The following is a 57,671-nucleotide window of genomic DNA, read 5'->3' on the forward strand; positions in this document are numbered from 1 at the left end:
ATAGAAAAACATTACTACAGCGTGCCTTATCTGTGGGTTAAAAAACAATTACGCGCACACATATCCAATCAACTCGTGCAGCTTTATTATGACGGCACTTTAATAGCACAGCATCCTCGCTCAAACCGTTTAGGCGGACATACGACACAGACACATCATATGCCAAAGGCGCATCAAAAACAGCATGAGCAGTCACCGATAAATTTACGCTCATGGGCATTGAGTATCGGTGATTATACTCATCAAGTCGTTGAATTATTGCTTAATAGCAAACGTCATCCAGAGCAAGCTTATCGCACCTGTTTAGGGGTGTTAAGTTTAGCTAAAACGTATTCAAAGGAAGGCCTCGAGCGAGCATGTTACCGAGCAATTTGCATGAATACGACCACACACAGATCTATTAAGCAAATGCTGTAAAAAGGGCTAGACCAACAACCATTACCCACACTCCAAACAGAGCCAGAAAAGCCAATTACACACAGCAACATACGTGGCACAGATTACTACCATTAAGGAATGCAAACATGATAGAAACAATTAATCAGCAACTTCAATTGCTCAAGTTATCGGGTATAAAGCAAGCACTCAAGCAGCAGCTTGAACAGCCAAACCTATATCAAGAACAAAGCTTTATAGAGCGCGTCAGTTTATTGCTAACGCATGAAATTGATACGCGTGACCAAAGAAAAATAGAGCGACTGGTGCGACAAGCAAAATTCCGCGTACCGGGTCAGTTAAATCAACTCATTTACTCGCCGAAGCGCAATCTAGATAAAGCACAAATACGCAGCCTCAGCCAAAGCACCTGGCTGAGTTTACATCAGAATATATTAATTACAGGCGCCACAGGCTGTGGCAAAACCTACCTCGCGTGTGCCTTGGGTCACGAGCACTGTTTACAAGGAAAAAGTGTCTTCTATATTCGATTAAAAGAATTACTTGAAAGTCTATTTCTAGCACAGGCCGATGGCAGTTATCGAAAATTATTGGGTAAACTCATTAAATACGACTTACTTATTTTAGACGATTGGGGGCTAGAGCCACTCAGTGCTCAGCAACGAAGCGACTTACTTGAATTAATCGATGCTAGATATGGTTATAAATCACACATCATCATTAGTCAGTTACCACAAGAGAATTGGCACCAAATGATCGGCGAATCAACGCACGCTGATGCTATTTTAGATAGGCTGATTCATGGTGCAATTAAGTTGAATTTAAAAGGAGAATCGATACGAAAACAGTTAAATGAATTGACTGATGATGATCAGTTAAGTTAATTTAAAAATGGCTCTACAAAATGATAAATCAAGCGATCAAAGCTGATGAGAATCGGTGATCAAAGTCATGAGAATACGCAATCTAAGCTGGTGTTTTCAGCGGCAACTTCAATATTAAAGCCTTCATAGCTAGTTTGGTATGCTAAGCGGTAATGGTTGTAAGATTTTTTTTCATTGCTATCCCACGCGTATTTTTTACCGTCTAATGAGTTTGAAATATCAAAACTTGCACGTAGTGCATGGTTAGGCGCAAGTTCATAAGTATGGGCGATCATTGAAATAACATGACTTGCACCGCTGCCAAAGTAGTCCCAGCTATACCAAAAGTTAAGCTCTGTTTGGCCATAATCACTCGCATAGCCAAATTTTGTATAGGCTTCGCCATAATTACCATCACTGTTATTGCCTTGGTAAGTGTAATAAGCAATACCGTAATCAGCACTAAAGTGTTCATCAAGCTGAATGTATCTACCTACATAAGCATCAAGTTCAAAATCAGTATCATCACCAAAATCTACATTAGAGGCCCAAATACCTGCATACACACCGTTATCAAATGCGTAATCTAGGCTTGCTTGAATTGCAGGGTCGTTATCTGTTTGCGTTACACCATTGAAAGTATAGTCAGAAGCTGCAGTAATGGTTGTTGACCAATTAGCCGCTGCAGTTGTAGATAAAAGTGTAAAAGGTAAAGCGATAAAAAGTTGTTTTAGTTTATTATGCATAGTGTTTTTCCTAGCTCATATTTTCAATTTTGGTGTAATCAATTTTGTTTGCTTTTGGTGAGCCTATAATGTCGTTCACCGTTTTTAATTTGTTGTAGCCAATATAAGCAATACAAATAAAGAACAAGGCAATAACTAATGCGCCAACCCATTGAATTTGTAAAAACTCTAACTTAAATAGTAATGTTAACAACGACAAAGCAACAATATTCATGGTTAAATATTTAAATTTACCTAAGCGTTTAACCGTCAAGTTTAAGTTATCTGTGTATAACCGGATAAGCGAATCAAGAGAGTTAATTACAAAAATAATACCAACAAATACCATGGCAAAGTTTTTAATACCTTCGGTAGGAATACCAGCTTCGTGGTAGTGATAAAGCACACTAAACCAGATAGCAATTGGAATTGATGGGAAAATCAACATCGCAGCCAATACCTGATAAGTTCTTAATCCACCCACAAAGCGTGCAGTAAATTGACCTATCATAATGCTCCATGCAAACCACCAAAATAAATAAAACTCATGGTAGTCATTTAGCGGTAAAACAAACTCATTAATATTGGCAAAATAAGTACCAATAGCGCCTAAGTTATTCGAAAAGGCAGACAATTCACTGTCACCAAATACAAATGCACCCGCCCACATAAAGGCAATGAGCGCTAAAAACATCCAAGTAGTAGAAATACTTAAAATACGTACATACTTAATGTCGGTACTCGAGTAGGCAGCAAACGATATTGCAGCCAACACAATTAAATAAAACACCGGAATAACACTTGAGCCATCACCGAAGTCGGGTAAGTACCAAGGTAAGTTAGTCAGTAGTAAGTAAGCAGTAAATGCACAGGTGCCAATGATGACAACGTTATTAATAAACTTAACCCAAGGAATTTCGAAAAATTTAACTTTAGGTTCTATTACACAGAAATAAAAGCACGTAAGAAAGTAAAATCCCCAGATTAAAAACCCCCAATAGCCAAACTCAATAGCTAGCGGATTTGCAAATGCGTACTCTGGGCTTGCTTTTATGTCTGCATAACCGGCAAATTCGGTTAACGGAAACATAATAAGGCCAACATCTAGGCCTGAGGTAAATAATATGGCTATAAAGGTAAATGTCCTAACTGGCGTTACGCCTACAACACGTACATTGCCCCATTTAAATAAAATAGCGATTACAGCTAATAAGGTGAAAATAATCCCAGCACTAAGCCAAATAGTCATTATCGCCCTCCCAAAATAAATAAAAGTAATTCATAAATACTCCGTTTATTGTTTTTCTCGCGTTAACACAACATAACCAATTTATATCGTGAGCCACGGCGAGCCTCACAAAGGGTTAACTGCCTAAGTAGCTAAACCTTTGCCAGTGGCTTAATTTATATCTTGCTATTACGTTGTGTTGTTTGCCAGTTAGCGCTCATTGCTACAGATGCATTGAGTTTTGCTAGTGGCTTATTACCTAAAATAATATCAGCGGCTTTTTCGGCCACCATAATGGTAGGGCCGTTTAAGTTACCGTTTGGTATGGTTGGAAATATAGACGAGTCAACTACACGTAAACCTGCAATCCCATGTACTTGGGTGTTTGAATTAACGACTGCCAGTTCATCTTCACCCATTTTGCAAGAGCAAGAAGGGTGATAAGCGCTTTCAACCGTTTGACGTACAAAGGCATCTATTTCTGCATCGGTTTGAATATGCTTACCTGGCTGAATTTCTTCATCGCGATAATCATCAAAGGCACTTTGCTCAATAATTTCACGAGTTAGGCGTACACAGGCTCTAAAGCCTTCAATGTCATCTTGATGTTGTAGGTAATTAAACACAATTTTAGGTGGTTGCTCAGGATCAGCCGATGCAATAGTAACGCTGCCGCGGCTTTTTGGCTTGTTATGACCTACATGTACTTGAAAGCCATGGCCGTCAAAGGCACTACGTCCGTCGTAGCGCATTGCGGCAGGTAAAAAATGGTATTGCAAATCTGGCCATTCAACTCCAGGCTTAGAACGAATAAAAGCACATGATTCAAAGTGATTTGTAGCGCCCAGTCCCTTGCGGGTTAATAACCAACGTGCACCAATTAAACCTTTTGAAATTAACCCTAATTTACCGTTTAAGGTAATAGGTTGTTTGCACTTATATTGAAAGTAAAACTCAAGATGATCTTGTAAGTTTTGCCCTACACCGGGTAAATGGTGTTTTACCTCAATGCCTGCTTTTTTAAGCACTTCGCTATCGCCAATACCCGATAGCTGTAAAATATGTGGCGAGCCAATAGAGCCGGCGCTTAATATCACTTCTTTTGCAGCAACAGCGGTTTTAACTTCGCCATTTACTTTGTATTCAATACCAGTGGCTTTTTTGCCCTCTAAAACAACGCGCTGGGCAAGTGCACCGGTAACAATAGTTAAATTATTACGCGATTTGACTGGGTCTAAATATTCACGCGCGGCTGAGCTACGTACACCGTCTTTTACCGTCATGTGCATTGGCCCAAAGCCTTCTTGCTGCGAGGCATTGTAGTCGTTAGTGTGTGCGTAACCCGCTTCAATGCCCGCTTTAATAAAGGTGCTGTACAAAGGGTTTTTCATTTCGTTACCGTTATTAACGCCCAGCGGGCCTTTACCGCCACGGTACTTATTTTCACCTAAGTAAAAGTTTTCTGCTTTTTGAAAATACGGTAAACACGACTGATAATCCCAGCCGTTTGCGCCATTGTGTTGCCATTCGTCAAAGTCTTTTGCATGGCCGCGTACATACACCATGCCATTTATAGATGACGAACCACCGAGTACTTTACCGCGCGGACAATGCATTTCGCGGTTGTCTAAATGCGGCTCAGGTTGGGTATGAAACTGCCACGCGTACTTATCGCTATTCATTGGAATAGAAAGCGCGGTAGGCATTTTTATAAAAATGCTTTTATCACTGCCACCCGTTTCTAGTAGTAATACACGGGTGTTTTTATCGGCCGATAAGCGATTTGCTAACACGCAACCTGCAGAGCCTGCGCCCACAATAATATAGTCATACGAATTACTCATAATCAGTATCCTTTAAAATGGGCTTTCTATGTCGGCCATACCAACATAAACAGATTTAGTTTGCGTGTAAGTATCGAGGGTTTCTATGCCGTTTTCGCGGCCAATGCCCGATTGCTTGTAACCACCCACTGGCATTTCTGCAGGCGAGTTACCATACGCGTTAATCCAACAAATACCCGCTTGTAGTTGATGAATAACACGGTGTGCACGCTTAATGTCGCTAGTAAATACACCTGCAGCTAGACCAAGGTGAGTGCCGTTTGCACGTTTAATCACATCGTCTTCGTCATCAAATACCAGCACGCTCATTACTGGGCCAAATATCTCTTCTTTGACTATGGTCATGTCATCGTTGCAATCAATAAACACAGTAGGGGCAACAAAGTAGCCGTTAGGTGCAGATGCAGGTGAAAGTGTTGTACCACCTGTTAGTAGCGTTGCGCCCTCTGCAATACCTTTATTAACGTAGCTCATTACTAAGTCTTGATGCTTTTTAGAAATTAGCGCGCCAAAGTTAGTATTTAAATCTTGAGGATCGCCGGCAATAATATTTTGTTCAGTACGGGTTTTAAGCTCATCAATAAATTGTTGATATACATTTTTATGAACATAAATACGGGTACAATTAGTACACACTTCGCCTTGAGTATAGAAGTTGCCTAACATTGCAGCACTTACTGCTTGTTCAATATTGGCATCATCAAATACAATTAATGGCGACTTACCACCAAGCTCCATGGTGACATCTTTTAAAGATCCCGCAGCGCTCGCAACTACCTTTTTACCTGTACCCACTTCGCCAGTAAACGACACTTTATCTATATCAGTATGCTGTGTTAGCCATTGGCCTACATCGCCTGCGCCTTGTACTACATTAAATACACCTGCGGGTACGCCAGCTTCTACAAAAATTTCAGCTAGCTTAATTGCGCCAAGTGGTGTTTCTTCCGATGGTTTAAAAATAAACGCATTACCAGCGGCAAGAGCAGGGCCCGATTTCCAACAGGCAATTTGTATCGGGTAGTTCCACGCACCAATACCAGCGCAAATACCTAAAGGCTCTTTACGGGTATAGTAAAAGTCGCTGCCAACCATTTGTTGTTGGCCAACTTGTGCCGGTGCTAAACCAGCAAAGAATTCAATAACATCAGCGCCTGTTTCAATATCTACACAGTTTGCTTCTTGCATTGGTTTGCCGGTATCAAGTACCTCTACCAGCGCTAGCTCATCATTGCGCTCGCGTAAAATTGCTACGGCCTTGAGTAAAATGCGACTTCGCTCAATAGGCGACATGGCCGACCACTGCGCAAAACCTTGCTTTGCACTTGCAATGGCAGCGTTTTGAATAAACTCGTCAGCAATTTCTACTGCATAAATAACTTCACCCGTAGCAGGGTTAGTTACATCAAATGTTTTGCCGCTTTTATTTGCAAGGAAATGGCCGTTAATAAAATTTTGATAGACAGGTGTTGTCACGCTAGGCTCCATATTGCTTGATGAGTGAATGCACATAACTTTTTGCTAGCTTTTCACTGTGATTAAACTGATGTTCGTTTGATTTACTAAGTACTGCGCGTAACCATAGGCCGTCGATCATGGCGGCGCTAAGTTCGGCAGCTTGTTTTGCTTGCTCAGTGGGCATTAATTGCTTAAATGAAAATGCTAAATTACTTTGCAAGCGTTTGCTGTTTACATTTTGTAGCCGGTGTAATTCGGCATCGTGCATTGATTGTGCCCAAAAGCTCAACCAAGTTCGTGTAGTGTCTGAGCGCTGTTGCACAAGTGCAAAGTTAGCTTCAATAATAAACATTAAGCGCTGCGTCGCGTTGGTATTTGCTTCAAGCTTGCAAACAAGCTCCTGTTTTAAACTCGTAAGTAAATACCTGACCGTTGCTTCAATTAATCCCTGCTTACCACCAAAGTAATGACTAATAATGCCAGAGGATAATCCCGCATTTTTACTAATACTGTTAATAGTGGTTGCTTGTAAACCGCGCTGTGCAACCGACTCAATTGTTGCGTCAATTAGCTGCTGACGTCTTATAGGTTCCATTCCAACTTTAGGCATATTTATTATTAATTGACCGTTCAATAAACATAAGCTTAAGGTAATAGCTCTAACAATTCAAGGCGCAGGTAAATGATCGGATGCCTAAATATAGATGAAATATTAACAAAAAAGGTAATCTAGCATACGTAAATAACAAACAATTAATTTAATTTATATTATTTAAAAAACAATAGTTTATGCGTTATTTTATAGTGAGGTAAGTGAGGGTTATTTTTACTAAGAAATAAAATGTAAATAATTTCAAATAATATGCTTAGTACGGTAATCATTAGAGCACTAACGGTATGTGTTGCTGTTTATATAGCCAAAATTGCAATGGATATAATTATAACAACAGGCTAGTTTTATAAAGTTAATGTAAATATAGCAAAGCAAGAAGGGTTAATATATATACAAAGCAGAGGTATTGTTACAGCTTTATTTAAGGCGTTAATATACCTTTGAACAAAAGAGGATAACGCCTAAGACGATTTCCAATGTAGTCATCGGCCATAATTTGTGCGCAAATTTCATCCACGTTATTACATGCTGCAAACACCCAGTCAAATCGCTCAATAGCGAGAAGAAAGCCTTTTTTTAAATGAGTTTGGGTGCGGTAGTAAGCTAGGTTGTGGCGAATAATTTCGAGCTTGTGCGGATTAGCTTCAAGCTCAATAATTACTTGCGTAATAAAGGAAGTATTGAGCTTGCTAGTGGCGCGTTTTTTAAGCCTGGGTGGCAGCATTGGTTTCATTGGCAATATTGTGTAATTTTTTTAAAAAGTCATCTTTTTGTTTTTCATGTTCGTAATCAAGATGATACGTATTATGAAAACCAAAGCGCAGTTCTACCCCGCTGCCTTGTAAATAAATGGTATAACCGTCTGCGTCTGAATACGCGGTAACGCCTTGATAATGCTTAGCATCATCCTGCATTTCGCCGCGTTGTATTATGCGTTCATACACAGCTAAAATTTGCTTGTTGTCGATTTCATTTTTCATTAATTAATCCTTAACTTTGCAAGTATATACGTTTTAGATATGTGGCCCGATCATCTTAAAAACAATGGTTAAAAAATGATGATATTACTTTGTAATTTGGTTATTTTAAATTATGCTCACAATTCATTATTTGTTGAGCTTACACCATGATAGACAAGGCGTTACTACTTAAAACTCGTGAATTATCAGATCAATTAGTTGCCCTGCAAACACCAATAAGAATACTGGATGCGATTAATTGGGATAAACAAATTAAAGAAGAATTTTTTAGACAGAAATGTCAAAAAAATCCACTTATTGATCGTGCTTATTATCAGCAGCGCGATTTAGGATTTGTGCCCAGCGAACTACGCCAAGCATTTTCTACTTTGCAGCGTAACATTATTAACCAGTTAGGGCAGCTAAACCCAATAGCTCAATATATGGGAAAAATGTGCAGCGAGTATAAAACCGTATTAAGCATGCTGGAATATCGAGGAACGCCGGAGTTTCATGACTTATCAGTAGAGCTATTTGGGCATCCTAAAGATTTGTTTCATGCTGGTGAGCCTTCACTTACTGAGCTGGCAAACATGTTAGAGCGGCCGCTTAAAAACTTATTAATTGCCGATATACTGCCAGACGACCCTAAAAACATAGCAGCCAGCGATGCCGTGCGTATTTTATCGGAGCAAGTTAATGCCAGTATGGTGGGGATCAACGTAGAGGTAATGCTAAGCGATGGCATAGTGAGTGATGCAGCCGCTGGGGCTAATAATATTAAGCTTAATAAAGATGTGAAGTTTTCGCAGCGTGAACTCGATATTTTAGAAGTACACGAAGGCTGGATACACGTAGGCACGACGCAAAATGGCCTAGCGCAACCTTACTTAACCTGTTTAAGTAAAGGCACGCCAAGCTCAACAGTGACCCAAGAGGGCCTTGCGGTATTAACCGAAATTATTACCTTAAAATCAACACCACGGCGCCTATCTAAATTAGTTAACCGTATTCAAGCGGTAACCAAGGTAATTGATGGTGCTGAATTTGTTGATATTTACCGCGACTATGTAGCGCAAGGATTATCGCAAGATGAAAGCTATACCCTAGCTCAGCGTGTATTTAGGGGCAGCACACCCACAGGTTTACCGTTTACTAAAGACATTGCCTATATTAAAGGCTTTGTTTTGGTGTACAACTTGATTCGGGTTGCCATACAACTGGGCCGAATTGATCAACTGCCTTTATTATTGGTGGGAAAAATATCGATTGATGACTTTAGGCTGATTACGCAACTGCATAGTTTAGGAGTAATCGAATCGCCTAAGTTTGTACCGCCACACTTTAAAGACTTACGCGGTTTAGCAACTTGGCTCAGTTTTGGGCGCTTTATTGGTGACTTGTCGTTTGAACAATTAGAAAACGATTATAAGCCGCTGTTTTTATAATAACCACAGAGAGCTTGTCTCCCTTAAAGCAAAAAAAACGCAGTTGGAATGAGCAACTGCGTTTAAGTATATAGTTACAAGCCAACGTAACTATAGTTGAGGAAAGTTTGCTAGTAATTAGCCAGGTAAAACTTGGCTGTATAGTTGCTGATTTGCCTTGCTACAAACTAGGTTTGTAATCTACTCAGATTGATTATAATCAAGAAGCAGCGAAATAATAAAACGTGTTTTTAATTGGTGCAATAGTTAATTTTAAATAACGTGGAATTAATTTAAGTTAATATAAAACAGTAGTTTGGGTTGTTAATTTAAATCATCTTATCGATAAGTAAAATTAATCGAAGCGCCATTACGTTAGTAAACCTCTTTACCAGAGCTCCGGTTAAATAGGCATAAAAAAAGCCCTTTACGGGCTTTTTAAAAGTAACTAAATACAGGCTAGTTAGCGCGCATTGGTACTTTCAAAAATTTTATCTGCAGAGGCTGCTACAAACCCGGTGTAAAGCTCGCCATCGGCTTTAGGATAGCGAATAGCAAACTCATAAAAACAGCTAGGAATGCTCATTTCACCATCGCTAAAGCTCACTGAGTACTCATCAGCAAGGGTTGACGATTGCTCAAGTAATACCTCTGGCGAGCCTTTTACTTCGCCGCCTGAGCTGTTAAGTGTAAAGCCTGCATCTTTTAGTGCTTGGTTAACATCTTCAATATTATCAAACTTATCAAGGGTATTAATATTTACCGTAAAGTGATTAGCTCGATAACCCCATGCCGACATCCACGCTGCATATTCGCTCTCGGCAAGAAGTTGTTTATAAGTGTCTGTGCTTACTTGCCAGTGCGTGCCTGAGTATAAAAAGTTATCGGCAGTCACTGCGCTTTCGTCAATTTGGCTTACCATAACATTTACAATTGCTTGTAACTCAGGAGAGCATTTATCGACCAACAACTCAGAAATAAATACTTTTGGCTGTGTTAAATCGCTATGCTCGTAGTGCTTTGCGTATAGTTTTTTAGCTTCAAAGTGATACTCACCGCATTCTTTATAACCTAAAGCTAAAAAGTGTGCTGCCAGCTTTTCTAAGCCCACTTTTTCAATGTTAAAGGTACGCAGAGCAATATGATCGTTAATAATGTCATCTTTTTGCGTTGAACCTAATAGATCATGAATTTTGTCTGCCGATGGCGTTACGTTTAAGTAGTTTTGCCATAGGTTATCAAATAATGTATTTACATCAGTATGCATTTTAAATCCTTAAATTTTGTTATATACCTAACGTTAGTTAAGTTGTATTTATTCAATTATTAAGCCCGGCGCGAGGGTTTGCGGTAAGGTTACTTTGTCTGATTCAACAGAAGCTACCGGGTAGGCGCAATAATCGGCAGCGTAATAGGCGCTTGCTCTGTGATTACCACTTGCGCCAATGCCACCAAATGGTGCAGCGCTAGACGCACCGGTAATGGGGCGATTCCAGTTAACAATGCCAGCACGAATACGCTTTAAAAAATGGCTATAATCGTGTTCGCTATCGGCTAGTAAGCCGGCAGATAAACCAAAGCTGGTGTTATTTGCCTCATTAATGGCGCTGTCAAAATCGCTGTAACGGTATACTTTTATTAATGGCCCAAAATGCTCTTCATCTGGCATATCGCTAACATTAGTTACATCAATAATACCTGGACTGACAAAACCAGTGCCTGGTTTTAATTGCTTAAGTTCAACTAAAACCTCAGCGCCTTTTGCGACAAGTTCATTTTGCGCAGCCACCATACCTAATGCTGCTTTTTCGCTGATCATAGCACCCATAAATGGCTGTTCTGTTGCAAAGCTGTCATCAACTACAATATTGTTAGTGGCGCTAATAAGCTTAGCTAAAATGGCATCGCCATTACTCGACTTTTCAATAAATACACGGCGTGCACACGTACAGCGTTGGCCTGAGGTAATAAAGCCTGATTGAATAATGTCGTGTACTGCGGCGCTAATATCGTTTACGTCTTTAATTATAAGCGGGTTATTGCCGCCCATTTCAAGCGCTAAAATTTTACCCGGATGGCCAGCAAACTGTTTATGTAATAAATGACCCGTATTAGAACTACCGGTAAAAAATAAGCCATCTATGTCTTGGTGAGCCGCCAATGCCTTACCTGTTTCAATTTCGCCTTGTACTAGGTTAATTACACCAGCAGGTAAACCTGCTTTTAACCACAGCGATAAAGTAAATTGTGCTACATGAGGAGTAAGCTCAGAGGGTTTAAATACCACAGTGTTACCCGCTAAAATAGCTGGCACAATATGCCCGTTAGGCAAGTGCCCCGGGAAGTTATAAGGGCCAAAAATAGCCACTACACCGTGCGGTTTATGCCTAATAAATGCTTTAGCACCAGGCATTGGGTTTTCTGTGGTGCCGGTGCGCTCATTATATGCTTTTACCGAAATAGCGACTTTACCTGTCATCGCACCTACTTCAGTACGGGTTTCCCATAAAGGTTTCCCGGTTTCTTGGGCAATAATAACGGCAAACTCTTCGCTGTGTTCTTTTAGTTGTGCAGCAAAGTTTTCTAGTATAGTAATGCGCTGCTCAAGCGGGGTATCGGCCCATTGTAACTGCGCTGCTCTTGCTGCTTTTATTGCGCTATTTACTTGCTCAGCACTGGCGCCATTACCTTGCCAAATTGTTTCGCCATTGCTTGGATTAATTGAGGCAAACGCGGGGCCTTGGCCTGCTTGCCATTGGTTATTTATAAGTTGTGTATTCATATATATTTACAGACGAAAGAATCGTGCTGCATCTCCTTGGCTTAACTTAAGTGCATCAGCCACTGCTTGGCTAATGATTAACGTATGCTTTGCATGATTATAATGCGCGTGTTTAGTAAATGTAGCTCTAAAGTCACTCACACCATGATTACAAATAGCGAGCGTGTCGGAACTGTTTTGTGTTATGTGCTCAAGTTCACCTATGGTAATAGGGCACACTTGAGACTCGCGAATACTGCGAATATTACCTAGCTTAGCTTCTACAGTGGGGCCGGCATCAAATAAGTCAACATAGCCGCGATGCTCAAAACCTTCTTTTTCGAGGAGTTTAAGCGCGGGTTTGGTTTTTTCATGAACATGACCGATCACAGCTTGGGCTTTTTTACTCAGTAAATTTACGTAAATAGGGTACTTAGGCATGAGCTCGCTAATAAACACCTTGTCGCCTAAACCGACTAAATGATCAGCTTGTGGAAACTCAATACTAAAAAAGTGCTCTTGTAGCCATTGCCAAAATGGTGAGTGGCCATGCTCGTCGCTTACACCGCGCATCTCGGCAATGACGGTATCGGCAAAGCGTTCGCTGTGCTGCGCCATAAACAAAAAGCGCGAGCGCGATAAAAAGCGTCCAGTTAAGCCTGTACGGCTGTCTTCACGTAAAAATAAAGTGCATATTTCAGAGCAACCCGTGTAGTCGTTACACATGCTCAAAATATCAACTGTATTATATACATTTAGTGTAGGCGAGTGATGCACTGTTTTACCTAAATGATAATGATATAGCGGCACAGTTAAGCCTACAGCGGCTTCTATTGCGGTTGTGCCAATCACTTTACCTGTTTCACTGTCTTCTAAAACAAATAAATAGCTCTCGTCCAATGGTTTATTAATGTTTTTAGCAAAGCTTTTTTCAGCGCGGTCAATTTTTTCTTTTAGCTGGGTGTCATCCACGGGCAAAGAGGTAAACCCATGCCCAGACTCTATTGCTATTTGCTTAAGCGCATCAAAGTCGTTGGCTGTAATAGGACGTAATACTTGCATTAATTACTTGCTCCAATAGCACGCCCAAAGGCGTGCTGGTTTACTATTATTAACCGTTAACTACATCGCTTACGGCTTTATCAAAGCGCTCTAGGCCTTCTTTAATATCTTCTAGCGGAATAACTAAAGATGGAGTAAAGCGAATAACATCCGCACCCGCTACTAAGTTCATTAAACCATTGTTAGCACTGGCTATTAAAAAGTCGCGCGCACGCCCAGCAAACTTGTCGTTTAGTGCTGCACCAATTAATAAACCTTTACCGCGAATTTCACTAAATACATTATATTTTTCGTTAATCGCATTTAAGCCATCACGAAACAGCTGTTCGCGCTCTTTTACGCCGCTAAGTACTTCAGGGGTATTTACTGTATCAAAAGCTGCTTCGGCTACGGCGCAGGCTAATGGATTTCCACCGTATGTAGAGCCATGTGTGCCTACTTTTAAATGCGCTGCGATTGCCGTGGTGGTGATCATGGCACCAATAGGAAAACCGCCACCTAACGCTTTTGCTGTAGTTAAAATATCAGGTACTACGTTTAAGCCCTGATACGCGTATAAATCGCCAGTACGGCCTACACCCGTTTGCACTTCATCAAAAATAAGTAGCGCGTTGTGCTTAGTACATAGCTCGCGTACTTTATGTGCAAAATCGTCAGTAGGTGAAATAATACCGCCTTCACCTTGTAGTGGCTCCATCATTACCGCACAGGTTTTATCGCTAATAAGCGCTTCAAACGCGCTAATGTCGTTAAAATCGCAATGCACAATATCGGCAGGCTTAGGGCCAAAACCATCTGAATAAGCTGCTTGACCACCAACCGTTACGGTAAAAAAGGTACGACCGTGGAAGCCTTTATTAAAAGCAATAATTTGCGTTTTTTCAGCGCCGTGTACGTCAAGAGCAAAACGACGCGCTAATTTTAGCGCTGCTTCATTCGCTTCGGCACCTGAGTTGGCAAAGTACACTTTCTCAGCAAATGTAGCATCAACCATTTTTTTAGCTAAACGCAAAGCAGGCTCGTTGGTCATTACGTTTGATAAGTGCCAAATTTTTTCACCTTGCTCTTTTAGTGCACTAACTAAAGCCGGATGACAATGGCCTAAACAGTTAACCGCGATCCCGCCGGCAAAATCAATAAACTCGTTATTATCTTGATCCCATACACGAGAACCTACGCCGCGCACCGGAATAACTGCTGAAGGATTGTAGTTTGGTACCATTACATCGTTAAATAAGTCTCTAGTTACTTGCATTTTTACACCTAAATTATGTGGCTACTTAAAAAGTGTTGCTAAAACAAAGAAGAACTTAGCCTGTATTCTTCAGTAAACACTGTGTTTTTTGTTATAAGTGTCATTATCGAAGGTTGCGAATGAAATTTGCAGTGCTATATTGTGAAAAATGATTAGAATAAAAGTCAAATTAACGAAGGGTTTGTGCATTATGATAACTCCACAAGACGAAAAGCTATTATCTATTTTAAAAACCAATGCCAGAGCGAGTATTTCAGATTTAGCTAGGCACCTTAATTTATCGCGCTCAACGGTACAAAGCCGCATGTTAAAGCTAGAGGAAAGTGGCGTAATTAAAGGTTACAGCGTTGATTACGGTGATGACTTTTTAAATAGTATGGTAGCCGCCCATGTGTCTATTAAAGTAAGGCAAAAACTGACGACTAAAACTAACTTAGAGTTAAAGCAAATTAATGCTATATCGCAGCTTTATGCTATTAGTGGCGAGTTTGACTTAATTGCAGTTGTGCAAGCACAAAACTTAGAACAACTTAGCCACTTACTCGATGATATTGGCAACTTAGATGGTGTAGAACGCACTACTTCATCTGTTATTTTAGAAACCAAATTTAAACGCTAGGTTTGTTGTATAAAAATGTAAACAGGTGGCGATTACGCATTGATATAGCAAGCAATTTATAATAAAGTTATTGCATAGAGTACAAGCTCTAATGTCATGAAAGTGCATACTATTAGCTTGTACTTTGTAAACAAGGACTGTTTAAATAAACTTAGGAAAGTTGAATATTACTCTCCCTTTTTAATTCAATTAATAGCAATCAATTTACAGTACATTGGGTAGTTTATTTCATTAGCCGCTCTGCCAAGGAGTCAGCAACTTGCTGATCTAATAAGGACAAATTGTGAAAGTTATTATAAGCACCATTGTTTTACTAATTATAGCGAGTGGCTATTACCTTAGTGTTCATGCCGCCATTTTTAATACAAACAAAACTATTGAAGTTAAAGAATATAGCGATTTATTTTATAAGCTAGGCTCAGATTCTGCCTCAGACTCAGTGAGCATAGATGAGATTATTACTGGGGCTTCACAATTTGCACTTTCAATGTGTGATGATGCAGTTTATCAGCAGGTTTTAGGGAAAACGGTTGACTCTTGTAAACTTAAGTTTCATCAATCAAAAGCAAAATGCGCACAGTTTTTAACGGCGCATAACGCAGCATTTTACGATAAAAAAACACCGGTTAGCTTAGTCGCAGAAAAGTTTATTGACTGCGTAAGTTTGTAATATTTTAATTACTTATCTTTTGCTCGGGTAAATGCGTTAAACTTGTCACTAATAATTTAGTGACCTTATCGTCATTTAAATAGCTCTCTTAATCAATGGTATTAATCTTGATAAAGTGCACTTCATTGCAGCTTATATTCCTTAATTTGCTAAAATAAGTTTATTAAAGAGATAATGATTAATTTACCCACTATTTAGTGGCCGCAAAAGGTAATTAGCAATGATGAACACCAAAGTATACAAAGCAGTACACGATTTAGCTGAAGAGCTAATGGCGGCTGCAAATAAAAACGATACAAAAAAATTCGAGTCACTTTACGCGCAGCTTAAAGCAATTTGTATTGAAAACGAAAACACCAGCAAAGATCACCCTGTACAATGGGAAACGCTGGCTGATTTTACCGAAGAATTAGAAGAAGCAATTGAAGGCTACGAAAAAGCATTAAAAAAATCGATAGCCATTAACTCTAAAGATCATATGTCGTCGGTTGCATTTTCTATGGCAACTTTGCAGTTAGAATTAGGCCAAAAAGAGGCTGCAATTAAAAACCTTCAAGATGCTAAAGTCAGCGCTAATAAAATTTCTGATAAAGAGCTTAAAGCAGAAATACACGACCTACTAGAGTCGCTGGTAGAAGAAGAAGGCTAGAGCCTGCTTTATTGATATTTATTTTGCTGAGCTAACTAAGCTCAGCACTTTAAAGTAATGCATTAAGCACCATTAGTTATTATGGTTTTAAAGGTGCTTTTCTAATTATTTGCTTCTTGGCTTCGTCGAGTTTTATAACGTAAGCATTACCGCCAATACCTTTAAACTCTTCATCGGTAAAGACTATAGTGTTGTCGTCATAAAAAGTGACAGCTTCTTTTTGGGTAACAATGCCTAGGTCTATTCGCGACACGTCACCCGAGAAAAACTTATCTCCTTTAAAATTCTCAAATAACCAAAGGCTAGTTGAGTCTAATAACACCAGTTTTTTCCGATCAGGACTCAGTGCAGCAGAGGTTATCCAGCAGAGCTTTTCCATGGTGGTGCAGGTTTTAAATGAGTCGATTAGTTCAGCGTTAAAATTAGCCGCATGATCACCCACTTTATATACATTTGTAATACCATCAAAGGGTTCGGTACGATTTTTGGTAAATAAATATAAGTGCCTACCTAATGCTACAAACGCCTCTAAGTCATAATTGCGGTTATCTGGAGCAACCGGTGTACCGTCTAACTCGGGGTAGGTAAACTTAATTATTTCAGCTTCGGTGGTATCGGTTTTAATATCAATGGGGTTTTCTATTTTATAAATAGTAAGCCAGCGGCGCTCATTGGTGTTATTACCAAAATCACCTAAAAAAAAGTGACCAAATTTATTTTGGGTCATATCTTCCCAATCTATATTTTCAGCGTTAGTCACTAATATTTCTTTAGCAATTGAGCCATCATCATTGAGTCGGTAAAGTTTAGGTTCGTCGCCGCTGTCGTTAATAGCCCATAAGCGTTTATGCTTATCATACTCAATACCAGATACTTCTTTGAGTCTAGGGTCAACAGAAATCATTTTTTTGCTATACAAGGTATAAATAGCAGAGCCTAAGTATATGGCACTAGAAATAAACAGAGCAGCAATAGAAAGTAGAATACTTTTTTTCAACATCAAATTAATATATTTCAGAATGTTAATTAATATATCGTTATTATCGCTGATGGTAGAAGAGAACTAAAGACTTATCTCGTAGCGTTTATTAACAGTTGCTTAAAATTGCATATATTTTAAACCAAATAGGTTAATTAACATGATTTTGTCGAAGAAAAGTGACAATTATTGCTGATTAGGCTATTAATAGCTAAGTACTATATAAAAACTAAGAAGTAGGTAATGTGTCTGTATTTGTTGCAAGGCAAGCAATATTAAATCGTCGCCAGAATGTGGTTGCTTATGAGCTATTATTTCGTGATAGTGATAAAAACTATTTTCCAGAAATATCTGATGGCCAAGCAACGGCAAGGTTGATCATGGAAAATCAGCTTAACTTAGGAACCCGCCATATAACGTCAGGTAAAAAAGCGCTGATTAATATAGGACCAGAGTCGTTAAAACTCGATTTATGTGCATTTTTACCCTGTAAAGATGTGGTGATTGAGTTACTCGAAACCATAGAGCCCACAGACGATAATTATGAGTTATGCCGTGATTTATTTCATAGTAATTATAAATTAGCGTTAGATGATTTTGTGTACACCCCACAGTGGGAGCGTTTTTTAAAGCTGGTAAATCTGATTAAGTTTGATATACGCCAAACCCCATTACCTGAAATTGCCCAGGTTGTTAAAAAACTAAAAAAACATAAAAGAATAAAAATACTTGCTGAAAAAATAGAAACGCCCGAGGAGTTTGAGCTTGCCTTTAAAATGGGCTTCGATTACTTTCAAGGTTATTTTTTTGCAAAGCCAACCATGCTTAAACAAAACGACATAGACTATAATTACGCGCTGGTAATTGCAATTTATGCAGAAGTTATGAAACCTAATCCAGATATAACTGTAATTTCTGGGTTATTTGAGCTTGATGCTGCGCTGGCATACAAACTATTGCGCTTAATTAATAGTGGTGTGTTTCCTATTAAAAGCCAAATATCTTCCCTTAAACAAGCATTAGTATACTTAGGTCAGGAACGGTTAAAAAAGTTTGTAAGTTTGATCGTTACTGCTTATACAGTTAAGTCTAAGCCTGCCGAATTAATGAAAATGTGCGTAGTCCGTGCTCGCTTTTGTGAGCTAATTGCCGCGCAAATAAGTAAACAGCAAAAAGGTGAAGCCTTTTTAACCGGGCTGTTTTCGTTACTCGATGCCATATTAGATCAACCTATGAGTTTATTAGTTAATAAACTACCATTTCCAGATGACATTAAAGCAGCGTTACAGGGTGAAAAAAACACCTTACATTATATTCTTGAAACCGTAAAAGCATATGAATCAGGAAGCTGGTGGGCATTAGAGCAGGCCGTTTTATTAATAAATATAGATAGTAAATTACTACCTAACATTTATAAACAAGCGGTAGACTGGGCCGATAGCTATAAAAATATCACGTAATGGAATAGATAATGCGTAATTATAATTTAGACTTCATTCGTGGTATTGCCGTACTTGGCTTGGTGTTTATGAATATATACACCTTTGGAGTATTCGAACTCGGTTATACGCCCCTAACAACCCCACCAAGCAGCGATAGCCTGATTCAAACATTAAACCTAATATTTATAGAGGGGCGTTTTAGGAGCATATTTAGCATACTGTTTGGGGCGGCTTTATACATACAATGGCAACGCTATAACTTGGTTTTACCACTTAAAAGCCGCCTATATTGGTTACTAGTTTTTGGTTTATTACATGGTTTTTTACTTTGGGCCGGCGATATTTTGTTTTTGTATGGGGTGTCGGGGTTGCTTGCTATAAGGTACTTAAGCAGTACCAATGAGCAACTTTTAAAGCACGCCTATGGGTTTATTCTACTCTCGGGTTTGGCAACCGCTTTAGTTATGTATAGCGTACCAGAGACATTAATATACCGAGATTCGCCAGAGTTTAATGCTTTGTATAGCCAATACTTTCAATCATATGGCGATCACTTGTTATCTAACATAACTATGAACGCCTTAATGGTGTTTATGGTGCCTATACTTACCATGTGGGTAACGACAGCGCTAATGTTATTAGGTATATATCTGTATAAGCAACAGGTGTTTGCTAGTGGCTTATCGGCAAAGCAACTCATTTTAGTAATTAGTAGTGCGCTACTATTTACCAGTTTACGGCTAACTACAGAGCAATATAGCAGTGGTGTATTTTATGCGCTGCAAGAATTAATTAACAGTGTGGCAGCATTATGTATGGCGGTTATTTATATTCACATTGCAGTTAAGTTGTGTAGTAACAATGCCAACACAGGAAAATTAATTCAACAAGTAGGGCGTTTAGCATTTAGTTTATATATAAGCCAAACGTTAATGCAACTTGTGTTGTTTAAAGTGTTTTTTAAGCAGTGGGCGCTCAGTTTTAATCGTATTGACTATTGTTTAGTTGCTACCTTACTAATCGTTATTCAGCTTATTATTACTGCCATTTATAGCCGCTATTTTCAACAAGGCCCTTTAGAATACATATGGCGAAAATTAACCTACGCAAAAATCACTGCTTAAACGGCTACAAAGGTTAAATTAAGGGCGAAAAATTATTGTGGGTGGTTTAAACTAGCAGCCTTTAAAATTAAGGTGAATTGCTTCCATGACAGACTTAAAACGATTAAATAAATTTATTAGCGATACTGGCTTTTGTTCGCGACGCGAGGCTGATAAATATATTGAAGACGGTCGTGTTACTGTTAATGGTATTCGCCCCGAAATGGGTGTAAAAGTTTCATCTACTGATGTTGTATTGGTAGATGGCAAAACACTTAAAGCAATACCTAAACGCGTTTATATTGCCTATAACAAACCCGTTGGTATTACCTGTACTACAGAGCGAAAAATTCAAAGTAATATTGTTAAAGCCGTTAATTACCCCGATAGGATTTTTCCAATAGGGCGCTTAGATCGCCCATCTGAAGGGCTAATATTTTTAACTAACGAAGGCGACATTGTTAATAAAATTTTGCGTGCTGGCAATAATCACGAAAAAGAATATGTAGTTACTGTAGATAAACCAATAAATCGTCAGTTTGTAACTAAAATGGGTAATGGTGTACCCATACTAGATACCATTACTAAAAAATGTAAAGTAACCCAAACCGGGGCGCAGCAGTTTACTATTATTCTAACCCAAGGGTTAAATCGTCAAATACGTAGAATGTGTGAATATTTAGGTTACGAAGTGGTCACACTCAAACGCGTACGTATTATGAATGTGACGCTTAAAGGTTTAAAAGTAGGGCAATGGCGTCACTTAACTGAACAAGAAATGGCGATTATAAACAACTCTATCTCTGATTCAGGAAAAACCCAAGAGCATTCAGTATACGATGAAGCAAACGCTTTACAGCAACAAAGCCCGCAAGCTGTTGCTAAGCCGCAAAAAACAAGTGATAAAAAACGTGATTTTCAGGGCGAAAACCCTAAACGTTTTAATCAAGGTGAGCGCACTGAAGAACGTAAAAAAGAGCGTAGTAAAACGCCTTATCAAAAGCGCTCAACCACTTATGTTGGTAAACCTAAAAGTATAAAAGCAAATAAATCATCCGACTCAAAAGGAATATTGAGCCTTAAAAAATAAAGCGATATAATATTAGGTACAGTACAACAACTTAATTAACCTGCGATTTTAATAATTTATTATCAAAATCGCTATTTATTACTCTGTATATATTCTATAAGTTTATCCAAAGGCATAGGTTTACAGTAATAAAAGCCTTGTATTCGAATATTATTGAACTTAGATAAATAACCGATCAGCTCAGGGCTTTCTACACCCTCTACTACCACTGTTTTATTTAACTGTGTACAAATATTAATAATGCCTTCTAGCAATGCTCTTTTTTGCCCAGCTAATTCGGCGCCAATGGTAAATTCACGATCTATTTTTATTATATTTGCCGGCTGACGCGATAAATAAGACAAACTAGAGTAACCCGTTCCAAAGTCATCAATTGCAACATTAAAGCCTTTATTCATTAACGCTTTAAGCACTTCTTCAATAGCGCCTTTTTCTGACATAATCATTTCAGTCACTTCGATGGTGAGTAACTTAGGTTGTATGTTTTTTTCAGACGTTAACTTATAAAGCTTTTCGGTAAAGTTTCGCTGTTGTATTTGTTGGGGTGAAAAGTTAACTGCAACACAAATGTTTTGTAATTCAGCTATGCTACTCATATCGTTTAGTACTTGAGTAAGCACTTGTTCGCCCACTTGTAATATTTGCCCTGTTTGTTCAGCAATAGGAATAAAAACAGCAGGAGAGATATAACTGCCATTATTTTTCCAGCGAACTAAAGCTTCTACAGCAACAATACACTGAGTAGTTAAGTTATAAATGGGTTGATAATAAACCTCTAATTCCCCATTTTTAATCGCTTTTTGTAGCCCACTTCTAATTGTAACCATAAAATTATGGCTCTCATCCATAAGCTTATGGTAAAAACAAAATTGATTGCCGCCTAAAGCTTTAGCGTTATCCATTGCTATATCAGCTTGTTGCAGTAGTAATGTAGGGCTAATAACCTCTCCATCAGACATAGCTATGCCAACACTCACTGTAAGGTGGATATCAACCTCACCTAAGTTATATATATCGGCTAGCGATTTTATTATAAGTGTAATTTCCTGCGATAATTGCTGCTTAGATATATTACAGTAATGCAATACAAACTCATCATTGCCAAAACGCGCTATGGCGCCCGCCCCAACAGCATTTTTCTTAAGCCTTTTAGCGACTAATTGCAAAACCATGTCACCTAATTTATGGCCCAAACTATTGTTTACTGCGCTAAAGCCATCTAAATTAAAAAACACCATCGCGCAATTAACATCTACACAGTTAACTTGCTTAGCCTCTATTTCTGCATTTAATGCATCACGGCGTAGCAGGCCGGTTAACTCGTCGTATTTAGCCATTTTATGTAACACAACAGACTGTTGCCTCAGCAAAAAAGTAGAATCATTGGCTAATATCAAAATATAAATAAACGCAAAAGTAAGCCATATTATCATTTGCTCAATTTGTGCAGCTTCCCTAAGTTTTGAATAGTCTTTAATAAAGCTATAAACGTTGTGCTTAATTAATCCTCTTACAACAATTTCGTTAACTATATAGTGCTTACTATAACGGCTTAATAAGCTATTTAAATCTTGAACATTTTTTTGGTTTTTGTCGATTGCGAAATAAATTTTAGGTGTTAACTCAATAAAAGTATCAAATGAGCTGAGATAATCTATGTATCTGCTTTCAATTAACAAGTTTAAATTTAACAGGGCCAGCACTTGGTATTTTCTACCATTGCTTGCCGTTATTGGAATTGAGAACATAATTATGGGCGTATCTGTGTCTAATGTTGCAGAGTTAGCCGCAAATCTAACTTCATTTTTAGCGGCTTTTAACCAGTTAGTAATAGGACTGGTTGCAATTAATCCGTCATTATCAAATTGCTTAGAATACGTTGTACCGCTTATGTAATTCAAATTTTCATCGAGAAGAAGCATACTGCTAATAATTTCAAAATCTTGGGTATAAATTTTTAAGTCTATATTAGCCATTTTTCTAAAATCGTCGGCATTCACTGCTTCTAAGCGTGTTTTTATGCGAGTAAGTGATGTGATATGACTTTCAAGGTTTTTATTGAGTATAGTTTCAACAAACTTAATTTTATTTTGTGCATCTGCAGCTACGCTAGTTACCGTTTTAACCGCGGTAACATGCCAAAGTGTTATGCCAATAAAAATAGCAAAAAACGTAATTACTTTAGCGGTCATTGAACCTTTAACGGTAGTGATAGGATTTTTGATTTTTATAATTAAAGCTAAAAAAAACACAAATACCATTACAGCACTAAAAGATGAGATAAAAGGGTTATGGCTATTGCAAAACCAGCTACAACTATTGTGTCGCCACAAACTTAGCTCAAAGTTAACAAACAATATAGCGCCGATAATGAGTAATATAGGTATGAGGTATTTAATTTTTTTTGTAGGTAAAACCTTAGGTAAAAAAGCTAATAAAATAGCTAACCCTAACGCAGTCAAAGAAAGTTGCAGAGAAATAACCGGCATTAAGCTTTGCGTAACAACAATACTTTCTAAGGCACCCAAAAAAGAAACAACAAGAAAAAATTGGATAAAACCTAAATACAATATACTTGCTGCTGATTGAGTTAGGGATAGTCTCATTATTTTCTCAAGTCCTTAAAATGATTAACCTCTAGGTTACATTAGCATTATTAAAACAAAATACCAGATATTTAAAATGTTTGTATGTATATAAAATATAAGAAAAACGACGTTATTTGAGCGGTATAATCATAATGGTACTTTATTACTAGGGGTAGGCAGTTTATAAGGCAGGTTTAGAGTGCAATATAAAATAAACGCAGCCTTAGCTGCGTTTATTAATTTAAAAAGAGTTTATTTTTTCTCTTGAATTTGAGTTTTAAGAGGCTGATATTCAATTTTATATATAATGGTATAAAGCACAGGCACTACAATTAAAGTTAATATGGTAGCAAAACCTAAGCCAAACATAATAGTAACCGCCATTGATTGAAAAAACACATCAAATAATAGTGGGATCATCCCCAATATAGTGGTTATTGCTGCCATAGCAACAGGGCGTACACGGCTTACTCCTGAATCAAATACCGCCTGGTATGGCGCTTTACCTTCAGATAACTCAAGATTTATTTGATCCACTAATACTATGCCATTTTTTATTAACATACCGCTTAAGCTTAGTAATCCTAATAATGCCATAAAGCTAAACGGCGCATTCATGACCAATAGCCCAGCGCTTACCCCAATAATTGCCAGTGGTACAGTAGCCCAAATAACTAAAGGCTGCTTAACAGAGTTAAACAGCAATACTGTAATTGCAAACATAGCTAAGTAACCAATCGGCAATGAGCCAAAGATAGCTTTTTTAGCTTTACTCGATGACTCGTATTCGCCACCCCATTGCATTTCGTAACCGCGTGGCAGCTCAATGTTTTCGATATCGGTGCGAATGCGTGCAAATAGTTTAGCCGGCGTTTCGTCACTTAGTACATCATGGTCAGCCATAACGGTAATAGTGCGCTTACGATCGCGGCGCATAATCAAGCTGTCTTCCCATTCAACTACAAACTCATCAACAACTTGAGTAACCGGAATAAACACCCCCAATACTGGGCTGAAAATTTGTAGGTCGTGTACACTTTCTACGTTTAAGCGCTCGTTAGCAGGAGAGCGCGCAATAATAGGCAGTAATTGGGTGCCATCACGATATACACCTACTTGCTTACCCGACAAGTTAGTAAGCAATACTTGATCAAGGTCTGATTTACTAATACCTAAACGACGCGCTTTTTGTTCGTTAAACTGTGGGCGGATCATTTTGGTACGTGCCCGCCAATCATCACGAATATTATGCGAACCTGTATCTTGCGCTATGATATGTTTGGCTTGAGCAGATAGTTTTCTAAGTACAACTGGATCTGGGCCAGAAAAACGCGCTTCTATTTTTGCATCTGTTGAAGGGCCTATTTCCATAGGTTTAACTTTAAGCTGTGCGGCAACCGGATTGTGCTGTGCGAAATCTCGTACTTTTTGCATAACAGTAGCAACCGCTTCGCGGTCAGTTACACGAATAATCAATTGCCCGTACGCAGGGTATGACTTTTCAGGTGCATAAGTAAGCATAAAGCGCGGAGCACCTTGGCCAACAGTACTGGTTATTTCAGTAACCAATGGGTTTTGCTGTAAAAACGCTTCTAACTTTTTAATCCCCTCAAGCGTTGAGCGAATATCAGCGCCTTGTTCTTGCCAATAATCTACATAAAACATTGGCGTATTAGATGCCGGAAAAAATGATTGTTTTACAGCGCCAAAACCAACAACAGCACTGCACAGCAGTACTAACATTAAAACTAAGGTACTTTTTCTAAAGCGCATAGCAAGGTTTAAACTGGCTTTGTAACTGGTAAATATAAAACCTTGATATGGGTCGTCATACTCTTGCTCGCCATCAGCGTTTAATTGCGTTTCTTTAAACATTAAATTGGCAAAAAATGGTGTGAGGGTAATGGCAGTGATCCAGCTTAATAAAAGGGAGATTAGCAATACCCAAAATAAACTACCGGCAAACTCACCGCTGGCATCGGAGCTTAAACCGATCGGCGCAAATGCAGTAATAGCAATCACAGTTGCCCCAAGTAATGGCCACTTAGTTTGTTCAACAATATTAATAGAGGCTCTTAGTTTAGTTTGCCCACGTTTGAGGTTAATCAAAATGCCTTCGGTAACAACAATGGCATTATCAACAAGCATACCAAGTGCGATTATTAGCGCACCTAACGAAATTCTTTGCAAATCAATAGCAAATAACTTCATAAAAATAAAAGTACCTAAAACGGTAAGCAGTAAAATACCACCAATTAACAGCCCGCTTTTAACCCCCATAAACAGCAATAGCACTATAATTACAATGGCAATCGCTTCAACTAGGCTAACAATAAAGCCGTTTACCGATTTTTCTACTTCGTTTGGTTGATTATAAACGGCATTAATTTTAATTCCGTGTGGGCGCTGGTACTCTAATGACGCAAGGTGTGCGTCAATGTCGTTACCTATATCAACCACATTAACGCCCGACATAAACGATACGCCAATTAACAATGCTTGCTGTTGGTTGTAACGAATAATATTGCTGGGCACTTCGGCGTACTCGCGGTATACCTTAGCTACATCACCTAAATAAATTAGCTCGGTGGCACCCGATTTAGAAATAAGCAGGGTTTCTAACTCTTTTACATCTTTAAACTCGCCAGTAGGGTGCAAGCGAATAGACTCACTGCCGACCCTAATTTTACCCGCGTTAGAAACCGTATTTTGCGATTGTAATAATTGATAAATATGACTGGGCGCTATGCCTAATTGAGCAAGTTTTTGCGTAGAAATTTCAACCATTACTTGCGCTTGTTGCTCTCCTGCAATAGTTACTTTACTTACGCCTTTAACCAATACAAGTTCGCGTTTAAGGTAGTCTACGTAGTCTTTAAGCTCGTCATACGAATAGCCATCGCCGGTTACGGAATACATTACGCCGTAAACATCAGCAAAGTCATCAATAATTTTACTGGCGTATACACCACTGGGCAAAGATGGATTGAGGTCGTTAATTTTACGCCGCATTTCATCCCAAATTTGTCTTAACTCTTGTTTTCGGTAGTTACTTTTCATTTCTACGGTAATTTGCGACTTACCATTTGACGAAATAGAGGTAACGTAATCAACGTAAGGTAATTGCTGAATCGCATTTTCGATAGGAAAGGTAACTTCTTCCTCTACTTGCTGTGGCGACGCGCCAGGATACATGGTGATAACCATGGCTTTTTTTAACGTAAATTCAGGGTCTTCTAATTGCCCTAAGTCAAAATAAGAAACACCACCGCCAATAAGTAGCAGTAGGGTAAACATCCAACTAATAACTTTTTTCTCTATAGATAGTTGTGCAAAGCTCATAATTACAGGCCTCGCTCTTTATTCCATGGGCGTACTTGCATGCCTTCTTTTAGTGAATGTACACCGGCAGAAACAATTTGCTGTCCTTCTGTAATCCCACTGAGTACTTCAATGCCATCGCGGTGTAATTGGCCCACTTTTACTGCTTGTTTATGTATTTGGCCGGTTTGCTCGTTATATAACCATACATAAGCGTTGTTACTAATAGATTGCTGCGGATCAGAAAACACCGCCTCGTTGGGCAAAATAGTGTAAGCGGTTTGTGATTGCGTTACTTTACTTAAATCGATAAGTACGCGGCCAGTCATACCGGCAAGTAAGTTAAAATCTTCTGGTACTGGTAGCGAAAACACAACTTTATACGTTAATGTGGCAGGATCTGCTTGGGTGTCCCACTCTTTAAGTGTGAGTGTGTATTTTTTATCGTGATAACCGTCAAAAATAACCGTTGGTTGGTATTGAGTTCCTTTAATAAAGCGCGCCACAATTCTTTCAGGTACTTGAATTTCAACATCCATTAAATCGCGGGTTTCTAAACGCAATATATTTTGCTTTGTTTGTACACTTTCAAAGTTTTTTACAAATACTTTTGCAACAGTACCCGCAAACGGCGCTCTAAGTTGGCTATATTCCACATTCGTTTGTGCAATTTTAAAGGCCGATTCGGCAACTTGCTTGTTAGCAATAGCCTGATCAAGCTCTGATTGGCTGGTAATGCGCTTTTCGAAAAGTTGTTCAATACGCCCTAATTGTGATTTAGCCAGCTCATAGCGGGCTTTACGCTCATTATATTGCAGCTGAAAATCTTCAGGGTCTAACTTAGCTAATAGTTGTCCTTTTTTTACATGCTGACCCGCTAATACCGGAAACTCAACCAGCTCACCGCTTACTCTAAATGCAAGGTAAGAGCCTTGATTTGCAACTACTTCAGCAGGAAAACTGCGAATGTTAACTTGCGAATCGTGACCAATATTAAATAACTTTACCGGGCGTATTGGCTCTTCTTTTACTTGCGGCTCAGGCTCAGAGCAGGCTATTAAACCAAGTAAAGTCGTCGTTACTACACATAGACGTAAGAGGTGCATATTTTCTCCATGAAAATTAAAAGCTAAATAAAGTCAGTGCAGCATACTCCGCAAACATATAAAATAAAATTCATTAAATTTTAAAAACTCAATAAGTTTTACTTATGTTGTTATTGGCAATGCTATGAAACTCAATCAGCTACAAATATTAGACGCCATTGTACAAAGCGCAAGCTTAAGTGCAGCGGCACTTAAACTACACAAAACGCAGCCAGCGCTTACGTTAGCAATTAAAAGTTTAGAGACAAAAATAGGCTTTGCGCTACTCGACCGTTCGCAATACCGTTTACAATTAACCGAAAAAGGGCGGATTTTTCATCGCCAAGCTAAACAACTGCTCAATAACAATGAAGAGCTTGCACAACTTGCAAAAGAGCTAGCACTGGGCAATGAGGCGCAATTTAGAATTTGTTATGAACAAATATGCCATGTGCAAAGCTACAATGAGATCATAAGTAATACTTTTAGAGTATTTAATAGCACTGAGTTTAGTTTAACCAGTGGTAAACGTTTTATTTCGTTGGAGCAGGTTAATAATGGCCAAGCAGAGCTTGGCATAGGCCCTTGGTTTGACTTGTTTCATGCTACCGGCGATTTAGAAAGCTTGCCCATAGGCAAGCTCGACATTGGTATTGTTAGCGCAAAAAATATTATACCCAACACACTTAGTTACAGTGAATTGCAGTCGTACCCGTGTTTAGCCATGTTTGAAAGCGGCCTGAGTATAGACAGTGATAGGTTGTCTTATTCTAAAGGCCCAGCAATGATGAAAATTGACGATATATCGAGCTTAAAATCGTTTTTATTATCGGGCGCTGGTTGGGCTATGATCAGCTTAGAGCATTGCGCTGAAGAAATTAAATCGGGATTATTACAAAAAGTCAGCATAACTGATCGCGAGCATGAATTTAGCACGCAAATTCGCGTTTTTAGGCAGCACTCTAGCCATCATGGGCCAGTAGCACGTACTATTTGGCAGCAGTTTACTCAACTTAGCCAGGCGTATTTGAAAAAACATGGAAATTGATAAAGAAACGCTTATTTATACCGTTATTGGTAGCATTCCTAAAGGGCAAGTTGAAAGTTATGGGCAAGTAGCCGCTATTGCGGGGTACCCGCAAAATGCGCGTTTAGTAGGGCGGTTATTAAAGCTAATGCCCAACGACTCAACAATACCTTGGCATAGAGTAGTAAGCAGCCAAGGTAAAATATCGTTTCCTATAGGCAGTAATAAATATCATGAGCAGCGACAAAAGCTGTTATTAGAAGGTATTGCATTTAAAAATGAGCGAGTGAATATGCGTGTGTACCAATGGCAGTAATATAACAAGTTTAATCTGCCTGCTGTTTACTTAGCCACTTGCTCAATGAGTGCGCTGTTAAAATAGTGCTAGCGTTAAAGTGTTTATAACTAAGTGCTTAACGCAATAAAAAGGGCAAGTTAAATGCTTGCCCTAGTTTGCGTGTAAAGTGCATGCTTTACACTAAGTTTTTGCCTTTTTGTTTCGCATTTTTAAGATCTTTAATAAGTGAGCAAAGTAAAATAACAAATACACCAAAGGCAATCACAGGCCAAATTAATACATAAATAGTAAGTAATGTTGTAGACATAATTTTTCCTTATTTATTGTCACTAAATTCAACAACACGTTGCTTAATTAAAGCAAAATCAAACGCGCTTTTGTTGCTGGTTAAGGTAAGCACTACACAAATAATAGCGCTGGCACCGTAAGCGGTCAGTGAGCTTAGCAATACAATATAGTCGCGTAAAAAACCTAAAGTAAAAAACAGTAGTATTACGGCTGTTATTGCGCCCAAAATTAACCCCGCAGTGCGGCCAAAAAAACCAAAACACATTAAGCCAATAACAACACCGCCGCCTACGCTTGCTATTACCTCAAAAAACAACGCGACAGCGCCAGTTAATTCCAGCCACTCAAAGCGTGCGACAATAAAGAGTAAAAACGCGCCGGTTACCGCGGTAGTAAACGCCAGATTTGTCACCTTATCCCAATATAAGCTAGAAATAACCGGAAACACAATTGCGCCCCACAGTGCGCCAACAAAAATTAGCATTGAGAGAATATCGAGTTTAAGGCTTGCAAATATAACGCCTAACATGGTGGCAACAACCATGGTAAAGCGGCCAACCCAAAGCATTTTTTTAGGGTTAGGATTGTTTTTACTTAAATGTTTACCGTATACGTCGGTCATTATAATTGCCGATAAGGCTGACAAGTCAGAATCGGCGGTGGATGAAAGCGAGCCAATAATCATCACAAATAATACTAACACCATAATAGGCGACAGGTAGGTTGCAGCCATTTGCGGAATGAGGTTATTTAAATCACCGTCTATAGGTTGCACGCCGGCTAGTAACGCCAGTAACCCCAGCATACCTAAGCCTATAACAATAGAGCCATAACCTATGGTTGCTGTAATAAAGCTCGGTTTTATTAAGTCTTCGCGTACAGCAAATAAGCGTTGGGCAATAGTTTGATTACCAATAGCGTATGCAAGAACTGCAACAAAAAAAGGCGCGCCTTGCTCTAAAATGGCAGTAGTAGAGAAAAAGTCAGCTTGTTCTATTGTTAAATTACTCATGCCTTGAGTAAATAAGTCGGGGCCATCGAGCTCAAAAAATAGCATAGGAATAATAACCACAGCGGCGAGCATCATAGCCATTAACTGGCCAAAATCGGTAAAAACCGAGGAGCGAAACCCCGACCAAAAAGTGTATATAAGCACGCCAGAGCCTGCAATTAATACCCCTTCGGTAAAGTTCAGTGGTGATAAAATATCTACTAGCGCACCGGCTGCAGTAAAGTTAACCATTAAACTAATTATACTGCCGACTATGTTTGAAGAGGCTAAAATCATTTGGCTAGCACTGCCATGCCGCGCATGCATAATTTCGGCTAAAGTACGCGCATTTGGCGCAAGCTCTCTAAAGCGCTTACCAAAGGGGTAAATAAATAAAATCATCAGTGCGCCCCAAAAACCGTAATGGATTGCCCCCGATAAACCATATTTGTACCCCGAACTTGCAGCAGCATAAAACGATGCTGCCCATATCCATGTGGCTGTCATACTCGCTGCAGACATGCTAAATCCAACGGATCCGTTGGAAACCATATAGCCATCGGCATTTTCTTGTTTTTTGCCAATACTTAGCGTGAATAAAAAGGTTAAACCATAAAAAGCAAATAAAACCAGCAGTATAGTGCTGGTACTAAACTGAAACATTTTTACTCCTTCGCCGCGTCACTCGTCATTACAATAGAGGTAATAAGGTGACGGTTATTATTTATTTTACGCAGTTAAAAACGCACGTAAATAATTAGAGGGCTACTAAAAACTTTATAAAATAGCTTAATAAAACTAGTAGCAAAAAATAGCTGATACGATCATCAGTAAAGAATAATGTAAGCAAAAACGCCCACATAAGAAATTAATGTTAACACAAATGGAGGATGTTATGTGATTTAGCTTGGTTTACAGTATTAAATGCTGAAATTGGTGCTGCTCAATATTTAATATAAATCAATTTTCCGCTAACGAATAACAACCAACAGGACGGCTATTTAATGTAATTATACAGCCAGTTTTCAGTGTTTGGTTAATACAGCAATAGCAACTTAAGCCTTATCGTTACCCTAAAAGGAAGTGAAATGTCGCTCTACCCATTTAAAAAATATTCAGCCACAGTGCCCACCCAGTGGGTTGATTTTAACGGCCATATGAATACAAAATATTATGGTTTAGTTATTTACGATGCGCATATAGATTTTACCGAACATCTGGATTTAGGTGAGCGATACCGTTATGCAAATAACTGCAGCAAAGCATTAGTAGAGAGCCATTGTATTTTTGAAAGGGAGTTGTGCAAAGGCGATGAAATTGAGGTTGTGTCTTGGCTGTTGTACGTTGATGAAAAACGTATTCATACATTTCATGAAATATATTGCACCAATAAAGGATATCGCGCCGCTGCGGGCGAGCACTTAGATTTGCATATTGATTTAGCAACCAGGCGAGTATCTCCATTTCCAAGTGAGGTGCTAGAGCGTTTAAAGGTAATAGAGCAGCAATTTTGCCAACTACCCAAGCCCGTTAAAGTAGGCAGTACAATTAAAATACCCAGCATAACTTGAACCTTGGATAATAAATCTATCTCAAGCAGCTATTTTTAGCGCTAACTACGTTGAATTTGCTTGCAATAGGCCAGCTATTGGCGCGTTAATTCGCCTTGTTTTCACTGAAAATTTTTAGCGTTATTTATTTTTAACCGTTCTTTTTCTAAATATGTTTGGCTGCCAACCCCAATGCAGTGCGCCCAAACGTAAAAATACGGTAATAAACAAGGAGCCTAAAATACACCATATATAAGGCACTCCGAGTAAAAACAACGCTGCATAAGTTAAACCGCCCGACAGACACGCAGTAGAATACAGCTCTTCGCGCATTACTAGCGGAATTTCTCTGCAAATTACATCGCGCATTAACCCGCCAAATATACCGGTAGTCATACCCATGGTAATGGCAACTATCATGGTAGTGCCTTCAATTAACGACTTTTCAATGCCAACAATATTAAATATAGCCATGCCTAATACATCAACTAGCAGCATGTAATAATTAGATACGTGCGGTAAATGGCGAATAAACACTACAGCAATGAATATTGCGCCATAAGTGGCGTATAAATAATCGGGCTCTGCAATCCAAAACACCGGCTGATTTAATAATATATCGCGCAGTGTTCCGCCGCCAAGCGCAGTAACAGAACCTACAACTACAACACCAAACCCCCCAATGTTTTTTTCATGGCCTAATAAGGTGCCCGATATAGCAAAAAAAGCCACGCCAATTAAACTCATAAAATGAAAGTATTCAAACGCCATAGTGTGGTTTCCTTACCATAATTAAGGGAAGCAGAATTAGTAAGCAGTGTAGTGTATTTAAGATTTATTTTTGCTGAACACTCCCCCACAACAATAGCTTTAATATGAAATTAAGTAGGTTGGTTAGAGCGCAGCGAAACCCAACGAAAAAAAGCAGTATCAATTAACCTAGGCGTTTTGCATTATCGATTGGCTTAAATAACTGGCTAAACTAAGCATCAATTTAATAAATAAAATAAACCTTATTCACGATTTTATCGGCTTTATCAGAGGACGCTTTCCCTTCAATACACATAACGACTAATGCCCACATAGTGGCAAACGCAGCCGGCAATAACAAATAAGTGCCAAATGGCGTGGCTAAATTGGGTGTTTTTGGCGCTGTAAAATACTGTGCCTAGGCTGTAAAAAATGCCGCCGGCGAGTAGCCAATATAATGCGTTTACATTAATAACTAAGTAAAGCGGATAAATAATGGCGAGTGCAAACCATCCCATGAGTAAGTAGGTGGCAAGGGAGACTTTTTTATTACCATTGTGAACTAAAACTTTATACGCTACGCCAGCAAGTGCCACCGACCAAATAAAGGTGAGGGTTGCCCAAGACCAAACACCCGTTAACGACAGGTGTAAAAAGGGAGTGTAAGTACCGGCAATAAGAATATAAATAGCGCAGTGGTCGCACTTTTTATAAAATGCTCTGAGCCTAGGTTGTACACTGGCGTGATATAAAGTAGATGATAAAAACAAAATAAAGATGCTGGCGCTATAAATCGTTGCACTTATATAGGCTTTGGTGCTGCTTGATTGATTAAACAGATCCCACATTACCCAGAAAGCAAATAACACACCTATTGCATGGCTAATTACATTGAGCTGTTCTTCTTTACGCGAATAGGGCGCATTCGATGACATAACTGATCCTACCACTTTTAATTGTTTTCAGTGTACGTGTGTACGCTGAATCTTTCAATTATTATAAGCAAACATAAGGGCAAATTTCGCTTGCTTTAAAGGCTCATTAATTCAATATGTTTTACTACAAAATAGGCTGAACACTCAACTGTTACTTAAAGGGAAATTATGCAAAAAAGCTTTAAAGCAGCATTACTTAGCGCTTTAATTTACCCAGGTGCTGGGCACTTTGCGTTAAAAAAGCATTTAATAGGCGCTATTTTTGCGGGAGTATTTTCGGTTTTACTACTGTTAACTTTACAAGAGGTGTATGCAATGGCGCAATGCATAGCTAATGACATAGTAAACACAAGGGGCGGTGCTAGCTTTGATGATATTTTGGCTGCAGTAAAGCACCCATCAGCGCACTGTGCAGCATTAGGGCAATACCAGTATATTTACTTAATGTTGGTTATTTGGTTTTTGAGCATAGTAGATGCTTACAGGTTAGGTAGAAAGGCGGTTAAATAAACAGCGGTATTGGCGCATAAATAAAGCGTGTTATATTAACTAAAATTTAGCTGAAAAGTTAAATTAATTAGTTATATTAACCAACACTGAATTTCATTTTCGGCTACTACTATTTAAATGTATTTTATAAACAATGGGTTATATTTTTAATTTAGTGTGGCACATCCCTTGAGTATGTAATTGAGTCGAAACAATACACAAACAAGGAAATCCATTATGAAACATTCAATTAAAATCGCTATGGCAAGTTTATTAGTATTAGGTTCATTGCAAGCAAACGCAACCGAAGTTGACCTTGATGTAACTGATATGCTCACACAAACAATTACCAGCTATATATCGCAAACCACCATAGAGCTTGAAAACTCAATAAAAGACACGCTTACTTTTAATACCGAAACTATGCTTAATAGCTGGTTAAGTGAGCCATTAATTACCGATATTCAAGCTGAAATTAAAACCGAAAATACCGTTAAACCAGTGCAATAATATACGTCAATTATAAGGAATAACCCTATGAGCAGTGAATTTGGATTATTTGCTTTAATGCTGGCGCCGGTTGTAAGTATGATCAGCGCTTATTATTCGGTGCAATTACTTAAAAGTATGGGAGCGTGGTTTAATATTTAACATTGGTTTAATAAAAGCTGATCGACTTAGTTAAAGCGCACGTAAATGAAGGCAGAATGTTTTAAACAAGTAGACTTTATGAAACGTGCGATTTTTCCATTACCCTTATTTATCCTCCCTGACGGCTATACGCGTTTACGCATATTTGAACCTCGCTATTTAAATATGGTTAAAAGCGCATTAAAAGAAAACATTGGATTTGTGCTTTGTAGTTTTGAGCACGACACGCCATTTAATATCAGCGCCCAAGGTTGCCTAATGAACATTATTGACTTTGATCAAGATGATAATGGCATGCTACTTATAGATGTATGTGCTACTCAAAGTGTGCAAATAAACGATGTGTTTCAAGACGAGCAAGAACTGCGCTACGGTTTAATGTCGAACTGTAATACGCCTTATTGGTACACAGAGGCAAACAATAATATTGGCGAGCATAAACGCCTACAAGATACGCTGCGTGAAGTGTTCACTAATAACCCAGAGCTTAGTTCGTTATATAAACAAACCTATTTTGACAAGCTTACTTGGGTTGCTGCTCGATGGCTTGAGCTGTTACCTATATCTATTGAGAAAAAACAGCAACTTGCGTTTGAAACTAACTTTGATAACTTACTAAGTTTCCTCCATACTGTGATTAATAACGAATTTGCCTAATTTAATTTGATCCTTATTTAATTATTGCCCGTATTTACATGTACTAAAGCAATAACGGGATAAATTACTATGGTAAGTCAACAACAATCACTACGTTGTGAACCTAATACAGGTAAGTACACTGCCATGCCAGAAACGCCAAGTAAGGAATTGATGCAAGCATTAATTGATGTTGCACAAAGCCGCGATAAAAAAGCATTTGCTTATTTATTTGAATATTTTTCGCCAAAAATTAAACGTTTTGGTATCAAGCAATTTGGTATTGAAGCTCAAGCAATGGAGTTAGTGCAAGAAACACTAACATCGGTTTGGCGTAAAGCACATTTGTACAATAGTGACAAAGGGGCTGCGACTACTTGGGTTTACACGGTAATGCGAAATGCTTCGTTTGATATGCTGCGCAAAATGAAAAGCAATAAAGAAGAAAACATCAGCGAAGATATTTGGCCGTTATTGAACGAATCGCAAAATACGCATCACGAATACACAGATCATTTAGAAGATAAGCAAATTAAACGCTACCTTGAAAAGCTACCAGTAGCTCAGCGGGAAGTAGTAAGAGGTGTTTATTTTCAAGATATGTCGCAAGAACAACTTGCACAACAACTTAATATTCCAGTAGGCACGGTAAAATCACGGTTACGTTTAGCCTTGCAAAAATTACGTAATGAAATGGGAGATCAGCATGATTAAACATCACCCGAGTGATACTTTACTGACACAATATTGCAGTGCATCACTTAGCGCATCGTTAAGTTTAGCTGTGTCTATACACGTAGATATGTGCCCAGTATGCCAAGAAAAAGTAACAAAGCTTGAAGCTGATAATGCAGCTGAAGTGTTTAACGATGCATTACCTTCAGAGGCTAAGGATGATACTAGTGGTTATTTTGAGCAAGAAAGCTCAAGCTTATTTGACTTAATAACCAGCGATACCAGTATTGATGAAGTATACGAAGTTGAACCAATTGCTGTTGAAATCAACCAGCAAAATTATCAACTGCCGCGTGCTTTAACACGTATTTCGCACAGCAAATTTACTCAAGTTGGCAAACTAGCCCGCTCGCGCGTTGCCCTCGATGATGGCCCATTACGTACCAGCTTATTGCACATTGCTGCGGGTGGAGAAATACCAGAGCATACTCATACCGGATTTGAGATTACTTTGTTACTAAACGGCGAGTTTAGCGACGAAGAGGGTAGCTACGTACCGGGTGATTTTATTTGGCAAGATGGCAGCCATCTGCACACACCGGTAACAAAAGAAGGCTGTTTATGCTTTACAGTAGTCAGTAGTGCGCTACATTTTAATAAAGGGCTGAGTAAGTTACTTAACCCAATTGGTAATTTAATTTACTAATATAAACAGTTTATTAGGGATATTATGCAAGCTGATACAATTAAAATAGGCATTAGTGCATGCCTAGCAGGCGAAAAAGTGCGTTTTGACACAGGCCATAAACGCTCAAACTTTTGTATGGATGAGTTTGCAAAGCATGTTGAATATACGCGCTTTTGCCCAGAGGTGGCGGTAGGTTTACCTATTCCAAGGCCTACTATTCGCCAAGTGCGAGTAGGCGATACAATAAAAGTGTGTCGCCCTGATGGTTCTGGCGACGTTGGCCCACAACTTACTGCTTACGGTATTAAAGTAGCTACCGAACAAGCGAAAGAGTTAAGCGGCTTTGTGTTTTGTGCTAAAAGCCCAAGCTGTGGCATGGAGCGCATTAAAATATACAACGAAGCGGGCACTGGTAACACATCAGAAGGTGTTGGTTTTTTTGCAGAGCAAATAATGAAGCACAATCCATTATTACCGTGCGAAGAAAATGGCCGTTTAAACGACATGCACTTGCGTGAAAACTTTGTAATGCGAGTGTATACGTTTAAAAATTGGCAAAAATTAATACAACAGCCATTGAACGTTCATCGCTTAACCCAGTTTCATGCGCAATATAAATACTTGTTAATGGCGCATAATTACCAAGCTTACCGCGATCTAGGTCATCTGTTAGGTACGTTTTTAGGTGATGACGTAACCGAGCTTGCTGATAAGTACATTTTAGGTTTGATGAATGGACTTAAAAAGCCAGCCTCACGCAAAAATAATTGTAATACCTTAATGCACTTACAGGGCTACTTTAAAAAAGATTTATCGTCAGTCGAAAAACAAGAAATGCGAGAAGCAATTGATGAATACAGCGATGGTTTAGTGCCTCTTTACGTGCCACTTACTTTGCTAAAGCATCATTTAAAAGTGCACCCAAACGAGTATCTTGAAAAACAAGTATTTTTTAATCCTTATCCTAATGAATTAAAACTACGCTACGGTATTTAATGAACACATTATTTTGGTTTAGGCGCGATTTGCGCCTTTTTTCTAATGAGGCGCTAATTCAAGCGCTTAATAATGGCGCTAACCACGCTATTTTTTTTATCTGCGAAAAACAATGGCAGCAGCATCAAGCAGCGCCAATACAAATTGACTTACTTAAACGTCGCATTACTTACCTGCACCAGCAACTTGCTGATCACGGCATTACCTTACACATTATTGATGCGCCAGACTTTGCTGATTGCGAAACTCAACTCATTGATTTTTGTAAGGCTAATAATGTTAAGCATGTAATTGCCAATACCGAGTATGAACTAAACGAAGTAAACCGCGATAAAGCCATTTTAGCAAAGTGCGATGAGCTTTCTATTACGTTTACCTTGTACGAAGGCGATTTAATTGCCCCGGTAGGCAGCGTTAAAAACCAAAGCAACGAAATGTACAAAGTATTTACGCCATTTAAGCGCGCTTGGTTAAAACAGTACATTGAGGTGCATTTTTCTTTGCCGCAGTGGCCTGTAGAGCACGTTAGCGGCGGTGCGCAGTTAAGCAAAAACGAAACAAATTTACTCAAAGGCGATAGCAGCTCTGAAAAATGGCCCGTTGATGATAAAACATTGGCCACTGTGGTCGATAACTTTATTTGCGATAAACTAACAAGTTACGACGATCACCGTGATATTCCCAGTATTAAAGGCACCTCAGGCCTTAGCCCTTATTTAGCGCTAGGTATTATTAGTACTAAGCAATTATTAATAAATATACAGCAGCGCTACCCGGATATTTTAAGCACTTCAAAAAGCAAAACCTTTACTTGGGTTAATGAGCTTATTTGGCGTGAATTTTATCGGCATTTAATTGCGCAATTTCCAAAGCTTTCGCGTGGCGATAATTTTAACGAAAAGTATAACGCGGTAGTTTGGCGTAGCAGCGATGACGAATTTAAAGCATGGTGCGAAGGCCGCACAGGTTACCCGCTTGTTGACGCTGCGATGAGGCAACTCTTGCAAACCGGGTGGATGCATAACCGTTTACGCATGGTGGTTGCTAGCTTTTTAACTAAACACCTACTTATAGATTGGCGCAAAGGCGAGCGTTTTTTTATGCAACATCTTATAGATGGCGATTTGGCCTCTAATAATGGTGGTTGGCAGTGGGCGGCCAGTACCGGGTGTGATGCACAGCCTTACTTTAGAGTTTTTAATCCTATAAGACAAAGTGAACGCTTTGATCCAAACGGCGAATTTATTCGTAAATACATACCAGAGCTTGAAAACGTGCCAGATAAACACATTCACTTTCCACATAGTTATTTAGCTTCATTGGGGCAAAGTGATTCGTGTTATTGGCCAGCAATTGTTGATCATAAAGCGGCGCGAGAGCGTGCCCTAGCAGCATTTAAGGTATGATATGGATAACCAGTTACCAGTAGATAAGTTTGTAGATATATATCAAAAACTTAATAATAGTAACCTCGATTTATTAAGTGAAATTTACTGCGACGATATACAATTTACCGACCCAATGCACAACATTAATGGCATTGTTGAGCTGCGCAAATACTTTGCTAATTTGTATAGCAATGTTACGCATTGCCAGTTTGATATAACTGATTCCTTCAGTGTTGCCAATAATGCCTTTGTGTATTGGAGTATGCATTATGTGCATCCTAAATTAGCCTCAGGAAACACCATTACTGTGCAGGGGCACAGTAAGCTTACATTTAACGGTGACAAAATAATTGAGCACCGCGACTATTTTAACGTAGGCGAGCTACTGTATAAGCATATTCCTTTATTAGGCCGTATTATTAAGCTTATAGATAAAAGGGCGGGCTAATTATGATCACACTTATTACCGGTGCTACCTCAGGTATTGGCGAACAATTAGCAATAAAATATGCCGAGCAAGGCGATACTGTTATTGCTTGCGGTCGTAACAGCGAAAAGTTAGCTGAGCTTGCTAAGCATAACAACATTCAAACCTGCCAATTTGATGCCACAAATTTACAACAAATAAAATCTGCTACCATTGGCTTTGCTCATTTTGATCGGGTCATACTCAATGCTGGTAACTGCGAATACGTTGACGATGCACGAAATTTTGACAGCGCCTTATTTGAGCGAGTCATTAGCGTTAATTTACTGGCTATGGGGTATTGCTTAGAAGCTTTATTACCTAAAATAAATAGTGGTGGCCAGCTGGTGTTAGTCAGCTCAAGTGTAACCTATTTAGCACTACCGCGCTCAGAGGCGTATGGCGCTTCTAAAGCGGGTGTAAGCTACTTGGCTAAAAGCTTAGCAATTGATTTAAATGACGTTGATGTAACCTTAGTGCATCCTGGTTTTGTTAAAACCCCTCTAACTAATAAAAATGACTTTCCTATGCCTATGGCCGTTACAGCGCAAAAAGCGGCAGACTACATGATAAAAGGCATACACAAGCGTCGTAAAGAAGTGCATTTTCCGTATCGTTTTACACTAATATTAAAAGCACTGCGCATATTACCATTGCCGCTGTGGCTCAAAATTGCAAAAGGACTAGCGCGTTGAAAAAAATAGCTATAATTGGCACTGGCGTTTCAGGTTTAACCTGTGGGCATTTATTGCATAAGCACTATGATGTAACGCTATTTGAAAAAAACAATTACATTGGTGGCCACACGGCTACGGTTGATGTGCAAGTTGATGGTATTGAACACGCTATTGATACTGGTTTTATTGTATTTAATAACAGAACCTACCCTTATTTTGAAAAGTTATTAGCGCGTATTGGCGTTGATAAGCAAGAAACAGAAATGAGTTTTAGTGTGCATAACGATGCCACAGGTTTTGAATACAACGGCCATACCTTTACGAGTTTATTTGCACAGCGTCGTAATATTTTTAGACCACAGTTTTGGCGTTTACTGTACGACATAGTTAGGTTTAATAAATTATGTAAAACAATACACGAGCAAGGCAGCTATAAAGCCGATCACTCATTAGGTGAGCTACTAAGTGAGCATAATTTTAACGACTTTTTTAAATATCATTATATTTTACCTATGGGCGCTGCTATTTGGTCTACCAGCATTAAAGAAATGCAAAATGTAGGCGTTGAATTTTTTGTTAAATTCTTTTTTAATCATGGCTTATTAGATGTAGTAAACAGGCCGCAATGGTATGTAATACCCGGTGGTTCTCGTCAATATATTAACCCGCTAATTAGAGGCTTTGCCGACAAAATCAAACTCAATACAGATATTAAATCAGTAACTAGAGCTGCCGATAAAGTAACTATAGTGTTTGCTAATGGTGAGCAAAGCGAGTTTGATAAAGTGATATTTGCTTGTCATTCAAATCAGGCGTTAGCGTTATTGGACGATGCCAGCGAGCAAGAAAAGTCAGTGTTGGGCGCTATTCCTTATACCGAAAATTCAGTGGTACTACATACCGATACTAATTTATTACCCGACAGAAAAGCAGCCTGGGCTAGTTGGAATTATTTACTCAATAATAATACCGATAAAGCGGCTGTTGTTACGTATCAAATGAATATACTTCAAGGGTTACAGTCAGATACGCAGTTTTGTGTAACATTGAACCATCTACAAGGAATAGAAAAGAGTAAGATATTACGTGAATTTACTTACCATCACCCAGTATTTAACCAAGAATCGATAGCCGCGCAGCAACAAAAGCATAGCATTGACGGGAAAAATAATAGCTATTTTTGTGGTGCGTATTGGTATAACGGTTTTCACGAAGATGGGGTGCATAGTGGCGTAGACGTTGCCAAACAGCTTGGGGTTGAATTTGACTAGCGCTGTATATTTAGGCGATGTAAAACATCGCCGTTTTGCGGTTAAAAGCCATAGCTTTAGTTACCCATTGTACATGATGTGGGTTGATTTAAATAACCCACAGCAATTAAACGGTGTGCATAGCCAATTGGGCAGTTCAGGTTTTAAAGCTCTTAAATTTAACCAAGCAGACTATCTAAATAAAGACCCGCAATTAAATACCTTTTCGTTAGTAGAGCGCGCGCGCAAACACCTTGCAAAGCTAGGTGTTAAACAAACCTTTAGCCATGTTTATATGCTGGGGCAATTACGCTGTTTAGGTATTTACTTTAGCCCAGTAAATTTTTATTTTTTTGGCGATAACGATACAAAATTTAGTTACATGATCGCAGAGGTTAGCAACACACCTTGGAATGAACGCCACTATTATTTAGTTCCGTTAGAAAAAAAAGTGAACTTTAAGAAAACCTTTTCCGTATCACCTTTTATGGACTTGGACATGAACTACCACTGGCATATTCGACAAACGCAGGATAAAGCATTAATACAGATTAAAAATATACGCGACGAGCAGGTATTATTCGACGCTACACTAAGGTTAAAACGCCACGAATTAACTGAGCAACAAGTAAGTAGGTTGCTTAAACGTTTTCCGGCGATGACTTGGTCAATTTTTAAGGGTATTTATTATCAAGCATTAAAGTTGTTTATTAAAAGAGTGCCTTTTTTAGGCCACTCAGGTAAGCCATAAAGCAAGTTGTTATGTTGTTTAAGAGTAATAATATAGGTGATTTTATGGAAAAAGCGACGCATTTACGTTGTCAAAATAATCGAAGCTGGCTTACTAATTTATATAAAAAAATAGTATTTAAAGCCTTTTCATCGATTCAAACAGGGCAAATAACGTTAGTTGATAATAACGAACGCAGTACTTTTGGCGATTTATCGTCAGCTGCAAAAGTAACGATTACTGTTAATAATAAAGCAATGTACAAAGCATTTTGTTTGTCGGGTAGTGTGGGCGCAGGCGAGTCTTATATTTTAGGACAATGGTCTTGCGATAACTTAACTCAGCTGATCGAAATATTTGCAATTAATCAAAATCAATTAGATGCTTTTGAAAAAAAGTTTTCTTTTTTCAGTAATATTGTCAATCGCTTAAATCACTTAAAAAACAAAAACTCAGAATCGGGTTCGAAAAAAAATATTATTGCTCATTATGATTTAGGGAATGATTTATACGAATCGTTTTTAAGCAAAGAAATGCTCTATTCGTGTGCAGTCTATCCCGAAAAAGAAGCAACCTTAGAGCAAGCTCAACAATATAAGTTACAACGAATTTGTGAACAAGTTGAACTACAAAAAGGCGACTCGGTAATAGAGATAGGCACCGGATGGGGGGCATTCGCAATTTATGCAGCTACTCATTACGACTGCTATGTTACTACCACGACTATATCTGATGAGCAGCACGACTATGTTGAACAAAAAGTGAAGCAACTTGGGCTTGAACATAAAATAACTTTGCTTAAATTAGACTACCGTTCACTTAAAGGGCAATACGATAAACTGGTTTCAATTGAGATGATTGAAGCGGTAGGGCACGATTACCTACCAAGTTTTTTTACTCAATGTAGTGCGTTATTAAAAGATGATGGCGCTATGCTTATTCAGGCGATTACTATTGGTGATCAGCGTTATAAACATTATTTAAAAAATTCAGATTTTATTCAGCAATATATTTTTCCTGGTGGTTGTTTGCCATCGTTAAATGAAATGAGTGAACAAATTAAAAATAATACCGATATGGTTATTCATACCGTAAACGATATTGGTGCCCATTATGCACGTACACTTGCCGATTGGCGTACGCGCTTTATACAAAGCTGGCCAGACTTAGACAGCTCTAAATTTGATGAGCGCTTTTATCGTTTGTGGTTATTTTACTTTGCTTACTGCGAAGGTGCATTTAGAGCACGTGCAACTAGTACCGTGCATTTAATGGCGCGTAAACCACGTTTTATCAGTACTGATGATGAAATTGCACTCGGTTATTAATTTTGTGTTATTTCAAGCAGTGTGGTTTTTATCCTTACTGCTTGAATCAAGCTCTGTTGTGTTTAGTAGCGCTATTATTGCGTTGATGTTTTATTTATCAAAACAAAAGAAGCACGACGCATTACTGGTTTTAGTGGCTTTGCCCTTGGCTTTATTGAGCGAGTTTATTGCCGTTAAAAGTGGCTTATTAGAGTTTAAAGTATCCCCATTTCCTGTTTGGCTTGCCTTATTGTGGTTTGCATTACTGCTTAGCATAAACACCTCAATGCGCTTTTTAATCTCACTAAAACTTTGGCAAGTATTTATTATTTGCCTTGTGTTTTCCCCTGCAAGTTACTGGGCCGGCGCGCGCTTTGAAGTGCTAAATTTAGGCCTGCCACTATTGGAGTTTTGGCTGGTATACGGTGCTCTTTGGGCTGCTGTATTTACTTTAATTATTTTAGCTAATTTAAAACTTAAATTACTTATTACTCGCTGATCCTCGCCCTTGCCGCTCCCGTATGATTATTCACTTACCTGAAGGGATTTACCATGAACGCTATATTTAAAGTACTGTGTATTTGTTTACTCACAACGAGTTGTGTTGCTGTGGCACAAATTAGCTTAACGAAGGTAGGGGATGCGCGGATGGAGTATTTATTTTGGGATGTATACGACGCTACATTATTTACTACAACAGGAGAGTATAAGTTAGGCGATAATCCGATTAAATTTAAGCTGACTTATTTGCGTGACTTTGCTGCTAAAGACATAGTAAAAGCGACCAACGAGCAGTGGCAACATTTAGGTAAAAAACAGCTAACAACGCAATATAGCGATAAATTATTAGCGATGTGGCCAAATATAAAAAAAGGCGAGTCGTTAACGCTCGTAACAGACAAGCAAGGGCTTAGTGTTTTTTATCATAATGATAAACACATTGGTGAAATTAATGAGCCTGGCTTTGCCGCTGACTTTTTGGCGATTTGGCTGAGCGAAAATACCTCTGAGCCCGCACTTCGAAAGCAATTATTAGGAAATTAATATGACAATTTTAAATTATGCAAAAGTAACCTTTGCCGCTATATGTGCGCTGTTATTGGTAAGTTGCTCTGCCCCCAATGTCGAACATTACAATAACACCTCTCCAGAATTTGACTTTAAAACGTTTTTTAGCGGAAATTTAAAAGCCTATGGCGTTGTACAAGACTATAAAGGTGAATTAACCCGCAAGCTCGTGGTTGACATGCATGCAAGCTGGGAGGGCAACCAAGGCGTTATAGAAGAAGATTTTATTTATGATGATGGTGAAACTCAAAAACGTATTTGGAAAGTAACACTCAATGATGACAAGAGTTTAACCGGCACTGCAGATGATGTTTTAGGCACAGCTAAAGGGAAAAGTGATGGCAGTGTATTTCATTGGAATTACGCTGTTGAACTGCCGTACGATGGCAGCACTTTAACGGTAAACTTTGATGATTGGATGTACTTGGTAACACAAACTCGCTTGATAAACCGTACGTCTATTGTTAAGTTTGGTATCGAAGTTGGGGAAGTTACCTTGGTTATCGAAAAAATATAGCTTATGACTTTGTGGCTTAACTTGCGTTAAAATTGCACTTAAATTAAGTCTTTGTTAACTCAACACGCTGTATTTTACCGATAATTATTTTAATTTTACGCATTTTATAAGATTTTAAGCAAAAAATGCAATTTGCTGTTGCTAACTCTTCAAAAATGCATAAAGATAGGTTTTGCGAAGGCAAAATAATAACGAATAGGAATCAAATAATGAATAAAGCTCAATTAGTTGAAAAAATTGCTACTGATGCAGAAATCTCTAAAGCCGCTGCTACACGCGCTCTTGACGCGTTTACTGGCGCTGTAACTTCTTCTTTAAAAGAAGGTGATTCAGTAGCGTTAGTTGGTTTTGGTACTTTTTCAGTTAAAGAACGTGCAGCACGTACTGGCCGTAACCCACAAACGGGTGCTGAGATCCAAATCGCAGCGGCAACTATCCCAAGCTTTAAAGCAGGTAAAGGTCTTAAAGATCAAGTAAACCTTTAATTGTAGGTTTATCTAATTAAATGAAAAGAGGGCCTTTTAGCCCTTTTTTTTATGCCTAAAATATTTGCCAACCTTGTTAATATTATAATTACATTTAATAATTGTAATAAAGTTAATCCACCTTTATTAAGGTGGATTAACTTTTTAGTTATTTATTTGGCTTTTAGGGCTTTATCGCCACGGCCAATGCCAACTGCACCAGAGCGCACTACCTCAATAATGTCGGTTTCGTGGCGTAGCGTATCTAAAAATGATTCAATTTTATCTGTGCTACTCACTAACTGTAGGCTATAACTTAGCCGGCCCATATCTAAAATAGTCCCTTGGAATACATCTGCTACGCGGGTAACCGCTGCGCGTGTTGTTTCGTCTTGGGCAAATACTTTAACCAATAATAGTTCACGCTCAATATGACTCATTTCGGTTAAATCAATAATTTTTAGTACATCAACAAGCTTATTTACCTGTTTGGTAATTTGCTCTACTACACGGTCATCACCCATAGTGGTAATAGTAATGCGCGATAAAGACTGATCATCCGTTGTGCCAACTGTTAGGCTGTCGATGTTATAAGCACGCTGCGAAAATAATCCTACAATACGCGACAGTGCTCCTGGTTCGTTTTCTAATAATATAGATAAAATACGACGCATTATGCTTTTACTCCTTTACGTAGCCACATCTCATCAATGCCACCAAACTTAATTTGCATTGGGTATACATGTTCTTTTTCGTCTACAAGAATGTCTAAAAATACTAAACGATCGTTAATCGACATGGCTTTGTCGATAGCCGGTTGTAACTCATCTAGGGTGTTTACTTTAATACCTACATGGCCGTAGCTTTCTACTAATTTAACAAAATCAGGCAAAGACTCCATGTAAGATGATGAATGACGCCCGCCATACACCATATCTTGCCATTGGCGTACCATGCCTAAAGAGCGGTTATTTAATGACACGACTTTTACCGCTAAGTTATATTGTAAACACGTAGCTAGCTCTTGAATATTCATTTGAATAGAGCCGTCGCCAGTAATACATACCGATTCTTTATCCGGAAAAGCAAGTTTTACACCCATGGCTGCAGGTAAGCCAAAGCCCATAGTGCCAAGGCCGCCTGAGTTGATCCACTGACGCGGATGTTTAAACGGGTAATACTGGGCTGCAAACATTTGATGTTGGCCAACATCGGAGCTTACATAAGCGTCGCCATTGGTTGCTTTATAAACTGCTTCAATAACGGCTTGCGGTTTAATTGCATCACCATCGGTGTTATAGCTTAAGCACTTTTGTTCGCGCCAGCTGATAATTTGACGCCACCAATCTTCTTGGGCGCTGCGATCAATTTGAATAGGGTTCTTATCAATACCAGCTTGTAGCTGCTCTAGTACGGTTGCAAGACAGCCAACTACCGGAATGTGAGCTTTAATTGTTTTAGAAATAGACGTTGGATCGACATCTACATGCACTATAGTGGCGTTGGGACAAAATTTTTGCACATTATTGGTGACCCGATCATCAAAACGCGCCCCTAATGCTAATATTACATCGGCATTAGCCATGGCTTTATTGGCTTCAAGGGTGCCATGCATACCTAGCATGCCTACAAAGTTTGGATGCACACCTGAAATGCCACCTAGCCCCATAAGGGTATTGGTAATTGGCGCATTTAGTGACTCTACCAAGTGAGTTAATTGCTCAGAAGTGTTTGAAATTACAATTCCGCCGCCAGAGTACACTACCAGTTTTTTTGCTTCTAGTATGGCGGTAACGGCTTTGCGTATTTGTTTTGAGTGGCCTTTAGTGTTTGGGTTGTAAGTTCTTAAATCGGTAGATTTAGGAAATTCATAATCAAACTTTATCTCAGGGTTTAGCATGTCTTTTGGCAGCTCTACTACCACTGGGCCTGGGCGGCCTGTGCTGGCAATATAAAAAGCTTTAGCTAAAATAGTTGGGATATCTTTTGCGCTTCTGCAGTTAAAACTGTGCTTTACTATAGGGCGCGAGCAACCAACGATATCGGTTTCTTGAAAAGCATCATCACCAATCAAGTTGGTAGGTACTTGCCCTGATAGCACGACCATTGGAATGGAGTCCATATAGGCTGTAGCAATGCCGGTAATACAGTTTGTAGCACCTGGGCCTGATGTTGCCAGTACTACGCCTACATCGCCAGTAGCACGCGCATAACCATCGGCCATATGTGTGGCGGCTTGCTCATGACGAACTAAAATATGTTCAATGTCGTCTTGCTGGAAAAGCGCATCGTATAAATCTAATACTGACCCCCCGGGGTAGCCAAATATGTATTTAACCTTTAATTCTTTTAATGCCTGAACAACTAGTTCAGAACCATTATATTGTTGTTTGCTCATCCTCATTCCTCTGCCGTTATTTTTATGCATAAAAAAACCCCCGCATGGGGCGGGGGTTTTTAAAAAGCAGTATCACCTTTCAATACATCCCCGCTGGGCTTATAACTAAGACCAGTACGAGTACGACTAATAGGCGAATTGTAGTATTCATAATTAATTACTCTATTACAAAGCGTTAATACTGCTTTAAACTAAAATTGTGTATGTGGTTATTTTTAAGGGTTTTGAGGGAATATGTCAACCGCGAAATGGCTTTTATGCATTATTTTTTCTCATCATGCTATTTTTGTGCTGGAGTTAGTTGTTTTTTGAGGTTTTAAAGTAAGTGGAGGGAGTTTTTATGCAGGTTTGCAATTTTGAATATTAAAAAGCCAGCAATTGCTGGCTTTTTATATCAGTACGCTTACAAGTACTTATGTATGTACTTTATACTTTATATTACAAACGGTCGATAACAGCTTGAGTAAAGTCTGTTGTACCGTGGCTGCCGCCTAAATCACGAGTAGTACGATCGCCTGACTTAATCACATCAGCAACTGCACTTCTAATGCGCTCTGCGGTGTCGCCCATGTTTAAATGCTCAAGCATTTGAATAGACGCTAAAATTACAGAAGTAGGGTTAGCTAGGTTTTTACCTGCAATATCAGGCGCACTGCCGTGTACTGCTTCAAAAATTGCAGTATCTTCGCCAATGTTAGCTCCTGGTGCCATGCCTAAGCCGCCAACTAAACCAGCACATAGGTCTGATAAAATATCACCAAATAAGTTTGTGGTTACTATTACGTCAAACTCTTCTGGCGTCATTACTAGTTTCATACAGGTTGCATCAACAATCATTTCGGTTGATTCAATTTCTGGGAAACGTTCTGCAACTTCACGCGCTACTTTTAAAAATAGGCCTGATGTAGATTTTAAAATATTTGCTTTATGTACCGCTGTTACTTTTTTACGGCCTTCACGTACTGCTAGCTCGTAAGCAAACGTTACGATTTTTTCTGCGCCTTCGCGAGTAATAACAGATTTTGCTTCTGCTTCGTTACCATCTTCACTTACAATTTGACCAGCGCCAGAGTACATACCTTGGGTGTTTTCACGAATAGTGATGATATCAATATCATCATAACGTGCTTTTGTGCCTACAAACGATTTAACAGGACGTACGTTTGCGTACAAACCAAATTGCTTACGTAGTGTTACGTTTATAGAAGTAAAGCCTTCACCAACTGGCGTAGTTAAAGGACCTTTTAAGGTGATTTTGTTTTTAGCGATAGTATCGATTGTGTCTTGCGGAAGTAACTCACCTGTTTTTTCAAGTGCAGCTAGGCCAGCATCAACAAATTCATAATCAAAATCGCATCCTGCGGCTTTTAGTATTTCAAGTGCTGAGTCGATAATGCTAGGGCCGATGCCGTCGCCTTTGATCACTGTTATGGTTTGTTTGGCCATTAACTTATCCTTTAAAGAGTTTGATTTGCACATAAATTGTGGCTCCGAGGGAGCAACTGCTTGTTAGAAAATTTATGTGAACGAGCTTGAGAATTCAAGGGCGCATTTATACCAATTATTAAGTCATTTTGCCAGTTTATACTATTAATACTGGGTATAATCGTTGTTTATAGTTGGAATAAGTAGCTTAAATACTATCAAACAAAGCTAATGTTTGAAGTTTGTCATAAAAATCGGCTTGATTGTCCCAGCCCTGGGCTATTAATTGCTGCTTAAGTGTTTGCTGTTGCCAAGGAGTTAATGCTGTTTTTGGCTTAAACACGCTTTGCGCCACGACTTTAAATGCTACCCATAACTTACTTTGCTCAGTGAGTTCGTTTTTAGCTACTTGTTCGGCATCTAATAATGCAAAGGTCCATGGGTTATCGCTTAAAAGCGCTGATAACTGCTGATTTAAATGCTTACTATCCATGTTTTCTATGCCAAAAAATGCGCACATAGGTGTATCGGATGATTTATTTGGGGCATGCGCTATAGGCGTCTTTCTTGAAAGTTGCGTACTACAATGTATTAATAAGTAATGCGCGTAAGCATATAAAGGCAAACAAATATGCTCAAACTGATATTGCTTATTGTTATAGACCAATAGCCTCATTATATCGACCATACATTTGAGTCGATTAACTAAAAAAGCATGTAAAGGATGCGGAATAGCAAAAACTAGTTGCTCAAACACCACGCGCTGTATAATAGCTGGGGCATTATTGTAGCCAACCATAGACAAACTATGCGTTAAATTTTTAGCGGCTTGATGCTCTTTGTTATACGGTTTAACTGCTTGGCATAAGCTTTTAATAACATTAGGGTGTGGGGCTAATAAAGTATTTATATTGTTAAAGCTATACTCTTGTTGCAGTTTAATAAGCCCAATTAGATCATATAATGTGTTTTGGGTACTGGGAGTTGCGGCTTTTATATTTACATATTCAGTATCCCACACTTTATAAAGTATACGTTTATCAGCGCATAGCCATTGTACTGCGTTATCGTTAAGCGTTGCTTTTACCCTGTACCAAACTATTTTGTTCTTTAAGCTTTTAATAAGTATGTGGCGCTGCTCGGCGTCGGTTGCTAAATAAATCATTGCTTGTTCGGCATATAAAACTCGGCTCCCGGGGAGCAAAGGGCCAATATGCGCAATTAATGATTTTAAGAGTCGCTGAGCAAATAAATTTGGGGTTCGCAAATATAAGTCTGCTATCGCTTTATAAAAATTTATTTGTTGATTTGCTGCATTACACGTGAGGTTAACTGCCAAAATATTAGCTAACGCCACAATTATTGTGCCGCCATCGTATAACATTATTTTAGGGGTGCTAACTAAAGCGTGTTTATATTTACTCAGTTTAGCTAATACTTGAGTAATACTATGGGCAGGTTGCTTTGCGGTTAGTAATACGCGCGCTGCAAGTTTGTGGCGTAATTGCCATATTTGGCTTTCGGTACTGGTAAACGCTATTTGTTTGGATAATTTATTAAGTTGAGCGCCTACGCACAAATGCTCAATTAATGACGCACTAATATACAACTCACTTAGTTCGTCATCGTAATCTTGGCTTACACACAGTGCTGTTGTTAAAATACATTGGCTAATTATAAGGTTAGTAGCAAAGTCGTACTGGGTTTTATAAAGCATGAGTTGTGCTTGTAGAGCACATGGGTTTTGCTTATAAAGGGTTCGGTATTGCTCTGCAAGTTTGCACACTAGCGGATAAAAGGTAGGCCATTGGTTTTTATTATTGTATGAAGCTAAAAATAGCTGCGTATGCTCGAGCAACTTTTTTAGCTTTATTGATACAGGCTCATCCATTACGCCGTTTCCCTAACCTGGTTTTAGATATTGATCGTAAGCACTGGGACCCCATAAAATGAGCTGCCCGTTTTTAAATAATAAGCCGGTACATTCATCTATAGTAGTAATGCCGTCAGATGTTTTATGCTGAGTACGATAAAAAACAATTTGCCACACTTGGTCCTCATCACGCTTAGCAAAGGTAAGATCTGGGCTACCTAAATATTCGAGTACACTATTGAGGGTTGCAGTGTCTTCTATTTTTAGCTTTTCGATATAGCGTTTATTATAGGCTTCTCTGTCTTGCCAAATCATAGCTTGTGGATCATCTTTATAAAAAACGATCACTAACGTGGCTATTAGCGCATACAGCCCTAAACCTAAAATTAAATATCTAAAAAACTTTTTGAACATTACTTACTCTACTAACCATCACTGCTAATAGTATACGTATTGTCGTACGGCAGTGCTATTAACTTGCGACTAATTAAGCCTTAACTGCTTTAAACTAAAGCCTAAGTTTATATCGGTGCGTAAACTAACCAGTTGCTTTGAAATAACATACATATCCATATTCACAGTTAGCTTTTTACGTAAGCTGGCACTAAGAGCATCGTCATTGAGTGCATCCTCGACAGAGCTATAGTTATTAACTAGTAGCTGTGCCGATTTAGTGCCTATGCCTTTTACGCCCGGAATATCATTGGTTTTATCGCCAGCAAATGCCCAAAACTCTACTAGTTTTTTTTGCTCAACGCCAAAGCGTTGCTTAATACTATCTTGATCTAAATAATGTTTTTTAAAATAATCATACACAGCTATATGCTCATTTAAAAAAGGTAAAAAGCCTTTATCAGTTGAGACAATCACACTGCTGATGTTGTTATGTGATGCCTTATTTGCGAGAGTTGCAATAATATCATCAGCTTCATCGTTTATTGGTTCAAACACTACAATACCGGTTTCTTCAATGACGGCTTTAAATTGCACTAATGCATCTTTAAGTATTTGTGGCATAGGAGCACGGGAGTGTTTGTAATCTTTATAAAAATGATAGCGCCAACTTTTATCGCCATCAAATACGGCAATGGCATGGGTTGCTTTAGTGCTGCTTAAAAGTTTTGAGCAGGCATGCGCTACACGTGCGCAGCTTGCTTTAAGCATCTGCTCATCACTGTGATGTTTTTGATTCGCGTCTACCGCGTAAATGCGCCTAATTAAATTAAGCGCATCAATAAGTAATAAATGGGGTTTCAATACAGAACTCACGCCTTGATTGTGTAGCAGGGGACATATTTACTGCCGGGTAGTTTCATTCTTCCCTCGTCAACATAAGCTTGTAATAACTTATCCATTGCTTTCATTAAACTAGGCTCGCCACTTAGAATATAAGGCCCATGTTGTTTAATTGCTTTTACGCCTTCTTCTTTAACATTACCGGCAACAATGCCCGAAAATGCGCGGCGTAAATTTGCAGCTAATAACTGTTTTGGTTGATCTAGGTGCAAGTCTAAGTTCGCCATTTGTTCATGCGATGGTATAAACGGCTGTTGAAAGTCATTTTCTATTTTTAATGTCCAGTTAAAATAGTATGCATCGCCTTGGCTTTTACGATAGTCGCGAACATTAGCCATGGTCGACTTTAATTTTTGCGCTACTAATTGTGGGTTATCTATAATAACTTCAAATTTGCTGAGCGCTTCTACACCTAGTGTCATTTCAATAAAATGGCACAGCTCTTTAAAGTAGGCTTCACTTTGTTTTGGTCCTGTTAAAATAACCGGGAGGCACTGCTTGTCATTTTCTGGGTGTAATAATATCCCTAATAAATAAAGAAACTCTTCAGCAGTACCAGCGCCACCAGGAAAAATAATGATAGCGTGAGCTGTGCGTATAAAGGCTTCTAAACGTTTTTCTATGTCGGGTAAAATGACTAATTCATTTACAATTGGGTTAGGCGGCTCTGCTGCAATAATGCTGGGCTCGGTTAATCCTAAATAACGATTGTTTTTAATTCGCTGCTTGGCGTGGCCAATAGTAGCGCCTTTCATTGGGCCTTTCATAGCGCCAGGGCCACAGCCTGTACAAATGTTTAAGCCGCGCAGGCCCAGCTCATAACCTACTTGTTTGGTATATTTATACTCAACTTCACTAATAGAATGCCCGCCCCAACATACAATCATGCTTGGTTCGCTGTTTACTTTTAGTGCATCGGCATTTCTGAGCATATCAAAAACCATGTGGGTAATGGCTTTTTGTTCTTTAAGATTTTTTTCGTATTTTTGACATATAAATAAAATATCGCGGATCACAGAAAATATATGTTCGTGAATACCGGTAATAATTTCACCATCAACAAATGCGGTATCAGGTGCGTTAATTAGTTCTATTTTTATGCCGCGCTCACGGCTAACTAAACGAATATCAAAGTCTTGGTATTTATCGTAGATGTCGCTACTTTCATCTGTATGGCTGCCTACGTTGAGGACGGCAAGCGCGCAGTTTCTAAATAATCGATAGCGTTCACTAGCGGAAGATTGCTCTAATAAATCAACTTCTAATTGCGACAGTAAATCTAAAACCCCAGTTGGGTTTAACTGTATTAACATCGGCATTCTCCTTGCTGTTTAATACCAATTGGGTGCAAGTGTTGATTGTTCTAGCAGGTTAAGCTCATTAAGGGCACTTGAACTTATATAAGTAATATATAAGGCGCCGTACTTTTTTAGAGCGGTTGCTATAATTAACGACTCATTTAATACAATTGGCATAAAATGTAAAAAACTAGCTAGTTATAAAACTCAAAAAAATTGAGCTAAATAACATTATTTACGTATACACAGACGATCCCGACCTGCGTTTTTGGCTTCATATAAAGCATCGTCTGCTCTATCAAATGCCTTTAATAATGTGTCACCTTGTTTAAACTGAGTTGCACCAAGTGACACTGTAATTTCTATTTGCTTATCTTTAAACTTAAACGGGATCTTTTTTATATTCTTTTTAAGTTTTTCGAGTTGTGGAATGGCATGCTCTAAAGAGGTGCCTGGCATTAAGAGTACAAATTCTTCGCCGCCATAACGCGCTATAAAGTCTGTTTTTTCTATCGATTTTTGCAAGGCTTTAGCAATAACTTGTAGCGTAATATCTCCAGCCGTATGACCAAACCTGTCGTTTATTGACTTAAAATAATCTACGTCTATTACCGCTAGAGTAACATCGGATGCTTGCACATTAAATAAGTGCATTTCGTGATTATAGCGCTCATCGAAGGCGGCTCTATTTGGCAGTTTAGTTAGGCTATCGAGCAGGCTTTTAAAACGTTGATCGTTAAGGCGCTTTTTATATTTAGTGAGTTTATTTTCTAAGCTGCCAATACGATTATTTATTTCATCAAAGCTGGTTATAAGTACTTTGCGATCTTTGCGTTCAAGTTCTTCTTTGGCAATAAAATCTTCACCGAGGGACTTTAATTCATGATCAACTAATTTTCTTAACGATGAAATTGAGGTGGTACTCTTGGTTTGCTCATTAAGATTATTAATTTTAGTTTTAATACGTTTATTTAATGCGTCAAACTCAATCCCCATAGATTCGGAATGTTTACTAGTCGAAAAAATCGAATGGTGTAACTCTTCTAAGGTTTTATTTAAAGACACTAAAAAACTTTGCGCAGATTGGCGCTCGTTATTAATATTTTTTACAATAATACTAATAATTTCAATTGCGGCAGCGAGTAAGTCATCTACTGTATTACTTTGTAAAATGGCAGTTCTTATTGATTGAATTTGCTCTGCAGCTTCATCTTCAAGTACCAGCTGGTGGGCAAGTTCTAATAACTTTTTAGCAATTACTGGAGTGTCGGTATGTTGCTCTGCGGGTATTGCATTAAATTTAGTCTGTAACGCTTGGTTATAAATAGTAATTAATTGATTTAATAGCGGTATAAAACCATGGGTTGACTGAACGTTATTAAGCTCATTATCTAACAAGTTACGCAGCGCTCTGCGTGTGTCGTCAGGTAAGCCATTGGTTTTTTGTAATTGCTTGCCAGCATTTTTTACACTTGTGCGTAAATCTCGCTGATGGGCGAGTTGAGTGGCTTCTTGGCTTTTTAAAAGTACTAAAATATCATTAATTAACGGCGATAAGTGCTCAAAGCTAACCCCTTTATTAAGCGCGCTTCTAAATTTAGCTAGACGATTATCTAATTCAATATCAAGACCCTTACAGCTTAAAGACAATTTAGCTGCAAAATTTGACAGAGTGTCTACTTGAGTTTTCCTTGCGCTCTCAATTACTATTCGTTGCTCAATAGCTTGTTTGAGTTTTTTGTCCATAGAATTAGATTTATCAGGCACCTAAACATACCGCCATTGTGTTAATTAGTATCAGTTAAGTTTACAACAAGTTAAGTTTACAACAAATTTATATTAAGTGTAGTTATCTCATTAAAAACTTTGCATTTTAATAAGATATTGTCAATAAACGTATCTAAAAGTCTATTTATCGCTTTTAATTCACTTTTAAATAGCGCCTTGTTAGTCTTCTTTACACACTAAGTTATCTTTATGAGCCATTATGAAAAAGCTATTAGCGCTGTCTATTTTAGCCGCATGTTCTGCCCCTACGTTTGCTGATGTAAATTATTCATTAAACATTTCTCAGCCACAGCACCACTTAGGTAATGTTACGGTAGAGTTTCCTAAAACGGCACAAGCGCATTTAGACATTAAATTACCTGCATGGCGCACTGGGCGTTACGAAATATTAAATTTAGCCAATGGGGTGCGTTACTTTGATGCAAAAGACAGTGCGGGTAACACCCTAAAGTGGGAAAAAATTGATCACAGCACTTGGCGTGTACACTTAAATAAGCCAACTAAAGTGAACTTAGCATATCAAGTATACGCAAATGAGCTTGGCAAACGTGCGCGTCATATTGATGACAGCCATGCATTTATTGATGCATCAGGCTTTTTTATGTTTAGTGACTCATTTCGACAAGAGCCCGTTACGGTTAATTTAGAGATGCCTAAACAGTGGCGATCTGTTTCTGGAATGAAAAATAACAAAGGTAAAAATACATTTAAGGCGGCAGATTATGACGTACTTGTAGATTCACCAATCGAGACAGGTATTAACCAATTACACACCTTTAAAGTTGATGGCCGTGAATACGATTTAGTTATATGGGGCGATGGTAATTATGATGTAGAGCTCATGCTAACGGATCTAAAAAAGTTAGTGGCTACTGGCAATGTTATTTGGGATGGCTACCCGTATGAACGTTATGTATTTATGGTGCATGCAACATCGGGAGCGGGTGGTGCTACTGAGCATTTAAATTCGACTATTATTCAGCGTCCGCGAGACCGATTTGCTAAACGCGAAGATTACTTAGCCTTTATAAGCACTGCGGCGCATGAATTTATTCATACTTGGAACGTTAAAGCATACCGCCCAGCGGGCCTTACACCTTACGATTACACCAATATGAATTACTCTAAATTACTTTGGATAGCAGAGGGCTCAACCAGCTATTTCGAAGATCATTTATTAGTGCGTTCAGGCATTCAAAGCACTGATGAGTTTTTTAACCTACTGAGTAAAACAATTAATCGTCATTTACAAACACCTGGTCGCGAAGTACAAAGCGCCAGCGAAACCAGCTTTGATAAGTGGATAAACCAAGGCGGGGACCACGCGCGTAATTACTCTACTAACATTTATTCAGAAGGCTCATTGTTATCACTTGCTTTAGATATTGATTTACTAGAAAAAAGCCAAGGTAAAATAAGTTATCGCGATGTACACAAGGCACTTTATAAGCAACATAAATTACCTGCAGGTTTTACTTCTTTAGATGTACTCAATATTTTAAAAGACCTAACCGGGCGTGATTACAACACTTGGTGGCAAACTAATGTCGACTCGCCAGTTTCACTAAATTTTGACGAGTTACTCAATAAAGTAGGTTTAACATTTGAGCGTCCA

General features: G+C 38.7%; 57 protein-coding genes (1 of these 57 running past the window's edge). 30 read left to right on the plus strand and 27 right to left on the minus strand.

Translation table 11 applies throughout. The features are described 5' to 3' along the window. Positions 1 to 417: Mu transposase domain-containing protein (locus tag AAEY55_RS12505; protein ID WP_407072707.1), on the plus strand; the 417-nt coding region annotated here is incomplete at its 5' end. A 107-nt stretch (positions 418 to 524) separates the two neighbouring features. Next, positions 525 to 1,280, plus strand: a complete 756-nt coding sequence (istB, locus tag AAEY55_RS12510) for an IS21-like element helper ATPase IstB (protein WP_076923272.1) — start codon at positions 525 to 527, stop codon at positions 1,278 to 1,280. A gap of 65 nt (positions 1,281 to 1,345) precedes the next feature. On the opposite strand, the gene AAEY55_RS12515 is transcribed toward istB, so the two are convergent. The 7 genes from AAEY55_RS12515 to AAEY55_RS12545 all read right to left on the minus strand — a co-directional run bounded on the left by AAEY55_RS12515 (position 1,346) and on the right by AAEY55_RS12545 (position 8,107). Beyond that, a complete protein-coding gene (locus tag AAEY55_RS12515; RefSeq protein ID WP_350551596.1) occupies positions 1,346 to 2,005 on the minus strand; it encodes a TorF family putative porin in 660 nt (219 codons plus the stop codon). Between the two features lie 10 nt (positions 2,006 to 2,015). Continuing rightward, complete coding sequence (locus tag AAEY55_RS12520; protein ID WP_350551599.1) at positions 2,016 to 3,233, minus strand: BCCT family transporter; 1,218 nt, start codon at positions 3,231 to 3,233, stop codon at positions 2,016 to 2,018. Positions 3,234 to 3,388: 155 nt separating this feature from the next. Then, positions 3,389 to 5,056: a choline dehydrogenase gene (gene betA, locus AAEY55_RS12525; RefSeq protein ID WP_350551602.1), complete on the minus strand. Its 1,668-nt coding sequence runs from the start codon at positions 5,054 to 5,056 to the stop codon at positions 3,389 to 3,391. A gap of 12 nt (positions 5,057 to 5,068) precedes the next feature. Then, entirely contained in the window at positions 5,069 to 6,532 is a 1,464-nt protein-coding gene (betB, locus tag AAEY55_RS12530) for a betaine-aldehyde dehydrogenase (protein ID WP_350551605.1), read from the minus strand. Position 6,533: 1 nt separating this feature from the next. Then, positions 6,534 to 7,109: a transcriptional regulator BetI gene (gene betI / locus AAEY55_RS12535; RefSeq protein ID WP_086995886.1), complete on the minus strand. Its 576-nt coding sequence runs from the start codon at positions 7,107 to 7,109 to the stop codon at positions 6,534 to 6,536. A gap of 439 nt (positions 7,110 to 7,548) precedes the next feature. Next, complete coding sequence (locus AAEY55_RS12540; protein ID WP_086995851.1) at positions 7,549 to 7,851, minus strand: hypothetical protein; 303 nt, start codon at positions 7,849 to 7,851, stop codon at positions 7,549 to 7,551. Next, positions 7,832 to 8,107: a DUF3081 domain-containing protein gene (locus AAEY55_RS12545; protein WP_182678617.1), complete on the minus strand. Its 276-nt coding sequence runs from the start codon at positions 8,105 to 8,107 to the stop codon at positions 7,832 to 7,834. Before AAEY55_RS12545 ends, AAEY55_RS12540 begins: the two co-directional genes overlap by 20 nt. Before the next feature lie 146 nt (positions 8,108 to 8,253). Here AAEY55_RS12545 and AAEY55_RS12550 point away from each other — a divergent pair, with 146 nt between their 5' ends. After that, a complete protein-coding gene (locus tag AAEY55_RS12550) occupies positions 8,254 to 9,534 on the plus strand; it encodes a flavohemoglobin expression-modulating QEGLA motif protein (protein ID WP_058375022.1) in 1,281 nt (426 codons plus the stop codon). Positions 9,535 to 9,976: 442 nt separating this feature from the next. On the opposite strand, the gene AAEY55_RS12555 is transcribed toward AAEY55_RS12550, so the two are convergent. From AAEY55_RS12555 to AAEY55_RS12570, 4 genes are read right to left on the minus strand one after another with little or no spacing between them, the layout of a single operon-like run. Further along, a complete protein-coding gene (locus tag AAEY55_RS12555) occupies positions 9,977 to 10,780 on the minus strand; it encodes a DUF1338 domain-containing protein (protein WP_350551610.1) in 804 nt (267 codons plus the stop codon). 48 nt (positions 10,781 to 10,828) lie between these two features. After that, complete coding sequence (gene astD, locus AAEY55_RS12560) at positions 10,829 to 12,295, minus strand: succinylglutamate-semialdehyde dehydrogenase (RefSeq protein ID WP_350551613.1); 1,467 nt, start codon at positions 12,293 to 12,295, stop codon at positions 10,829 to 10,831. Positions 12,296 to 12,301: 6 nt separating this feature from the next. Then, positions 12,302 to 13,336 (minus strand): arginine N-succinyltransferase, encoded by a 1,035-nt coding sequence (astA, locus tag AAEY55_RS12565; protein ID WP_011330052.1) that lies wholly within the window; start codon positions 13,334 to 13,336, stop codon positions 12,302 to 12,304. Between the two features lie 49 nt (positions 13,337 to 13,385). After that, a complete protein-coding gene (locus AAEY55_RS12570; RefSeq protein WP_182678624.1) occupies positions 13,386 to 14,591 on the minus strand; it encodes an aspartate aminotransferase family protein in 1,206 nt (401 codons plus the stop codon). A 190-nt stretch (positions 14,592 to 14,781) separates the two neighbouring features. Here AAEY55_RS12570 and AAEY55_RS12575 point away from each other — a divergent pair, with 190 nt between their 5' ends. From AAEY55_RS12575 to AAEY55_RS12585, 3 genes are all read left to right on the plus strand, one after another. After that, complete coding sequence (locus AAEY55_RS12575) at positions 14,782 to 15,210, plus strand: Lrp/AsnC family transcriptional regulator (RefSeq protein ID WP_011330054.1); 429 nt, start codon at positions 14,782 to 14,784, stop codon at positions 15,208 to 15,210. A gap of 283 nt (positions 15,211 to 15,493) precedes the next feature. After that, entirely contained in the window at positions 15,494 to 15,880 is a 387-nt protein-coding gene (locus AAEY55_RS12580; protein ID WP_182678625.1) for a hypothetical protein, read from the plus strand. 220 nt (positions 15,881 to 16,100) lie between these two features. Next, complete coding sequence (locus AAEY55_RS12585; RefSeq protein ID WP_350551617.1) at positions 16,101 to 16,529, plus strand: tetratricopeptide repeat protein; 429 nt, start codon at positions 16,101 to 16,103, stop codon at positions 16,527 to 16,529. A gap of 79 nt (positions 16,530 to 16,608) precedes the next feature. On the opposite strand, the gene AAEY55_RS12590 is transcribed toward AAEY55_RS12585, so the two are convergent. Beyond that, positions 16,609 to 17,529, minus strand: coding sequence for a hypothetical protein (locus AAEY55_RS12590; protein ID WP_350551620.1), 921 nt, complete (start codon positions 17,527 to 17,529; stop codon positions 16,609 to 16,611). 224 nt (positions 17,530 to 17,753) lie between these two features. On the opposite strand from AAEY55_RS12590, the gene AAEY55_RS12595 reads away from it, so the two are divergent. From AAEY55_RS12595 to rluF, 3 genes are all read left to right on the plus strand, one after another. Beyond that, positions 17,754 to 18,968, plus strand: a complete 1,215-nt coding sequence (locus tag AAEY55_RS12595; RefSeq protein WP_350551623.1) for an HDOD domain-containing protein — start codon at positions 17,754 to 17,756, stop codon at positions 18,966 to 18,968. Between the two features lie 11 nt (positions 18,969 to 18,979). Next, positions 18,980 to 20,074 (plus strand): DUF418 domain-containing protein, encoded by a 1,095-nt coding sequence (locus AAEY55_RS12600; RefSeq protein WP_182683615.1) that lies wholly within the window; start codon positions 18,980 to 18,982, stop codon positions 20,072 to 20,074. Positions 20,075 to 20,159: 85 nt separating this feature from the next. Next, positions 20,160 to 21,143 carry a 23S rRNA pseudouridine(2604) synthase RluF gene (rluF, locus tag AAEY55_RS12605; protein ID WP_350551627.1) on the plus strand — a complete coding sequence of 328 codons (984 nt, stop codon included), beginning with the start codon at positions 20,160 to 20,162 and terminating at the stop codon, positions 21,141 to 21,143. 71 nt (positions 21,144 to 21,214) lie between these two features. Here the strand turns inward: rluF and AAEY55_RS12610 are convergent, their stop codons facing one another. After that, positions 21,215 to 23,335, minus strand: coding sequence for a bifunctional diguanylate cyclase/phosphodiesterase (locus AAEY55_RS12610; protein ID WP_350551630.1), 2,121 nt, complete (start codon positions 23,333 to 23,335; stop codon positions 21,215 to 21,217). Between AAEY55_RS12610 and AAEY55_RS12615 the strand changes: the two genes are divergently transcribed. Further along, complete coding sequence (locus AAEY55_RS12615) at positions 23,292 to 23,732, plus strand: hypothetical protein (protein WP_350551633.1); 441 nt, start codon at positions 23,292 to 23,294, stop codon at positions 23,730 to 23,732. The two genes, AAEY55_RS12610 and AAEY55_RS12615, sit on opposite strands and share 44 nt — an antisense overlap. 251 nt (positions 23,733 to 23,983) lie before the next feature. Here the strand turns inward: AAEY55_RS12615 and AAEY55_RS12620 are convergent, their stop codons facing one another. Next, complete coding sequence (locus AAEY55_RS12620) at positions 23,984 to 27,073, minus strand: efflux RND transporter permease subunit (RefSeq protein ID WP_350551636.1); 3,090 nt, start codon at positions 27,071 to 27,073, stop codon at positions 23,984 to 23,986. 2 nt (positions 27,074 to 27,075) lie between these two features. Then, positions 27,076 to 28,158, minus strand: a complete 1,083-nt coding sequence (locus tag AAEY55_RS12625) for an efflux RND transporter periplasmic adaptor subunit (protein ID WP_182678640.1) — start codon at positions 28,156 to 28,158, stop codon at positions 27,076 to 27,078. Between the two features lie 124 nt (positions 28,159 to 28,282). On the opposite strand from AAEY55_RS12625, the gene AAEY55_RS12630 reads away from it, so the two are divergent. Both AAEY55_RS12630 and AAEY55_RS12635 read left to right on the plus strand, forming a co-directional pair. After that, on the plus strand, positions 28,283 to 29,185 hold the full coding sequence (locus AAEY55_RS12630) for a LysR family transcriptional regulator (RefSeq protein ID WP_011330065.1): 903 nt from the start codon (positions 28,283 to 28,285) through the stop codon (positions 29,183 to 29,185). Continuing rightward, positions 29,175 to 29,480, plus strand: coding sequence for an MGMT family protein (locus AAEY55_RS12635; RefSeq protein ID WP_350551641.1), 306 nt, complete (start codon positions 29,175 to 29,177; stop codon positions 29,478 to 29,480). The genes AAEY55_RS12630 and AAEY55_RS12635 overlap by 11 nt, the downstream gene beginning before the upstream one ends. A gap of 157 nt (positions 29,481 to 29,637) precedes the next feature. On the opposite strand, the gene AAEY55_RS12640 is transcribed toward AAEY55_RS12635, so the two are convergent. Further along, entirely contained in the window at positions 29,638 to 29,769 is a 132-nt protein-coding gene (locus tag AAEY55_RS12640) for a putative transporter small subunit (protein ID WP_011330067.1), read from the minus strand. 9 nt (positions 29,770 to 29,778) lie between these two features. Next, positions 29,779 to 31,404, minus strand: a complete 1,626-nt coding sequence (locus tag AAEY55_RS12645) for a sodium:solute symporter family transporter (protein ID WP_182678642.1) — start codon at positions 31,402 to 31,404, stop codon at positions 29,779 to 29,781. Between the two features lie 425 nt (positions 31,405 to 31,829). Between AAEY55_RS12645 and AAEY55_RS12650 the strand changes: the two genes are divergently transcribed. After that, the gene (locus tag AAEY55_RS12650) at positions 31,830 to 32,312 is read left to right on the plus strand and encodes a thioesterase family protein (RefSeq protein WP_182678644.1); all 483 of its coding nucleotides are present in this window, start codon (positions 31,830 to 31,832) and stop codon (positions 32,310 to 32,312) included. Positions 32,313 to 32,432: 120 nt separating this feature from the next. Here the strand turns inward: AAEY55_RS12650 and AAEY55_RS12655 are convergent, their stop codons facing one another. Together AAEY55_RS12655 and AAEY55_RS12660 are read right to left on the minus strand one after the other, a co-directional pair. Then, a complete protein-coding gene (locus AAEY55_RS12655; protein ID WP_350551644.1) occupies positions 32,433 to 33,062 on the minus strand; it encodes a trimeric intracellular cation channel family protein in 630 nt (209 codons plus the stop codon). 284 nt (positions 33,063 to 33,346) lie between these two features. Further along, positions 33,347 to 33,976 (minus strand): hemolysin III family protein, encoded by a 630-nt coding sequence (locus AAEY55_RS12660; RefSeq protein ID WP_011330071.1) that lies wholly within the window; start codon positions 33,974 to 33,976, stop codon positions 33,347 to 33,349. A 168-nt stretch (positions 33,977 to 34,144) separates the two neighbouring features. Here AAEY55_RS12660 and AAEY55_RS12665 point away from each other — a divergent pair, with 168 nt between their 5' ends. The 16 genes from AAEY55_RS12665 (at position 34,145) to AAEY55_RS12740 (ending at position 45,999) form a co-directional block, all read left to right on the plus strand. Then, a complete protein-coding gene (locus AAEY55_RS12665) occupies positions 34,145 to 34,486 on the plus strand; it encodes a hypothetical protein (RefSeq protein ID WP_011330072.1) in 342 nt (113 codons plus the stop codon). A gap of 216 nt (positions 34,487 to 34,702) precedes the next feature. After that, on the plus strand, positions 34,703 to 34,975 hold the full coding sequence (locus tag AAEY55_RS12670; RefSeq protein WP_011330073.1) for a hypothetical protein: 273 nt from the start codon (positions 34,703 to 34,705) through the stop codon (positions 34,973 to 34,975). Positions 34,976 to 35,194: 219 nt separating this feature from the next. Continuing rightward, positions 35,195 to 35,773, plus strand: a complete 579-nt coding sequence (locus AAEY55_RS12675; protein WP_011330074.1) for an LON peptidase substrate-binding domain-containing protein — start codon at positions 35,195 to 35,197, stop codon at positions 35,771 to 35,773. 69 nt (positions 35,774 to 35,842) lie between these two features. Further along, positions 35,843 to 36,466: a sigma-70 family RNA polymerase sigma factor gene (locus tag AAEY55_RS12680; protein ID WP_011330075.1), complete on the plus strand. Its 624-nt coding sequence runs from the start codon at positions 35,843 to 35,845 to the stop codon at positions 36,464 to 36,466. After that, on the plus strand, positions 36,459 to 37,133 hold the full coding sequence (locus tag AAEY55_RS12685) for a ChrR family anti-sigma-E factor (RefSeq protein WP_011330076.1): 675 nt from the start codon (positions 36,459 to 36,461) through the stop codon (positions 37,131 to 37,133). Before AAEY55_RS12680 ends, AAEY55_RS12685 begins: the two co-directional genes overlap by 8 nt. 24 nt (positions 37,134 to 37,157) lie before the next feature. Then, complete coding sequence (locus tag AAEY55_RS12690; protein ID WP_011330077.1) at positions 37,158 to 38,111, plus strand: DUF523 and DUF1722 domain-containing protein; 954 nt, start codon at positions 37,158 to 37,160, stop codon at positions 38,109 to 38,111. Then, positions 38,111 to 39,517: a deoxyribodipyrimidine photo-lyase gene (gene phrB / locus AAEY55_RS12695; RefSeq protein ID WP_089369269.1), complete on the plus strand. Its 1,407-nt coding sequence runs from the start codon at positions 38,111 to 38,113 to the stop codon at positions 39,515 to 39,517. The genes AAEY55_RS12690 and phrB overlap by 1 nt, the downstream gene beginning before the upstream one ends. Position 39,518: 1 nt before the next feature. Next, on the plus strand, positions 39,519 to 39,947 hold the full coding sequence (locus AAEY55_RS12700) for a nuclear transport factor 2 family protein (protein WP_011330079.1): 429 nt from the start codon (positions 39,519 to 39,521) through the stop codon (positions 39,945 to 39,947). A gap of 2 nt (positions 39,948 to 39,949) precedes the next feature. Further along, the gene (locus AAEY55_RS12705) at positions 39,950 to 40,660 is read left to right on the plus strand and encodes an SDR family NAD(P)-dependent oxidoreductase (protein WP_011330080.1); all 711 of its coding nucleotides are present in this window, start codon (positions 39,950 to 39,952) and stop codon (positions 40,658 to 40,660) included. Continuing rightward, complete coding sequence (locus AAEY55_RS12710; protein ID WP_192531852.1) at positions 40,657 to 41,913, plus strand: NAD(P)/FAD-dependent oxidoreductase; 1,257 nt, start codon at positions 40,657 to 40,659, stop codon at positions 41,911 to 41,913. Before AAEY55_RS12705 ends, AAEY55_RS12710 begins: the two co-directional genes overlap by 4 nt. Beyond that, the gene (locus AAEY55_RS12715; RefSeq protein ID WP_011330082.1) at positions 41,906 to 42,643 is read left to right on the plus strand and encodes a DUF1365 domain-containing protein; all 738 of its coding nucleotides are present in this window, start codon (positions 41,906 to 41,908) and stop codon (positions 42,641 to 42,643) included. The genes AAEY55_RS12710 and AAEY55_RS12715 overlap by 8 nt, the downstream gene beginning before the upstream one ends. Positions 42,644 to 42,687: 44 nt before the next feature. Next, entirely contained in the window at positions 42,688 to 43,950 is a 1,263-nt protein-coding gene (locus AAEY55_RS12720; RefSeq protein WP_011330083.1) for a cyclopropane-fatty-acyl-phospholipid synthase family protein, read from the plus strand. Next, on the plus strand, positions 43,928 to 44,428 hold the full coding sequence (locus tag AAEY55_RS12725) for a DUF2878 domain-containing protein (protein ID WP_011330084.1): 501 nt from the start codon (positions 43,928 to 43,930) through the stop codon (positions 44,426 to 44,428). Before AAEY55_RS12720 ends, AAEY55_RS12725 begins: the two co-directional genes overlap by 23 nt. Positions 44,429 to 44,481: 53 nt before the next feature. After that, entirely contained in the window at positions 44,482 to 44,973 is a 492-nt protein-coding gene (locus tag AAEY55_RS12730) for a chalcone isomerase family protein (protein WP_041454935.1), read from the plus strand. A gap of 1 nt (position 44,974) precedes the next feature. Then, a complete protein-coding gene (locus AAEY55_RS12735) occupies positions 44,975 to 45,514 on the plus strand; it encodes a DUF3833 domain-containing protein (protein WP_182678660.1) in 540 nt (179 codons plus the stop codon). Positions 45,515 to 45,723: 209 nt separating this feature from the next. Further along, positions 45,724 to 45,999 carry an HU family DNA-binding protein gene (locus AAEY55_RS12740; RefSeq protein ID WP_008166804.1) on the plus strand — a complete coding sequence of 92 codons (276 nt, stop codon included), beginning with the start codon at positions 45,724 to 45,726 and terminating at the stop codon, positions 45,997 to 45,999. A gap of 152 nt (positions 46,000 to 46,151) precedes the next feature. On the opposite strand, the gene ilvN is transcribed toward AAEY55_RS12740, so the two are convergent. From ilvN to AAEY55_RS12780, 8 genes are all read right to left on the minus strand, one after another. Then, a complete protein-coding gene (gene ilvN / locus AAEY55_RS12745) occupies positions 46,152 to 46,652 on the minus strand; it encodes an acetolactate synthase small subunit (RefSeq protein WP_011330087.1) in 501 nt (166 codons plus the stop codon). Beyond that, the gene (locus AAEY55_RS12750) at positions 46,652 to 48,376 is read right to left on the minus strand and encodes an acetolactate synthase 3 large subunit (RefSeq protein WP_350551654.1); all 1,725 of its coding nucleotides are present in this window, start codon (positions 48,374 to 48,376) and stop codon (positions 46,652 to 46,654) included. Before AAEY55_RS12750 ends, ilvN begins: the two co-directional genes overlap by 1 nt. 438 nt (positions 48,377 to 48,814) lie before the next feature. Beyond that, a complete protein-coding gene (locus AAEY55_RS12755) occupies positions 48,815 to 49,822 on the minus strand; it encodes an isocitrate dehydrogenase (RefSeq protein ID WP_011330089.1) in 1,008 nt (335 codons plus the stop codon). Positions 49,823 to 50,009: 187 nt separating this feature from the next. Next, entirely contained in the window at positions 50,010 to 51,692 is a 1,683-nt protein-coding gene (locus AAEY55_RS12760) for a hypothetical protein (RefSeq protein WP_350551657.1), read from the minus strand. A gap of 12 nt (positions 51,693 to 51,704) precedes the next feature. Further along, entirely contained in the window at positions 51,705 to 52,088 is a 384-nt protein-coding gene (locus AAEY55_RS12765) for a DUF3192 domain-containing protein (RefSeq protein WP_011330091.1), read from the minus strand. 69 nt (positions 52,089 to 52,157) lie between these two features. After that, entirely contained in the window at positions 52,158 to 52,931 is a 774-nt protein-coding gene (gene xni, locus AAEY55_RS12770; protein WP_350551660.1) for a flap endonuclease Xni, read from the minus strand. Positions 52,932 to 52,939: 8 nt separating this feature from the next. Further along, positions 52,940 to 54,283, minus strand: coding sequence for a nucleotide 5'-monophosphate nucleosidase PpnN (ppnN, locus tag AAEY55_RS12775; protein ID WP_350551663.1), 1,344 nt, complete (start codon positions 54,281 to 54,283; stop codon positions 52,940 to 52,942). Positions 54,284 to 54,499: 216 nt separating this feature from the next. Beyond that, a complete protein-coding gene (locus AAEY55_RS12780) occupies positions 54,500 to 56,014 on the minus strand; it encodes a GGDEF domain-containing protein (protein ID WP_350551672.1) in 1,515 nt (504 codons plus the stop codon). Positions 56,015 to 56,255: 241 nt separating this feature from the next. Here AAEY55_RS12780 and AAEY55_RS12785 point away from each other — a divergent pair, with 241 nt between their 5' ends. Then, positions 56,256 to 57,671: the 5' portion of a M61 family peptidase gene (locus tag AAEY55_RS12785; protein ID WP_350551666.1), read on the plus strand. Its footprint extends 372 nt past the window's final position; only the first 1,416 of its 1,788 coding nucleotides appear in the window; its start codon is at positions 56,256 to 56,258; the stop codon falls past the right edge of the window.

It is taken from the genome of Pseudoalteromonas sp. 120-MNA-CIBAN-0494 (genome assembly GCF_040308885.1).
Taxonomy (GTDB): Bacteria; Pseudomonadota; Gammaproteobacteria; order Enterobacterales; family Alteromonadaceae; genus Pseudoalteromonas; species Pseudoalteromonas nigrifaciens.

Excerpts from the sequence above, each read along its gene's own strand:
- istB (WP_076923272.1), top strand. The coding sequence starts at position 525 with ATGATAGAAACAATTAATCAGCAACTTCAATTGCTCAAGTTATCGGGT.
- AAEY55_RS12515 (WP_350551596.1), bottom strand. The coding sequence starts at position 2,005 with ATGCATAATAAACTAAAACAACTTTTTATCGCTTTACCTTTTACACTT.
- AAEY55_RS12520 (WP_350551599.1), bottom strand. The coding sequence starts at position 3,233 with ATGACTATTTGGCTTAGTGCTGGGATTATTTTCACCTTATTAGCTGTA.
- betA (WP_350551602.1), bottom strand. The coding sequence starts at position 5,056 with ATGAGTAATTCGTATGACTATATTATTGTGGGCGCAGGCTCTGCAGGT.
- betI (WP_086995886.1), bottom strand. The coding sequence starts at position 7,109 with ATGGAACCTATAAGACGTCAGCAGCTAATTGACGCAACAATTGAGTCG.
- AAEY55_RS12540 (WP_086995851.1), bottom strand. The coding sequence starts at position 7,851 with ATGCTGCCACCCAGGCTTAAAAAACGCGCCACTAGCAAGCTCAATACT.
- AAEY55_RS12545 (WP_182678617.1), bottom strand. The coding sequence starts at position 8,107 with ATGAAAAATGAAATCGACAACAAGCAAATTTTAGCTGTGTATGAACGC.
- AAEY55_RS12550 (WP_058375022.1), top strand. The coding sequence starts at position 8,254 with ATGATAGACAAGGCGTTACTACTTAAAACTCGTGAATTATCAGATCAA.
- AAEY55_RS12555 (WP_350551610.1), bottom strand. The coding sequence starts at position 10,780 with ATGCATACTGATGTAAATACATTATTTGATAACCTATGGCAAAACTAC.
- astD (WP_350551613.1), bottom strand. The coding sequence starts at position 12,295 with ATGAATACACAACTTATAAATAACCAATGGCAAGCAGGCCAAGGCCCC.
- astA (WP_011330052.1), bottom strand. The coding sequence starts at position 13,336 with ATGCAAGTATTACGTCCTATTACAGCCAACGACTTTGATGCGCTTAAG.
- AAEY55_RS12570 (WP_182678624.1), bottom strand. The coding sequence starts at position 14,591 with ATGCAAGTAACTAGAGACTTATTTAACGATGTAATGGTACCAAACTAC.
- AAEY55_RS12575 (WP_011330054.1), top strand. The coding sequence starts at position 14,782 with ATGATAACTCCACAAGACGAAAAGCTATTATCTATTTTAAAAACCAAT.
- AAEY55_RS12585 (WP_350551617.1), top strand. The coding sequence starts at position 16,101 with ATGATGAACACCAAAGTATACAAAGCAGTACACGATTTAGCTGAAGAG.
- AAEY55_RS12590 (WP_350551620.1), bottom strand. The coding sequence starts at position 17,529 with ATGTTGAAAAAAAGTATTCTACTTTCTATTGCTGCTCTGTTTATTTCT.
- AAEY55_RS12600 (WP_182683615.1), top strand. The coding sequence starts at position 18,980 with ATGCGTAATTATAATTTAGACTTCATTCGTGGTATTGCCGTACTTGGC.
- rluF (WP_350551627.1), top strand. The coding sequence starts at position 20,160 with ATGACAGACTTAAAACGATTAAATAAATTTATTAGCGATACTGGCTTT.
- AAEY55_RS12615 (WP_350551633.1), top strand. The coding sequence starts at position 23,292 with ATGCCAATAAAAATAGCAAAAAACGTAATTACTTTAGCGGTCATTGAA.
- AAEY55_RS12610 (WP_350551630.1), bottom strand. The coding sequence starts at position 23,335 with ATGACCGCTAAAGTAATTACGTTTTTTGCTATTTTTATTGGCATAACA.
- AAEY55_RS12620 (WP_350551636.1), bottom strand. The coding sequence starts at position 27,073 with ATGAGCTTTGCACAACTATCTATAGAGAAAAAAGTTATTAGTTGGATG.
- AAEY55_RS12625 (WP_182678640.1), bottom strand. The coding sequence starts at position 28,158 with ATGCACCTCTTACGTCTATGTGTAGTAACGACGACTTTACTTGGTTTA.
- AAEY55_RS12630 (WP_011330065.1), top strand. The coding sequence starts at position 28,283 with ATGAAACTCAATCAGCTACAAATATTAGACGCCATTGTACAAAGCGCA.
- AAEY55_RS12635 (WP_350551641.1), top strand. The coding sequence starts at position 29,175 with ATGGAAATTGATAAAGAAACGCTTATTTATACCGTTATTGGTAGCATT.
- AAEY55_RS12640 (WP_011330067.1), bottom strand. The coding sequence starts at position 29,769 with ATGTCTACAACATTACTTACTATTTATGTATTAATTTGGCCTGTGATT.
- AAEY55_RS12645 (WP_182678642.1), bottom strand. The coding sequence starts at position 31,404 with ATGTTTCAGTTTAGTACCAGCACTATACTGCTGGTTTTATTTGCTTTT.
- AAEY55_RS12650 (WP_182678644.1), top strand. The coding sequence starts at position 31,830 with ATGTCGCTCTACCCATTTAAAAAATATTCAGCCACAGTGCCCACCCAG.
- AAEY55_RS12655 (WP_350551644.1), bottom strand. The coding sequence starts at position 33,062 with ATGGCGTTTGAATACTTTCATTTTATGAGTTTAATTGGCGTGGCTTTT.
- AAEY55_RS12660 (WP_011330071.1), bottom strand. The coding sequence starts at position 33,976 with ATGTCATCGAATGCGCCCTATTCGCGTAAAGAAGAACAGCTCAATGTA.
- AAEY55_RS12665 (WP_011330072.1), top strand. The coding sequence starts at position 34,145 with ATGCAAAAAAGCTTTAAAGCAGCATTACTTAGCGCTTTAATTTACCCA.
- AAEY55_RS12670 (WP_011330073.1), top strand. The coding sequence starts at position 34,703 with ATGAAACATTCAATTAAAATCGCTATGGCAAGTTTATTAGTATTAGGT.
- AAEY55_RS12675 (WP_011330074.1), top strand. The coding sequence starts at position 35,195 with ATGAAACGTGCGATTTTTCCATTACCCTTATTTATCCTCCCTGACGGC.
- AAEY55_RS12680 (WP_011330075.1), top strand. The coding sequence starts at position 35,843 with ATGGTAAGTCAACAACAATCACTACGTTGTGAACCTAATACAGGTAAG.
- AAEY55_RS12685 (WP_011330076.1), top strand. The coding sequence starts at position 36,459 with ATGATTAAACATCACCCGAGTGATACTTTACTGACACAATATTGCAGT.
- AAEY55_RS12690 (WP_011330077.1), top strand. The coding sequence starts at position 37,158 with ATGCAAGCTGATACAATTAAAATAGGCATTAGTGCATGCCTAGCAGGC.
- phrB (WP_089369269.1), top strand. The coding sequence starts at position 38,111 with ATGAACACATTATTTTGGTTTAGGCGCGATTTGCGCCTTTTTTCTAAT.
- AAEY55_RS12700 (WP_011330079.1), top strand. The coding sequence starts at position 39,519 with ATGGATAACCAGTTACCAGTAGATAAGTTTGTAGATATATATCAAAAA.
- AAEY55_RS12705 (WP_011330080.1), top strand. The coding sequence starts at position 39,950 with ATGATCACACTTATTACCGGTGCTACCTCAGGTATTGGCGAACAATTA.
- AAEY55_RS12720 (WP_011330083.1), top strand. The coding sequence starts at position 42,688 with ATGGAAAAAGCGACGCATTTACGTTGTCAAAATAATCGAAGCTGGCTT.
- AAEY55_RS12725 (WP_011330084.1), top strand. The coding sequence starts at position 43,928 with ATGAAATTGCACTCGGTTATTAATTTTGTGTTATTTCAAGCAGTGTGG.
- AAEY55_RS12730 (WP_041454935.1), top strand. The coding sequence starts at position 44,482 with ATGAACGCTATATTTAAAGTACTGTGTATTTGTTTACTCACAACGAGT.
- AAEY55_RS12735 (WP_182678660.1), top strand. The coding sequence starts at position 44,975 with ATGACAATTTTAAATTATGCAAAAGTAACCTTTGCCGCTATATGTGCG.
- AAEY55_RS12740 (WP_008166804.1), top strand. The coding sequence starts at position 45,724 with ATGAATAAAGCTCAATTAGTTGAAAAAATTGCTACTGATGCAGAAATC.
- ilvN (WP_011330087.1), bottom strand. The coding sequence starts at position 46,652 with ATGCGTCGTATTTTATCTATATTATTAGAAAACGAACCAGGAGCACTG.
- AAEY55_RS12750 (WP_350551654.1), bottom strand. The coding sequence starts at position 48,376 with ATGAGCAAACAACAATATAATGGTTCTGAACTAGTTGTTCAGGCATTA.
- AAEY55_RS12755 (WP_011330089.1), bottom strand. The coding sequence starts at position 49,822 with ATGGCCAAACAAACCATAACAGTGATCAAAGGCGACGGCATCGGCCCT.
- AAEY55_RS12760 (WP_350551657.1), bottom strand. The coding sequence starts at position 51,692 with ATGGATGAGCCTGTATCAATAAAGCTAAAAAAGTTGCTCGAGCATACG.
- AAEY55_RS12765 (WP_011330091.1), bottom strand. The coding sequence starts at position 52,088 with ATGTTCAAAAAGTTTTTTAGATATTTAATTTTAGGTTTAGGGCTGTAT.
- ppnN (WP_350551663.1), bottom strand. The coding sequence starts at position 54,283 with ATGTTAATACAGTTAAACCCAACTGGGGTTTTAGATTTACTGTCGCAA.
- AAEY55_RS12780 (WP_350551672.1), bottom strand. The coding sequence starts at position 56,014 with ATGGACAAAAAACTCAAACAAGCTATTGAGCAACGAATAGTAATTGAG.